Raw genomic sequence first — 43,727 nt, forward strand, 5'->3', positions numbered from 1 at the left:
GCCGATCCCGGTGGTGCTGCCGCACACGCCCGGCATCGACGTCGCCGGCACGGTCGACGCGCTGGGCGAGGGCGTGGATGGTCTCGCCGTCGGTGACGAGGTCGTCGGCTTCCTGCCGATGGACCAGCCCGGCGCCGCCGCCGAGTACGTCCTCGCCCCCGCCGAGATCCTCGCCGCGGCGCCGAAGAGTGTCCCGCTGGCCGAGGCTGCCGCGCTGCCGGTGGTCGGGTTGACCGCGTACCAGGCGCTGTTCGACCACGCGCACCTGACGGCCGGGCAACGCGTGCTGATCAACGGCGCCGGAGGCGCGGTCGGCGGCTACGCCCTGCAGCTGGCCAAGAACGCCGGCGCCCACGTCATCGCCACCGCCGGCCCCCGCAGCGCCGACGCGGTCAAAACCGCCGACGAAGTCATCGACCACACCACCACCGACGTCCCCACCGCGGTGACCGAGCCGGTCGAGGTCGTGCTCAACCTCGCCCCGGTCACCCCGGAACAGCTGGCCGCACTGGTCACCCTGGTCCGGCCGGGCGGTGTCCTGGTCAACACGACCGTGTGGATGCCCGCCCCCAGCGACGAGGAACGCGGCGTGCGCGGCATCGACCTGTTCGTCCGCAGTGACGCCGATCAGCTGGCGGAGCTGGTCGCCCAGGTCGACCGCGGCGAACTACGCGTCGACGTCGCCGAGCAGGTACCGCTGGCCGAACTGGCCGCCCTGCACGCCCGGGCCGCCGACGGCGCGGTGCACGGCAAGGTCGTCGTCCTCCCGCCCACCGCCTGACTCCCCCACCCGATCCCGGAAGGCAGCGACCATGACACTCAGCCTGGACCCCGAAATCGCCGCGGCACTGGCCCCGATGGCCGGCGCGATGGCGGATGCCACACCGCCGGCCGTGGGCGACGTCGCCGCGCGCCGCGCCATGTGGGAGCCGATCATCGGCGCCGCGAGCACAGCCCAGCCGATCCCGGCCGACGTCGAGACGAGCGAGCACCACACGACCGCCGGCGACGGCGCGCGGATCGCGATGCGCTGGTACACCAAGAAAGGCGCGACACCGGGCCCGGCCGTCGTGTTCTTCCACGGCGGCGGCTACATCTTCGGCCACATCGACCTGTTCGACGGACCCGTCGCCCGCTACGTCTCCGCCAGCGGCGTGCCCATGCTGTCGGTCGAATACCGCCGGGCCCCCGAGCACCCCTACCCGACCCCGCTCGAAGACGGCTACGCCGCACTGCGCTGGCTGCACGAAAACGCCGCCGAACTGGGGGTCGACCCCGAGCGGATCGGCGTCATGGGCGACAGCGCCGGAGGCGGCATGGCCGCGGCCGTGTCGATCCTCGCCCGGGAGCGCGGCGGCCCGAAGATCGCCCGCCAGATCCTGCTCATGCCGATGCTCGACGACCGCACCACCACCCCCGACCCGCACATCGCGCCCTACGTGCTGTGGTCCTACGACGACAGCCTCACCGCGTGGCCGGCCCTGCTCGGCGACGCGGCCGGCGGCCCCGGCGTCCCCGCCACGGCGGCGCCGGCCCGGCTCGAAGACGCGACCGGCCTCCCGGCGGCCTACATCGAGGTCGGGCAGCTCGACGTCTTCCGCGACGAGGACATCGCCTACGCGACGAAGCTCAGCCGGGCCGGCGTGCCGGTGGAGCTCCACCTCCACCCCGGCGCACCCCACGAATTCGACTCCATCGCCTTCGACTCCGACGTCGCCCGGCGCGCCGTCGCCGACCGCGTCCGAGTACTCAAGTCGATCTGACCGTTCAGCCGAGATTTCGACCAGGCAAGCCGCCGCGAGAGTGCGGTGACATTTCAGAGGGAGTGTTCATGAGCGACGAGAAGATCATCGCGGTGCTGGGTTCGACGGGTGCGCGGCGAAGGCCCGCGCGTTGGCCGAGCGCGGCGCCGAGGTGGTGGAGGCATCCCTGGACGACGAGGAGTCGCTGCGCAGGGCGTTCGAGGCAGACCTTCCGGAGCCGGCTGCACGAGCACGTCGAAGCGGTCAAGCCCGCATGACCGCGACGTCGCCATCACCCTGGGCTCTCCGGAAAGCTGCGCCCGGGCCCTACTGCGAAGAGCCGGCGGTGCTCAAGGCCGGTCGTCCGCATCGGGTTCGGTGAACACGTCCTGGTTTCGCCGCCGGCCCAGCATCGTCAACGCGATCAGGGCTGCCGCCGCGGCGGCGATGCCGCACACCAGGTAGCCGATGGCGTAGGCGTGGGACAGTGCGTGGAACGCGACGTCTTTGAGGGGGTTGAACGGGATCGGTGTGCCGTCGGGTCCCGGTACCGTCGCCGGGACGCCGTTCTGCCCGAGCGGGCCGGACTTCACCGCGTGGACGGCGGCTTCCACCGTCGGGCGTTGTGCGGCCGGGACGTGCTGCGGTGCGGCGTAGAAACTGTCCAATGCGGACTTGAGGGAAGGCGACGAGGCGATTTCGGCGTTGATCGCGTTCGCGGCGTTCGTCAGCGCGATCGCGCCCACGATGGCGGGCCCGAGCGTCAGGCCGCCGTCGCGCAACATGCTCGTCGCCCCGCTGGCCATGCCGGCTTTGGACGTCGGGACGCTGTTCACCGCCACGACGGTGATCGAGGTGACGGCCAGCTTGAACCCGGCGCCGACGACCAGCAGCGGAACCGCGACCGCCCCGATCGACAGGTTGGTGGCCGGAATGGCGGCGAGCACGAAGTCGCCGACCCCGATCAGGGCCATCCCGGTGCCGAGCACGACGCCGGGGCTGAAACGCTCGACGACCCGGGTGCTGACCGGGAACAGCACCACGCCCATCACGTTCAGGCAGAAGAAGCCCAGGGACGTCGCGAGCGGGGTGTACTCCTGGATGGCCGACAGCCGGATGCTCGTCGCGTACGCGGTGCCCAAGTAGGCGAACATGCCGACGACGGTCACCACCGCGGAGACCGCGAACATCCGGTTGCCGAACAGGTCCAAGCGGATCAGGGGCCGGTCCACCCGGCGCTCGATCGCCACGAACAGCACCATGAACACGACGGCCACGACGAATCCGCCGATCACCGGAAGACTGCCCCAGCCGTCCTCGGCTCCCTGGATCACCGCGTACAGCAACGCGAACAGGGAAATCGCGATGGTGATCTGACCCGGCCAGTCCAGGGACCGGCCCACCGGCGCGGCGGAGTTCTGCGCGCCCACCAGGGTGATCACACAGCTGACCACCGCCAGGACCGCCATGGCGAGGAAGGCGTAGCGCCAACTCGCGTACTCACCACCCGAATGGGGAATGCGAGCCAGCAGGCCCGCCAGCACCGGGGAGAGGAAACCCGCGCCGGTGAGGGCGGCGGCCCAGATCGAGATGGACTGCGCACGCTGCCGGACGCTCTGCGTACCCGCGGCGAGCATCGCTATCGACGTCGGGAAGATCGCCGCGGCTCCGATGCCGGATATCACCTGACCGGTGATGAGCACGCCGGTGCCGCCGCTGGGGGTGAAGAAGCCGAGCAGGCCGCCGACGGCCATCAGCGCGGCGCCGGCGGCCAGCAGCCGCTTGCGGCCGAAGAGGTCGCCGACCACGCCGAAGGACAGCTCGAGCAGCGTCACCGGCACCAGGAAGGCGTCGGAAATCCAGGTCAGCGTCGTCGACGTGGTGTGGAGGTCCTGGTTGATGAAGCCGTTGATGACGGCCGGGATGGACAGGCCGATCTGGGCGATCGCGACGGCGGCGGCCGCGGCCACCAAGGTGCCCCTGCGGAGCTCCACTGGTGCAGCCGAGTCGGCGGGGACCACGGTATCACTCACGATTGTGAAGCAAACCACACCGAAAACCAGATGTACAGGTTTCCTGACTATCGCCCGGAGGTGGGCTCCTACCGGGGTTTTCCATCCGCCGAGCGGGGTGGTGGGGCACTTTCGGCCGGGCGCTCGAGCAACGCGCGCCGGCACAGTTCCAGCGAGTGCTGCAGTTCGCCGGCCTGGCCGTCGGACAGCAGCGAGAGCATGTGGTCCTGCAGCGCGGCCACCTGCGGCCGGAGCCCGTCGAGCAGCCGTTGCCCGGCGGGCGTCAGGGCGATGACGAGGCGGCGGCGGTCGGCGGGGTCGCGATGGCGTTCGATCAGTCCCCGGTTCAGCAGCGTGGTCACCATGTCGGCCATGCTCTGGTCGGTGACGAACGAGTGCCGGGCCAGGCGCGCGGCGGTGAGGTCGGGGTGGCGTTCGAGGACGGTCAGGGCGGTGTACTGCAGCGTGGTGATGTCCGCCGGACGGACGAGAGCGTCGAGTCCGGCGCGCACGGACAGCTCGACCTGCTTCACCAGGTACAGCAAAGTCGGCGGCGGCGTCGCCGGATCGCCTGAACCGGCCCCTTGCGCCTCGGTGTCACCAGTCTTCATGGTCAGCCAGGACCTCCCTGGACAACCATAGGTGTAGGCCAGCCGCCGCCCGGGGAACCGCGCGACGAACGCGAGCCGGGAGCCCACGCCCAGCGGCGGCGGCGTCTCCCAGTCCACGGATTCGATGTTGGCGTACCACTCCGGCGCGTGGGAGGGATCGATCGCGTACTTGGCGACCACCTCACGCGAAAGGTCGATCACGACCTCGGTCCGCACATCAGAACTGTCCTGGGAGGGCCGAGATGCTCTCGGCCCTCCCAGGACAGTTCGGTAGGAGGATCAGATCTTGCCCGCGGCCACGTCGGCGAGGGTCACGCGGGAGGACTGGTAATTCACCACCCAGTGCTTGGACGGTTCCGCCGAGGTGATCTCCTCGCGGATCGGCAGGCCGTTGTCGGCGTTGATGATGAGGACGTCCGTGCTGCCGTCCAGGATGGCGGGGGGCGTGGTGAGGGTCAGTGCGGCCTGGCCGTCGACGCTGGTCTTGCCGACGATCATGTCCGGGATGGTCGCGTACAGCTTCAGCGCGCCCGCGCGGACCTCCGCGTCGGCGGCGTTGGTGAACAGCGCGTGTTCGGCGTTGCTCCACAGGTGGTTGTTGATGAGGTTTTCCAGGTCCTTGCCCGTCGGACGCGGTTTGGGGGCGGGCACCGGCTTGCCGATCTTGCGAAACATCTCCGCGGTTTCCGCTTGGGCGTCCGCCCAGGCCTTGTCCGCCTCGGCGGGGCTCAGGCCGATGCCCAGGGCATTGCCGCCCGCGGTGATCATCGCGATCCTGGCCTTGTCGACGTCGCCGTTCGCGGCGAGGCGGGCCGCCGCCATCACCTTCCCGTCGTACGGCGTGGCAGGCTGGGCGTCGCCCTTGGCGACCGCGTCCACCAGGGTCTTCACCGAGTCGCCCGTGAACTGCTCGCCCTTGTCGGTGTAGACGGTGTAGTTGAGGTCCGGCTTGTTGTTCCGCCCGAACTTCGTGTTGACGATCAGCGACGCGTCTCCGGGCTGGGTGCCGGCCGCCTTGACCGCGGAGGCCAGCTTCACCAGCGGTGCCTCGACCGCCTGCGGTACCTCGGCCGCCCGCGGGGCCGCGTCGGACGGGCCGGCCGGGACGCTGCCGCCGGACGTCGCCATCACCACAGCCGCCGCGACGGCGGCCGCGCCCACGGCGGCGACGCCGACCTTGGGCCAGGAGAGCCGGCGCTTCGGTCGCACGACCGTGGCCGCCGGTTCCGCCATCGCCGTCTGCAGTGCCGTGCGGGCACGGTCATAGGCCTCGGGACTCGGGGACGGCACGTCACGCAGATTCTTCATGAGATCCATTTCATCCATGGGGTGTCTTTCAGGTTGTCGGGACTCGCAGCAGCGCGACCACTTCGGGGGCTTCACGCAATGCCTTGCGCGCCTGGTGCAGCAGGCGGCGGGCCGTGCCGGCCGGGATGTCGAGCACCCGCCCGGCCTCGGCGACGGTCAGGTCCTCCCAGGCGACCAGGCCCAGCACTTCCCGCTCTTCCGGTTTGAGCCGAGCCAGTGCCCGGCCCAGCAGTGCCTGCGTGTCCACGCGGGCATCCACCGCCGGCCAGGGATCCCAGTCGTTCGCCACGCCGGTCAGGTCCGACGCCGGCTCCTCGGCCGGCTCGGACCGCCAGTGCCGGCGCAGCCTGTTCAGCGCGACGCCGTACAACCAAGGCCTGGCTTCGGGATACGAACGGTCGTAGTTCGCACGGGACTCGTAAGCCGCCACCCACACATCGCCGAGCACGTCCTCGGCGGCCTGCCGCCCCACTCTGCGCGCCAGGTAGTTCCCGAGCGCGGTCTCGTGCCGGCTGATCACTTCCACGAAGGCATCGGTGTCCCCGCGCAGCGACCTACCGATCAGTTCCGCGTCTGACGACATGAAGCTCCTCGGGTTTCGCTTCGCCCTGACACCCCGTCTTTGCCAACGCGCGCGCAAAGCGTTCAGGCTCCGTCGCCCCATGCCGAACATCGCTGGTCAGGCGACAGCCGGACGGTTCAGGCCGGCGGTCCGGCGTGGCCCTGGATGTGGGCGAGCACGGTGTCCAAGGCGGCTTCGAGGGCGTCGGTGGTGTGCTGGGCCTGCGCGAGGACGAGGCCACCCTGAACCGCGGCCAACAGCGCGAGGGACAGCGCCGTGGCATCGGCCTCCGGTGAGAGGACGCCGCCGTCGATCATGGCGGCCAGACCGCCGCGGATGGCTTCGGACCACGCCGTGAAGCTGCCGGCCAAGGCGTCGCGTGCCCACGGGTGATCGTCGGACAGCTCGCTGGACAGGCTGCCCAGCGGGCAGCCGCCGGTCCCGTGCTGCCGGCGAGCGGCGTCGACGACCACGTCGCGCCACGACCGCAGTGCCCCGATGCTGTCGAGCTGGGCCAGCAGCGGTGCCTGGTGGGACAGGATCGCCTCGGACTGGAACGCGATGACCGCGCGCGTGAGGTCGTCCTTGTCGGCGAAGTAGTGGTAGATCTGCGACGAGCTGACGCCGGCGGCATCGCGCACCGCCGGGGTACTGGTACCCGCCACGCCGTGGCGGTACATCAGGTCGGCCGCGGCGGCGACGATCCGCTCGCGCGTCGCGCGCCCCTTCGCTGTGCTGGGCGCCTCCTGCGGCACCACCCGAGCCGGCATCCACCCTCCAGAACTGGATTTGACGATCCAATCGTAGCGTGGCTAGATTGGATAGTACGATCCATTTTGCGGAGCCACCCTCCGAAGGAGAGCACGATGATCGTGTCAAGCGACAGCAGCGGCCGTGATCGGTGGTGAGGGATGGAACTGGCGATGGTCGCGCAGCAGGGCCCAGATGACGTCGACCAGGCGGCGGGCCAGAGCGATCAGTGCTTGGGTGTGTCGTTTTCCTTCGCTGCGTTTGCGCAGGTAGAAGGTTCGGGATGGGCTGTCGGGGCGTTTGATGGCCGACAGGGCGGCCAGATAGAAGACCCGGCGCAGGCCGCGGTGGTAGCGCCACACCCCATCGCCCTGGGCATCCAGAACATCCCGTCCTGAACACCAACAATCTTATGGGAACACGATGATCCTGGTCACCGGCGCGACCGGCACGGTCGGCTCCGAAGCCGTGCGGCTGCTCATCCCGCGCGGGCGTTGGTGCGCGACCCGTCCCGCGTGGCGCACCCCGAGGCCGTGGCGACCTCGAACGCCCAGGCGTTCGGGCTGATCGCCGAAGGCGACGCGGCCTGGCTGACCGACGAAGTGGCGACCCTCACCGGCGCCGCGCCGCGCAGTCTTCAGGCGTTCATCGCCGAGCACGCCGCGGCCTTCGCTTGAGCCGCTCCGCGGCCGGCCAGTTCGGCGCCGGCGGGGAAAGAGGGCGCCCCGGCCCCGCCGGATCGTGGCGGGGCCGGGGCATCGGGTGGGTCAGCGGCCGTAGGCTTCGAGCAGCCGCAGCCACACCTCGCTGACGGTGGGAAACGCCGGAACCGCGTGCCAGAGCCGGTTCAGCGGCACCTCGCCGACCACCGCGATCGTCGCCGCGTGCAGCATTTCCGCGACGTCCGGGCCGACCAGGGTGAAGCCGACGAGCACCTGGCGGTCCTCGTCGACGACCATCCGCGCGTGGCCCCGGTAGCCCTCGGCGTGCACGGCGGAGCCGGCGGTGGCGGCCAGGTCGTAGTCGACGACGCGAGTCCGCAGCCCGGCGGCCTCGGCCTTGGCCGCCGTCAGACCCACCGACGCGATTTCCGGATCAGTGAAGACCACCTGCGGCACCGCGCGCTCGTCGGCGGTCGCCGCGTGGCGGCCCCAAGGAGCGTCGTCGACGGGCTCCCCCTTCGCGCGCGCCACGATGGCGTCGCCGACCGCGCGAGCCTGGTACTTGCCTTGGTGCGTCAGGAGAACGCGCCGGTTGACGTCCCCGGCGGCGTAGAGCCAGCCGTCCGCTTCGAGTACCCGCATCGTGCCGTCGACCGTGAGCCAGGCACCCGGCTGCAGGCCGACGCTCTCCAGCCCGATGTCCTGGGTGTTCGGCGTGCGGCCGATCGCGACGAGCAGTTCGTCGGCGTCGAGCTGCTCGCCGTCGGTGAGCGTGATCGACACCGTGCCGTCTTCGTTGCGCTTGACCGAGCCGGCCTCGGCGCCGATGCGGACCGAAACCCCCTTCTCCCGCAACGACTCCGTGACGCGTTCGCCGGCGAACGGCTCGTTGAGGTGCAGCACGCCGTCGCGGGCCAGCATCGTCACCGACGACCCCAGCTCGCTGAACGCGGTCGCCATCTCCGAAGCCACCACCCCGCCGCCGATGACGGCGAGCCGCCCCGGGACCTCCTTCGCCGCGACGGTTTCCCGGCTGGTCCACGGCTCGGCTGCACGGAGGCCGTCGATGTCCGGCACCAGTGCGCTGCTGCCGGTCGCGACGATCACCGCGTGCCGCGCGGTCAGCGTCGTGGTGGTGCCGTCGGCGCCGGTCACCTCGACGACCCGGGCTCCGGCGATCCGGCCGTGGCCGCGGTACAGCGGGATGCCGGCCGACTCGAGCCAGGACACCTGCCCCTCGTCGTTCCAGTTCGAGGCGAAGGAGTCACGCCGCCGGAGCACCGCCGCCACGTCGAGCTCACCGGTCGCGGCTTCCCGCGCGCCGGGCACCTGCCGGGCCGCGCGCAGCGCCGCCCCGCTGCGCAGCAAGGCCTTGGTCGGCATGCACGCCCAGTAGGAGCACTCGCCGCCGACCAGTTCCCGCTCGACGATGGCGGCGGTCAGGCCACCCCGCACCACCCGGTCGGCCGCGTTCTCCCCGACCGGGCCGGCCCCGATGACGACGACGTCGTACGTGCTCATGTCAGTTCGCCTTCGCGGCGCGGCCGAGCCGGATCGCCGAGACGAGGAAGAAGACGCCGCCGAGCACGGCGTAACCGGCCACATTGGCCAGTGACGCGTTCGCCGCGGAGGCGCCGATGACGAAGCTCGCGCCGGCCAGCACGGAGATGCCACCGCTGAGGATCATCGGCCACTGGCCACCCATCCTGCGGCGGCGGACGCCGACGATCAGCTGGACCACCCCGGCCACGATCGCCCACGCCCCCCACACCCGCAGCACTCCCGGCACACCGGACGCGGACGCGATGCCGGTCCCGATGGCCGCGAGCAGGCTGATCGCCATGTTCACGTACAGCGCGGTCACCGACCCGCCGCCCTTCGACGAGCGGGCGTCCACAATGGCCGAACCCACGTCGAACAGCGGGTACAGGACGGCCAAGCCGATGCCGACCGCGCCCAAACCCGACCTGGTCGTCACGAAAATCAGGACCGCCCACACGATGGCGAACGCGAAGCGCACGAAGTACAGCCGGCGCAGAGCCGGGGCGAACCCACCTACGGCGGGCGAGTCGACAGTAGTCACCATGATCCTCTCGAGACGGCGGGGGACCTCCCCGACGAGACCGAACGTTCTATCTCATCTCAGCATGGTGGGGTCGCCGCGCACTGTCAAGACAGAACGTTCTATCCGAATCCTTACGCGCGAAAAGAGGACCGCCCACGGCGGCCGGCGGCACGGTTGTCGGCTCAGTTACGCCGATCTACTTACTTGGAGGCGGAGTCGATGCGGTGCTGCAGGATCCCGTCGACGCCTTGCCGGAACGTGTCGCAGACGCCGGCCGGGTCGGCCAGGCAACCCGATACCATCGCGCCGTCGCGCAGCATGACGAAGTGCCGTCCCGCGAGTTCCGGCGGCGTGTCGCCGACCTGCGCGAGCAGGTCCGTGACGATGTTCAGGAACCACTCGCGGTGCGCGAGGACGGCTTGGTGCACGGGGTGCGCGGGATCCGGGTACTCCGCGACCGCGTTGAGGAACGCGCAGCCGCGGAACCGGGCGGAGCCGATGCCGTCGGCGATCGATCCGGCGATGGCTCGCAGCTTGTCCGCGGCCGAACGGCCGCTGACCAGAACCTTGCCGAACCCTTCGCGCTCCATCTCGTGCACACCCTGCAAATACGCGACGACGAGGTCTTCTTTGCCGGGGAAGTGCCGGTACAGCGTGGCGCGGGTGACCTGCGCCTCCGCGACGATCCGGTCGATCCCCACGGAGTGCAACCCCTCCGCATAGAAGATCCGGGTGGCCGTCGCGAGCAGCCTCGACCGCGCTTCGGATACCTGGCCTCGGGTGTTGTGCACCATCCGCCCGAGTGTAACAGATAGAACGGTCGGTATCGCGCAGCTGGTCAGGGCTCGATCCTCGCGACCCGGAGCCACACCACCCGGCACGTCTCGGAAGCCTGATCGAGCGCGTCGGGGGAAACCGCCGACGCGTGGTAGAACGTCCGCTCGATCATCCAGCACATCGCCCCGGCGACGGCCCGTGCGCCCGCGGGGCCGTCGCCGTCCGCGACGCCGGCGCGGAGCAGGATCGCCGTGATCGCGTCGATGAAGATCTCCGCGGTCTCCCGCCACAATGCGCCCAGCTCGGGAATGGCCGAGGACTGGTCGATCGCGACGCGCATGACCAGGCCGTGCTCGTGCCAGCGGTCGCGGGTGCGCCGCAGGGCCGTCGCGATCGCGTCCGCGGGTGCCGCCGGGTCGCCGGCCGCCGCGCGCGACTTCTCGTGCAGCGCTTCGACGGTCCTGGCGAAGAGGGCGACGAGCGCCTCCTGCTTGGAGCTGAAGTAGAAGTACATCGACGCGCGGGAGAGCCCGGCGCGCTCGGCGATGTCGCCGGTCGTGAGCGCGTCGAAGCTCTTCTCGGCCAGCAGTTCCTCGAGCACCTCGAGGATCTTCAGCTCGCGCAGGTCCCCTTTGGACGGCGCGCCGGACCGCCGCCGGACCGCTTTGTCAGGCATCGTTCGCCGCGATCCGGTGCCCGTCCGGGAAGTCGGTCGATCGCGACAGCTCTTCCCAGCCTTCGATGTCCGCGGCCACCGCGGCCCGGCCGCTCGCGACGAGCCGCAACGCGTCCGAACCGAGCACGAGGTGCACCGGCGGCTGCTCCGCCTCGATGACGGCGAGCACGGCTTCGGCGGCCTTGGCCGGGTTGCCCAGCTGGTGGCCGCTGGCGGCCTGCCGGGCCGCGCGGATCGGCTCGAAGAGCTCGTCGTAGTCCGCGATCGACCGCTCGCTGCGGACCATCGAGCGGCCCGCCCAGTCCGTCCGGAACGAACCGGGCTCGAGGACGGTCACCCGCACGCCGAACCCGGCGACCTCTTTGGCCAGGGTCTCCAGCATGCCCTCCACCGCGTACTTGCTCCCGCAGTAGTAGGCCAGCCCGGGGACGGTCATCAGCCCGCCCATCGAGCTGACCGCGAAGATGTGCCCCGAACGCCGCTTCCGCATCCCCGGCAGGACGGCGTGGACGGTGGCCGCCACGCCGAAGACGTTGACGTCGAACTGCGCACGCAGCTCGGCCATCGGGGACTCCTCGAACACGCCCTCGTGCCCGTAGCCGGCGTTCGCGATCAGCACGTCGATGGGGCCGACGCTGCGCTCGACCTCGCCGACCACGGCGAAGGCCGCCTCGTCGTCGGTCACGTCGAGCTGACGCGCGTGGGCGCGACCGGGCGCGAGCGCCTCGAACCGCTCGAGGTCTTCGGGCTTGCGCACGGTGCCGACGACGGTGTGCCCGGCCGCCAGCGCGCCTTCGGCGAAGGCGCGGCCGAGGCCGCTGCTCGCGCCGGTGATCAGGAAGGTTCGCTTCGTCATGCCCTCGACTCTACACCTTGTCGAGAAAAATCGACACTGTGTCGACGATCGCCGCCGACCCGGCCGGTCACGACTCGGCGGGCGCCAGGGCGGTGCCCAGGGTTTCCACCGCGAGGTACGGGTTGAGGTGCGGGTGCCTGCAGCCGACGGCGACGTCCCGCCAGAAGCGCTGCAGGACGTTCGACGTCGCGAAGCCACTCGGACCGTGCAGGTCGAGCATCCGCTCGAGGGCGGTCCGGCAGTCCCGTCCGGCGTCGGCGAGGGCCATGCGCAGCCGCGGCCCGTCCGCCGGGGACAACTCGGCCGAGCCCCCCTCGCGGGCGACCTCGAGCATCGTCTTCTCGGCGCGGTCCACGAGATGAGCGGCCTCCGCCAGCCAATGACGGGCCCCCGCCGACTCCCCCATGCGCGAGTACGCGGTCATGAACGGCTTGCGGTCCGAGGCGAACATCGCGATGACGGCGTCGAGCGCCCCCCGGGCGGCACCCACCACCGGACCGAGCACCGTGATGGCGTACAGCATCAAGTCTCCCAGGGGGAAGGGCGCCGCCGCCGTGATCCGGCCGGCCGGCACGCGGACGCCGTCGGCGACCAAGGTGTGGCTGCCGGTGCCGCGCATGCCCGCCATGTCCCAGGTGCGCTCGACGACGAGGTCGGCCGTCGGCACCACCGCGAAGGAGAACTCACCGTCGACCAGCAACGCGAGCGAGGCCCAAACCGCGTCTTCGCAGCCCGAGACGTTCGGCCAGCGGCCGGTGACGCGCACCCCGTCCGGCACCCGCTCGCCCCGCGCGCCGGGCACCCCCGAACCGCAGAACAGCGCGTCCGGATCGGCGAAGAACTCCGGCGTCGCGGAACCGGGCAAGAAGCGAACGGCGAGGTTCTTGGAGGTGACGCAGGTCCCGGCGATCCACGCGGTGGACGGGCAGGCCCGGCCGAGGCCGGTCAGCCGGCGCGCGATGGTCTCCGTGTCCGCCCATTCCCCGCCGTGCTCCCGCGGGGTCCGCCAGGCGAAGACGCCGTCCTCGTGCAGGGCGGCCAGGCCTTCGGCCGCCGGCCGCTCGTTCTGTTCCACTTTTCCGGCGTGGGCGCGCAGGAGGTCCGTGGTTCCGGCGTTCGCGTATTCGATCACTCCACCGACTCAAGCACCGGGCGCGCGCGGCGTGCCATGCGCCGGCGACACCGGTTCATACGCGGCTGTGCGCCGGTAGCATCGCCGGTATGGACCTGATCAGCGAGGTGATCCGCACCGTGCGGGTCGGGAGCGCCGGGGCTCGCGTGCTCAAGCAGCCTCCGGCGGGCCTCAGGTTCGCCGCGTTCGCCGGCAGCGGGTTCCACATCATCACGCGCGGCACCTGCTGGCTGATCGGCCACGACGAGCCCGTGGCCCTGCGCCCGGGCGACATCGTGCTCACCTCGTCCGGCGCCGAGCACGGGCTCAGCCAGGAACCCCGCGCGCTGGCGGACATCCCGCTGTTCGAGCCGGGCGCGTCCCCGCCGGCCCCGGAGCCCGCGGCCTTCGAGTTCCTGTGCGCGGCCTACCGGCTCGACCACGGCCACGCACCCCAGTACCTGCGCGCGCTGCCCGACCTCATCGCGCTGTCGCCGGACTACGACCGCCACCCGGAGCTGCGCTCCCTGATCGACCTCCTCCTCACCGACGTCTCGGCGGCCCGGCCGGGCTCCGGCGCGACGCGGCGGGCGCTGCTGGACCTGATCCTCGTCCAGGTCCTCCGCCAGTGGCACGAGCGGGACACCGCGGCGGGGTGGCCGGAGGTCGCCCACCCGGGGATCGCGGCCGCGCTGCGCGAAATCCACGAAAACCCGCACCGGCCGTGGTCGGTGGCCCTGCTGAGCGAGGTCGCGGGGATGCCCCGCACCGCCTTCTCCCGGCTGTTCACCGCCGCGGTGGGCCGGCCGCCGATGAGCTACCTGACCGGCTGGCGGCTCGGCCGCGCCGCTCGGCTGCTGCGGGAAACCGACGCCGCGCTGGCGAGCATCGCCCCGCGAGTCGGGTACTCGACCGAGTTCGCCTTCTCGGCCGCCTTCCGCCGCGAGTACGGCGTCTCGCCGGGACGGTTCCGCAGTACCCCGCCCACCCTCACCACCGCCGACGTTCACTGATCGTCCAGGAGCCGCTCGAGCTGCCTGTCGAACTCCCGCGGGTCCTTGCTCAGCGACGCCTTGACCAGCTGCGTGAACGCGTCGACCACGACCTCGGCTGCACCGGCCTCCACGCCGTCGAGGGTGCGGAGGGCGACCTCGGCCGGGTCCATCTTGGGCACGTCGTAGTCCTTCATCATGTCGGTGTCGGCCGCCCCGAGGTGCACCGAGGTGACGAAGGTGCCTTGGCCGGCCAGTTCCTGGCGCAGCGCGTTGCTCATGCTCCAGACGGCGGCCTTGGAGACCGCGTAGGCGCTGCTGCCGGGAAAGACGAACCAGGACGCCGAAGAGGCGATGTTCACGATCGCGCCCCCGCCGTTCGCCGCGAGGACCGGCGCGAACGCGCGGGCCATCGACAGCGTGCCCCAGAAGTTCACGTCCAGCGCGGCGCGGACCGCACGCAGGTCGCCGAGCAAGGCGCCGCCGCCGATCCCGGCGTTGTTGACGAGCAGGTCGACGTCGCCGGCCACCCGGGCCGCGGCCGTGACGGCGTCCGGATCGGCGATGTCGAGGGCGAGGACCTCGACGCCGTCGAGATCGACGGCGCCGGGACGGCGAGCGGTCGCGTAGACCTTCGCACCGCGCTCGGCGAGCTGGGCGGCGAGGTGGCGGCCGATACCGCGGTTGGCTCCGGTGACGAGCGCGGTGGCTCCGTGGATGTCCATGGACCGTACGCTAGAACCTGACGTCGGCGTGAGGATCAAGCCCGGAACGCGCGGAGGAGCCATGCGGATCGGAGAGGTGGCCGAACGTGCCGGGGTCAGCGTCCGGGCGCTGAGGTACTACGAAGAGCAGGGTCTCGTGCTCGCCGGCCGCGGCCCCGGCGGCCACCGGCAGTACCCGGAGTCCGCCGTGGAGCGGGTGAAGTTCATCCAGCTCCTCTACGCGGCCGGGCTGACGAGCAAAGCGATCCTCCCGATCCTGCCCTTCCTCGAAACGCTCGTCACGACCCCGCGGATGGCCCGCCTCCTCGAAGACGAGCGCGACCGGCTGCGCGGCCGGATCGACGACCTGACGAGGGCGCACGACCGGCTCGAGGAGCTGATCCGCCTCGCCGCCGAGTACCGGGATTCGCCCGCGACGTGCTCGGCGAGCGGCGCGTTCGCTCTGTCGCAAGAGGACTGATCGGCCAAGGGCTTCGCTCGTGATCAACCAGAGTCTCACCAGCGAGCGTAGATCCGGCCCTTGCGAATCGCGGAACGCAGCAGGAACGCCGCGGCGACCAGGCAGGACAGGATGCCGGCCACCCCGGCTTCCGGGCCGGACGAGCCCCCGGTCAGCGCCGGCGGACCGGCAGGCGCGGTGTGGACCAGGCCGCCGAACTCGCTCGACTTGCCCGACACCGCCGTGCCGAATCCCGCTTCGACGACGTTCCAGGCGAAGTGGAGGCCGATCGGCATCCAGAGTGCGCGGGTGGCGATGTAGGCGGCGGTGAGCATGATGCCGCCCTGCCGGACGATGGCGGTGGCGGTGGCGCCCTACAGCATCGCGCCGGGGCCGGTGTCGGAGGTGCCGGCCAGGTGCACCGCGCCGAACAGCACCGCGGACACCGCCAGGGCGGGCCACGTCCCGAGCCGTTCTTCGGCGATGCGGAAGAGCACGCCGCGGAACGGTGACGTGCCAGCCCCCGAAGACGAGGATGATCAGCATCGTCGCCAGGAAAGCACCGGCACCGACGGCGATTCCGCCCAGCAGCCCGGACACCGCCCGGTCGCGCCGAAGCTCCGGCACGGAGCGCCTCCGTTCGACGAGCTTGCTCAGCCACGCGTAGCAGGCCAACGTGGCGCCGCCGGCGGCCACGAGGGCGAGGACGCTGAAGCCGGTCAAGGCCACGACCAACATCTGCGCGACGACCATCACGACCGGCATCACGGCCAGCAGCAACGGAAAGCGCCACCGGCGCGACCAAGGCGCCGGCCGGCCGGTGGTCGTGCCGGTCGCGTCGTCGGCGGGGGAAATCATGGGCGTGCTCCCTTCGGTTCCGGGCCCTGCGGAGCTGCCCGAACACCAGAAAGGGTGGCCGCTGCGCGATTCCCCATTCCGAGGGCATCGGCGAGTAGCTCGCACGGGGGGGCAGCTCGCCGCCGTGCGCCGTGACCCGTTCGCGCAGCCCGGCCAGCCCGCGCCCGCCGGCGAGCTCCCGCCGGACCCCCACCGACGCGGGTGTCCGGCCGGACCGCCGGTTCCGGCTGCGCGCGGTCGTCCCGATCGCCGGTGGCGCATGACCATCCGCGTGCTGGTCTGCGAAGACCACGAACTCGTCCGCGCGGGCTACGTCACGGTCTTCGGGGCGCAGCCGGACTACGAAGCCTTGCGCGCCGGGGCGAGCGGGTTCCTGCTCAAGGACTCCCCGGTGATCGAGCTGGTGAACGGGATCCGCACGGTCGCCCGGGGCGAGTCGCTGCTGGCGCCGGCCGTGACCCGGAACCGCATCGGGCGCTTCGCCTCCCGCGTCCGGCCGGCCGCCACCGAGCCGGACGGCCAGGCACTGGCCGTCCTGTCACCCCGGAAGCGCGAGGTGCTGCGGTTGATCGCGGCCGGCCTGGCGAACACGGAGATCGCCGAGGAACTGGGGCTCGGCTTCGAAACGGTGAAGACCTGCGTTTCCGGCATTCTGGCCAAACTGGACCTGCGGGACCGGGTCCAAGCGGTCGTGTTCGCCTACCGGACCGGCTTCGCCCCCAGTGCCGAGCCGTGATCCCGCGGGCGGCTGCTACGCCGGCGGGTCGGCGATCCGGCCGAGCACGTCCGGGTCGTCGGGGTCGTCGAACCAGTAGCCGTTTTCCCCGAGGTAGCGGAACTGGACGGCGACGCCGGCGGCCACTTCGACACTGACGGAGCGGCGTCCGATGGTGCGGGGTTGCAGGTGGTGCTGGCCGGGAGTCCAGTCGTTGAACGAACCCACCACGCTGACGCGGCCGGGCGGCTCGTCGGTGGGCAGGCTGAAGACGATGCGCTTCGCGCCGCTTCCGTCGCGGCCTCGGCAGATCTTGATCACTCCGCGGTAGCCCTCTCAGTGTGTCTGTCGGAGTCCGGGCGCTCGACGCTGAGCGCGTCCATGATGCCATCCCGCCGTCGCCGATCACCCCCGCCGACACGGTGATCACTCGATCGATCGGCCGCCGCCGCGACGCGGTACCACCTCGCCTGCGGGGGGCCCCTGCTGCCGACATCCGGACGGGTGAACCCGAAGACTCAGCCCGGCCGGAATCGGCGCGCCGGACCGTCCGAAGGGGCCGGCTTCGGTGGGTGGGGTCACCCACCGAAGCCGCTCCGTCGATTCACGGCTCCTCGGCAAGTCCGGCTTCAGCGAGCAGGCCGTCGATGTCGAAACTCCTGAGCGAGTCCCGGCTCAACCCGTCCTGAGCTATCCGCTCGCCCAGTACTGCGTGAACCGCCTCGCGCGTCGGCTCACGCACCAGGACTTTGGCCAGGTCTTCGGCCCAATCGTCGTACTCGGTGGGAGCGAACTGACGATCCTCGCCCACGCCGTAGACATCCCATCTCCACAGGTAGTCCACAGCGATGCGCTGCAGCCGCTTCCATCGTTCGAGCTGTGGCTTCATCGGCGAGGCATCCGCCTTCCTGCTCGTCCCTTCGGCCAAGCCGAAACGACCTTGCCCCGTTGGTTGACCACCACGACCGCGTGCTTGCCGTGGTAGGCCGAGGTTCTCCGCTCGAGGTTCGTGACGGCCTTGCGGGGGTTTCGGACCGTGTCGAGGATCGCCCGCGGGTTGACGCCGCCGTCGCCACGAGAACCCATCACGCGCTGCAACCCGTGTTTCGTGTAACCCGTGATGACACCGCCGACACGCACCTTACGTGCCTGCGCCACATGCCTCACCACGCGCACCGAGCGGGCGACCTTCACCGCCGCGCCGATGTAGCGGGAGGCTCCTCCGGTGATCGCGCCCATGGCGTACTGCGCGGCAGCGCCCCAGTTGCCCTGGACGGCGTTGCCGACCGCGGCCACACCGCTCGCGATCGCGCCGATCGGACCGGGAATCCACGACGCCACCTCGGCGACCTTCGTCACGACGTTGACGGCGGCCTTGAGCCACCCCCACATGCTGCCGTCGAGGTCCGTCGCGTTGATCGGATCGCCGACCACGTAGTCGTAGTCGTTCGCCGAGCCGCCCTCGACCGGGTCGACCGAGAGGAACCGGCCCAGCAGCGGGCTGTACGGGCGGGCACCCATCTGCACCAGGGACAGCGCACCGGTGTGCTCGTAGGGCCGCTGGTACTGGCCGAGCCACCCGTAGTCCATCGAGCCCGGCGAGTTGTCCGGCACGTTCTGGGTGTCGACCGCACCCGAAGCGGCCAGCGGCCGGCCGTACGGGTCGAACGTGCGCAGCTCACCGGCTCGGCGGCCGGCCGCGTCGGTGGACAGCACCAGGTCGCCGCGCACCGACGGGTGGTCGAACGACGGGGTGAACGCCCCGTCCGAACCCACCTTCGACGTGTAGAGGACCCCGCCCGGGAGCGTCAGCGAGAGCGTGGTGAGCCGGCCGGCCGCGTTCACCGTGAGGTCGGCACTGTCCCCGTCACCGGTGTAGCCGTAGCGCACGACGGTGTTGTTGTCGCAGTTGCGCGGGTCGCGCCGGACGATCCGGTTGGTCGCGTCACGCGTGTAGGCGATGTCCGCCGCACCGGCACCGGTGGTCTTCGCGCCGATGTTGCGGTCGGAGCCGTCCCACGCCAGCGTTGTCGTGCTGCCGTCGGCCGCGGCCCAGCCCGTCGTGTTGCCGTCCGCGTCGTAGGTGAACCCGGACAGGGCGGTGGCGCCCTCGGTGGCCAGCAGCCGGTCCGCCGCGTCGTAGCAGTAGCGGGTTTCGGCGGTGCCGGCGGGAGTTTCGTCGAGCAGCCGCACCCGGTTCGTGTTCAGCCCGGCATTCGCCTGAGTGCCCGCGGGGCAGGTCGCCGACGCCGCCGAGGTGAAGTCGTAGGTGTAGTGGTGGCCGGCCACGTAGGCCTCGGTCAGCCGGCCGAGCCCGTCGTAGACGTAGTTGGGCGCGTTCGGACGGGCGTCGGTCCCGGCCAGGGACTCGTCGACGATCGTGCCCGCCGCCGTGCGGCCGACCTTCGAGACGACGTCCTGCCCGTCACTCGTCTTCCATCCCAGCGACAGGAGCCGGGCGCCGTTGTCCTTGGCGATCGAGGCCAGTGAAGAGCCGTTTCCGTAGGTGACCGACGCGAGCTCGCCCGCACCGTCGTAGCCGACCGTCGCGAGCAGCTGGTCCCCCAGCTTCTCGGTCACGACCCGGCCCGCGTCGTCGTACGTGAACGACACCGTGCGCGGCGTGTCCGCGGCGTCCGGCGGGGTCACCGTGGACGACGTGACCCGGCCGGCCTGGTCGTAGCTCGTGCCGGTGCGCACGCCGTTGACGTCGGTGTAGGCGACGACGCGCCCGAGCAGGTCGACGACCGTGGTGACGGTGCCCTTGTCGTCGCCGACGGTCGAGGTGAGGGGGTCACCGCCGACCGCGTAGTCGTGCGTCACGGTCCGGGCCGGCGCGTCCTTGCTCGCCGGCACCTTCTCCTGCACCGGCCGGTCCCGGCTGTCGTAGCCGGTACAGGTCCAGTCACCGCCGGTCGCCTCGGCGACGACCCGCCCGGAGGCGTCGTAGACCTGCTCGTCGACGCGCGCCGGACCGGCTGCGGGCGTCGTGGACGTGACCAGCTTCGGCATCCCGCCCTGGTTGACCGCCGTGCTGCCCGGGACACACGGGTTGACGCGGCTTTCCGCGTCGCCGTAGTAGGCGTAGCCGGTCTTCGCGCCGGTCGGCATGGTCTTGCCGGTCTTGCGCAGGTAGCCCGTTCCCGGGGTTTCGTACGAAACCGACCCCGCGACCTTCAGCCCGGCCGGGTTCGCCGAACCGGACGTCGCCAGCCCGTAGGCCGGATCGAGGCCGTTCTCGCCGAACTTGGTGGTGCCGGCCTTGTCCGCGACCCCGTCGGACTCCGACGCCGTGGTCGAGGTCTTCAGTCCGTAACGCGGTCGCAGCTGCGTGCCGGGCACCGGCTGCTGGGTGCCGGACGGCGTCGTCCAGTGCAGCTCCAGCTGAGCGGTCAGGTCGAATTCGTAGTAATCGATCCGAATCCGCTTCGCCTGTCCCGCGGCATCCGCGTGCACGACGCCCTGACGCCACTTCGGCGTCGTGTTGATCCAGTCGTCGATCACCAGCTGGTCGTCGACCCACACTCGCACGCCGTCGTCGGCCAGCAGCCGCAGCGTGTAGTCCCCGGCCGCCGGGAAGACGATGTCACCCGTGGCGCGGAGCGAGAAGTGGTCCGCGGGCAGGCCGGTGCCCGGCGCGTCGCTGTTCCAGTTCTTCACGAACGAGCCGTCGGCCGTGGCGAGCCCGGTCGTGTAGGTCTTCGGTGCACCGGAGAGCTTGTCGTTGTCGTACCACGCCACGGCCAGGCCGTTGATGCCCTCGTCGTAACCGTTGTGGCCGTGTGCCATGCCTCCGGAGCACGTTCCGTTCGGCAGCTGCCCGGTGAAGCACGACGCGGGCGCCGGTCCGTAGGAGTCGACCGGACGGTCGGCGTAGTCGTACACCGTCGTGGACTTGCGGCCCGCCGGATCCGTCGTGGACAGCGACAGGTCCTTGGGACCCCACTCCTGCGCGGAGACGCGGCCCGCGCTGTCCGTTGTGGACAGGGTGCGGTCGGCGTCGTCGTAGCTGACCTTGCTGGCGAACCCGACGGCGGGCGAGAGCCCGGCGGTGTCGACATAGGTCGTGCGGTTGGCCGGGTCATAGCGGTAACCGGTGCCCTCGCGAGGCTTGCCGATCGCGGGGACCGCCGAGCTGACGTTGGTCACCTTCGGCTTGGCGCCGGTGTCGTAGGTGACGCTCGCGGTGAGATCGCCCTCGTTGGCCTTGCGGTTGGCCGGGTCCGCGGCGATCCAGTCGTTGGCGAGGCTGCCGCGTTGCCCGGCGAGCAGGCCGGCGGCGTTGTAGCCGTAGTCGGTGATCTCCGAGCCCGGGTCTTCGATCCGGCCCAGCTGGCCACCGACGTACCAAAGCCGGGTTTCGGTGCCGTCCCAGTAGCTGATGCGGCACAGCATCTGCGACGGCGGCAACGCCTGGGCGCCGGGCGGTGGGGTGACGCCGCCGTAGCAGTCGTCGCCGGCGCGGTTGTAGTGCAGGACGTGCGAACGCGCGGAGACCGGATCCTTGATCTCGCGCAGCCGCGACGGCGCGCCGTCGTAGACGTACTGCAGCGCCGCGGGCTTCCGCGAATCCGTGCTGGCCGTCTGGCTCTCGAGCTTGCCGTCGGCCCGGAAGACGAACACGTCGCCACCGTCGGTCAAGGTGACCTTGCCACCGGCATCGAGCGCGAGAACACCGTCTTCGTCCTGCGGCGGTGTGTAGCCACCGGCGCTCTTCTTCGTCCAGGTGTGCTTGGCGCCGGACGCGTCGGTCAGCACGATGTTCTGGTCGGTGACCTTGGCTTCGGTGTAGCTCGAGCCGTCGCCGTCGAGGTCGGCCGACAGGGTCCAGCCCTGCGGCAGGACCGGCAGGTCGGAGGTGTAGAGCCAGTCGGCGGGGACGATCTGCGGGGCGACGGTGGTGTTGTCGGTGGTGCGGACGAACAGCCGCATCTTGGCCGCGCCGGTGGCTTCGGCGTTCTCGACCTTGATCGGCACCCGCTGCCCGGCGGTCAGCGCGACGCCGGTCGCCTGGGTCCAGTTCAGGTCGCTGGCGGTGTTGACCTCGTAGACCTTGGCGCCGTTGAGCCACACGGTGCCGCCGTCGTCGTGCACCCCGGCGAACTGGTAGGTGCCGGCGACCGGGGCCTGGAAGAACCCTTCCCAGCGCGCGACGAACCAGTCCGCGGGCAGCGCCGGCGCGAACGGCGAGTCGGTGCCCCAGTCGACGTTGACCTGCGGCTCGGTCCGCACCAGGACCGGCTGCTGCGCGTCGTTGATGATCCCGTTGTGGGAGAGGTCGGCGAAGTAGGACGCCTTGAGCCCCTTGTTCTCCACCTGCTGCGAGTTGTAGGTGAACGACAGGCCGGCATTGCCGCCGACGGTCACGAACGACGGAGTCTGTTCTGCGGTGGAGACGTTGCCGTTGGCCAGGTTGACCGTCACCGGGCCGGCGTCATCGGTCGGGGACGGGCCGTGGTCACCGATGCGCTGGTCGATCTTGAAGTGCCCGATCCAGGTCGGGGTGATCGTGGTGGCGCCGCTGTAGGTCATCGCCTGCCAGGTGTAGGCGACGCCGTCCTGCAGGATCCCGGCCGGCACCGTCCAGGTCGGCGTGGTCAGGCAGCCGGACTCGACCACGACACCGGACTTCGCGTCGGCGCCGGTGGCGATGCGGAAGCAGTACTTGACGGCCTCGCCGTCCGGGTCGGTGACCGGCTTGACCGACAGGGCCGGGGTCAGCGACGTCGACACCGTGCCGTCGGCCGGGCCCACCAGCGTCGTGGCCGGAGCCGGCGATCCCGTGTCGACGGTGAGGGTCGCGTTCAGGTTCTTGTACGTCCAGGTGCCCGGGTTCTCGGCGCCGATCATCATGAAGAAGACCGAGCCGTCGCGGGCGTTGACGCGGTCGCGGATGAACCCGGTCAGGCCTTCGCCGACGAAACTGCCGACGTCGCCGACCAGCGCGCTGGTCATGTAGCCGCCGACGCCGTTGTAGTTGAACGCCGAGGCGTGGTAGAGGTTCGCGTTCCACGTCTTCAGCGAGCCGGCGACGCTGGTGTTGCGGGTCAGGTCCATCCGCGCGCCGACCACGGTCTTGCCGAACAGCGGCGAGTAGTCCATGTGGAAGACGCTGCGGTTGTAGGTGTCACCGTTGGCCTGGCTGTTGCCGATCCGCAGACCGCAGGCGTCGCAGACGGTGCCGTCGGAACGGTAGGAGTGCGACTCGGTGACGCCGTAGGTGAACGTCGGGTCGACGAACACCGGGTACACGCGCTTCGGGTCGCGCAACCAGTTCGGGTCGACCGCGACGGTCAGCCACCAGTCCGCGCCGGCCTGGTCGAGGGTGTAGACACCACCGGTCATCGCCGGGGCGGTCTCGCCGCGGCCCGCGGAGTCCCACGTCTCGATCGGCGGCAGCACAATCTTCGCCGCACCCGCCTTGTCGGCCAGCGTGACTGAGCCGTTCTTCTCCAGCTTCGGCGTCAGGTCACCGGTGGTGAGCTTGAACTTCCACGAGGATCGGCCGTCGGCGGGCGGGCGCTTGAGCTTGATCGTCTCCTTCACCGCGCCCGGCGTGACCTCGTAGTCCAGGTCGGTCCCGGCCGCGACCTCGGGGTAGGTGACCGAATCACCCTGCACCGCGGCGGTCGCCGGGGCGGCCTGATCGAGGGCCAGACCCGCGGTGTGGCCGCCGGATTCGACCTGCAGCACCGCGGCGTCGTCAGCCTTCGTGGCCAGCGAGGGACTCAGGGGGTGGTGGTCGGCGTCGGCGCGCTTGGTCGCCGGGTCGGTGGCCAGGGTGGTCTGGACCGGCTGCCACCGGCCGTTCTCGTCCTGCACGTTCAGCGGCTGGTTCGACTGCCGCACCGAATGCGTGCCGTCGACGTTGACGTACTCGGTGACGAACATCGACCGCGACACCGGCGTCGACCGCTGCGGATCGAAGTGCGTTCCCGCGCCGCCGTCCAACCGGCTCGACGCGGCGAAATCCGCCTTCGACGGCGCCTGCGGCACGACGGGAGCCGGCGCGGCCGACGACAGCAGCCCGACGTCGCGCGGATCGATCGGCTTCGGCGCGGCCGGCGGAGTCGCGACGGCTTCGGCACTGCCGACGACGAGAGTCATCGTCAGGGCGAGCACGATCGCTCTGACCCAGCGAATCAGATGGACAGGACGCGACAACCGCAGCACGCCAGTTCCTCCCCCGGCGACCCGGCATCCGCCACGGCCGCCCCCAATGGCCCGCGGAGCACGACTGCCGCCGCGGGATACTGCCCGGCACTCCGCGCACGTCGTGCCCGGCTCGCCCGGGGGTCGGGAATTCTCGTCCCTCGCCCGCACCCTGCATCGGCCGAACCTCACACGCTCGTTACACCATCGCGTGAGAGGAAGCACACAGTTGCCAGCCGACCGCAGATCAGGTAAACGCCCTGGTCACACGCCCAGCACCGGGTTCAGCACCCCGGCGGACCGCATTCGATGATCTTCCCGTACTGCTCGAGCTGGCCGTACTTCTCCATGATCGCCTGCTGGACGTGCTCGGGCCGCAGCTCGCCCGGACCGTAGCGAGCCCGCAGATCGATGCCGATCTGGACGGCCACCTCGTCACCCAGGTCGGGTCGGTGGCCCGGCCCCGCGATGATGTCGGCGAGCTCGGAACCCCCGTGCAGCTCCTCCGCGGTCAACCCCGCGTCGATGCCGACATACCCGAAGTGGATGTTCGACCACACCTCGTAGCTGATCTTGCCGTTCGTGTCCGGGATCGGCGAGAACACGTCATTGCGCTCACGCATCCCGTAGTCGTGCAGGATCTTCTCCTTGTGGTCCCAGAGTCCGCCGGGCCGCACCCGCCACGCCCAGACGGTGTAGGCGAGCATCCGGCACGTAGGCCACGGCTTGCAGTCCCCGGACAGGAACGGCCGCATCTTTCGCACGTCGCTGGAGAAGGTGTTGAGGACCATCTCCTGGTACATCATCGAGTCGATCGAATCGAACTCCTTCCGGTGCTCCTGCTTGAACCGACGCACCGCGTCCTCCGTGCGGATGACGCTCTCCATCGCCTCCGCGGCGTTTTCCTCGGCGTGCTGGGCCACCAGCCCGGCCGCCCAGGCGTCGAGTTCGGCACGGTCGGCGGCCTCCGACGCCGCCGAAGCATCCACGGCGGCTTTGTCCGCCGCGGTCGTCGCGATCACCGCGTCCCGGCTCGCCGACGCGGCCGCGCCCCGGGCCACGGAGGCGTCCCGTTCGGCCACGGATGCCGCTTTCCCCGCGATGGCGGCGTCGGAACACGCCGAGTTGGCCGCGACCCTCGCCGCCCGCGCGTCCTCACGAGCCTGTGAGTCGGCCTGAGCCGCCCGATCGCCGGCCGCCCGCGCCGCGGCGCCGTCCACCGCCGCGTCCGCCGCCGCCTGGAGTGCGTCCGATGCGGACTGGGCGGCGCCGGCGGCCGAGCCGGCCGCATCGGCCGCCGCCCGGTAGGCGGGCGCGACCTCGGCCGCCGCCCGGGCCGCCGCTTCCCTGGCCGCGGCCGCCGCGGCCACCGCCTCGGTCGCCCGCGTCCGCGCCGCCTGCAACTGCTCCGCGGCGATTCCCCGGGCCTGGTTCGCCACGTCCACGGCGAAGTCGGCGGTGAGGTCGGTCCCGGTGAAGGGCGCGGCGAGGTGGATCGCGGTGTTGCCCGCGTCGGCGGTCGCTGCCGAAGTCCCCTTCGCCGAGTCCGCGGCCCGCAACGCGAGCCCGGCCTGCACGGACGCCACGGCCGCCTCGTTCGCCGCGGCCTGTGCTTCGGCCTTCGCGTACCCGGCGTCGGTCAAGGCCGTGACCGCGGCGGTGGCGGCCTGCTGCGCCAGCGAAACCGCGGTCTGCGCGGCTTCGGCGGACTTCGTCTCCTCCGCGGTGGCCGTCGCGGCCTCGGCCTCGGCCGCCAACGCGAACGAATGGGTCTCGGCCGCCTCGGCTTCGGCGCGGTTGGCGTCCGCGTTCGCCCGCGCCGCGGCCGCCTCCGCTTCCTGTGCGGCCGCCCTGGCCCGTTTCGCCGCCCGTGTCGCAGCGGACGCCGCCGCCCGTGCCTTGATCGCGGCGCCGTTGGCCGTGTTCGCCGCACCGCGCGCCGAGTGGGCCGCGTTCGCCGCCCGGTTCGCCTGACTCCGGGATTCCGTCGCGGCCGCCCGGGCGGCGTCTCCCGCGGGGCCGGCCGGCGCGGCCGCCGCGATCGCCTCGTCCCGGGACGCCCGCGCCCCGGCTTCGTCCATGAACGCCTCCGCGATCGCGGCCCCGTCGCGTGCCGCCGCCGAGTCGCGCTCGCTGGTCTGCGCGACGCCGAGCGCCGCTTCGGCGTTGCGTTCCTCTCCCTCGGCACGGGCCCGGGCATCCGCCGCGACCTGCGCCTGGGTCTGCGCCTGACCACGCGCTCGGCGGGCGACGACGGCCTGGTTCTGTGCGGTCACCCGCCCCGCCGCCGCCTTCCGGCCCTCGGCCTCGGCCCGCGCCCGGGCGGCCGCGGCGGTGCGCTGCTCGCGCTCGGCGTCCAACCGGGCCGCCCGGGTCCGGGCCGCGGCGGCCCACGCCGCCTGCTCAGCCTGTTCGGCGGCGATCCTGGCCGCCTTGGTCCGCTCGGCCGCGTCGCGGGCCGCGACGGCCTGCCGCTGTGCCGCGTCGGCGATCGCCGCGGCGGCACGCGCCTGTTCCTCGGCGTGTTCACGCCATTCCCGCGCCTTGTCCGCGCTCTTCTGCGCCTTGTCGTTCGCGTCGACGGCGAGCGCCGCGGCGACCGTGGCGTCGACGGCGTTCTTCGCCGTCTCCGCGGCCGAAGCGGCCGCGTCCGCCGAGGCTGACAGCGCGTTCGAGACCTGCGCCCACTGCGTCCCGTAGGTCAGCCCGGTATCGACGAGGACCTGCGAGTTCACCGTCGCGGTGGCCGCCGCCGCGCGAGCGTCCTGCGCGGCCTGCCCGGCGTACCCGAGCTGGCGCGTGACCTCCGCTGTCACCGCGTCGAACTGCCCCGGCCGGTAACCGCCCGCGCGGTCGGCGACGGAGATCTGCTCGGCCTGGCGCGCCTCCTCCGCCGCCGCGGTCATCGCGTTCGACGTCCGCTCCAGCGCCTTCACCGCGTTGCCATGGGCGACCATGATCCGCTGGCGGGCCTCCGCCGCCCTGGCGGCCTTCCTCGCCAGGTCGGACAGCGCTTCCGCGGCCTTGCGCGCCTCCTCCTGCTGCGTGAGCTGCCGCTCCCGCGCGTCGGCGTCCGATCTGGACGCCGCGAGGTAGCCGGTGGCCAGGTACTCCGCCATCCGCGCGGGGTCACCGGAGTCCAGCGCGGTCCGCGCGGTCCGCGCGACCTCCGGGCCGCCCGACCCGGCGAGCATCCGCACGCGCTGCAGGTTCTGCTCGGCGACGGCGGCCGCGTCCAGCTGAGCCTGCCGGTCCCGGTCGGCCGCGATGTCCTTGCCGTAGGCCAGGAACTGCTCCCGGTCGGTGTCCGACCCGCCCAGCACCCGGGTGACCTCGGCGTTGAAGATCGGCCCGCCGGTGCCCGCCATCGCCTCGATCGTCACGCGGTTCGCGGCGGCGACCCGGTCCTTGCGGGCCTGCGCCCGCCCCCTGGCCGCACTTTCCCCGGTGTTCAGGAACTCCACGACCGCCGTGGGCTCGGGACTGGCCAAAGCCGCCTTCGCCGCCTCGCGGACCTCCGGCTCGGGGTCGAGCTCGGAGATGTCCACCACCAGGTCACGCAGCCGCGGGTCCACTGTGGACGCACTCGCGGCCGTGACCGGCCGCGGTTCGGCGAACGTGCCGCCGCCCACCACCCCGGCGCCGAGAGCGAGCACAGCGGTCAGCACGACCGCCCGCACCGGCGAGAGTCTTCGCTTCTGGGACACATCAACCCCCCTGGTTGAAAGGCCTGGTACCACCGCGGCGGTACCAGGCCGTCGAAGCCGCTACGGAGTTCCCGGCGGGATCGTGCGGACGATCCAGGTCTGGACCTCCAGCGTCGTGGCGTTCCAGGTGATGTAGCCGCCCCGGAAATCACTGCGACGCCCGCCCGGGATGTCGTATTCGTCGCTCGTCGGGTAGCCGAGGTCGGACAGTTCCCAGCCCCGCCGCGCCCACGTGTCGCGAATCGCGCCGAGCACCCAGTGCGCACCGGTACGCGGCGACCAGTAGATCGACAGCTGCCGCTCGTCGTTGTAGTGCACGTACTGGCCGACGCCGTCCGGGCAGACCGTCTGGTCGATCTTGAGCGTGGCCGGGATCCCGCCGACGGTGTACCGGCCGAGCGCGTCGAACACCTGCGTGATCGCGCCGGAAAGCATCCGGACGTCGGTGCCTTCCTTCCAGTACAACCTGCCGCGCTGGTAGTCCCGGAACCGGACGCCGTTGTCGTACACCTCGGCGCTCACGGGGTCGCCGATCCGGCCGCGCAGCGCGTCGTCGTTGAGCCACCGGGAGGTGATCGGCGTGGTGATCTTCGGGTCGGGCTCGGTGACCTTCCAGGTGGTGTCGTCGGCGTACAACCGCGGGCTGTCCCAGGCGTTTTCCCCGCTGTCGCCGGCCGCGTACATCCGCGTTTCATAGTGCCGCAGGAAACGTCCCGGCAGGGCCTTCGACTCCAGCGAAACGTCGCTGCCGGCCGGCCCGGGCCGAGGGCACCACGTGGCGTCGCGCTTGAACTGGTCGGACCCGTCGCTCGCGACCAGCTGCACCCGGAATCCGTTCTGCCGCAGGTAACTGCCGACGTGCCCGGCGGACTCGAGGGAATAGCAGTTCGCGTCGGCGAGGCCGGGCACCACCTTCCAGGTGGCCGCGCCCAGCGGCGCGTCGGCGACCGTGCCGGGCGTCCCGGTGGCGGTGAAGGCGTCGCCGCCGTCGGTGCGCACGTACCGGCCGCGGAAGCCGGGCGTAGTGGTCATCAGCGACTGTTCGAGCACGGTGTACTGCGTCTCGGCGAGGAACTTCGTGACGTCGGCGGGAGTCCCGGCCAGTGCCGCGGCCGCCGCGGCGACCAGGCGCGGCCGCAGCCTGCCCGCCTCGGCCTTCGCCTTGATCTCCCGCGCCAGCTGCCGGTCCGCCTCCTCGCGGGCGGCCTTCTCCCTGGCCGCGTCACGCTTGTCGGCGTCGAAGATCCCGGTGTCGATGAACGCCTTCCACGTCGCCGGTTCGCCGCTGCGCAACGCGGCGTCGGCCGCGGTGGTGATCTCGGCGTGGCGCGGCTGCGCCAGTTCCGGCAGGTTCAGCAGCTGCCGGATGAAGTTGTCGTCGGTGAACACCAGCCAGCCTTCGGGCGCGACGATGCCGAGCACCGCGGCCGCGTTCTTCTTGGCCAGTTGCGCCGCGAGCTCGCGTGCGTGCGCTTCGCTTTCCTGGCGGGCCTTTTCGATGGCGTCGCGCTGGTCCTGCAGGTGCAGCTGGTAGATCGTGGTGTCGATGAACGTCTTCCACGCGGTGGCGTCGCCGCCCCACGCCGTCGCCGCGCCGTCCTTGACCTTCGGGCCGGTGGACCGGCGCCAGACCTGGTAGACGAAATTCTGGTCGTTGCCCTCGAGCATGGCCGTGTCCGCCGGGATTTCGGCGAAGGCCGCGGCCTTCTGCCGCGCGTCGCGCGCGAGGCGCGCCTCCTCCTGCCTGCGGGCGTACTCGATGTGGTCCCGGTCGACGAAACCGTGGATGCCGGTCCGGATGAACGCCGTGGCGTCCGGCGCGTCCGGAGTGTTCACCACGATCCGGTAGACGCGGTAGGCCTCGGCCTTGGTGAGCGGGTACTTGGCCGGGTCGATCCGGTCGTAGACCCGGAAGACGAAGTTCTTGTCGGTGAGCACCAGCCAGTCCTCGGTGGCCTCGCCCACCTCGATCGCGCGCACCGCGCGGACCTTCTCAACCTCGCTGGACTCCGGCACGGCGGTGGCCGCGGCGGCGGTCGCCGCCGCGTCGCCCGGCGCCGCGGCGTGGGCGGACGGGGCCAGCAGCGCGGCGATCGCCGTCATCGCCACGGCCCCGGCCGCCATCCGTCTGCAGTGGACAGTTGCCCGCATACTCGAGTCACCCCTCATGAGAAAGAAAACCTTGTCGGAAAGCGAACTCAGAGCGAGTCCGAAACTCGCTGCTCGCCGTCGAGCGCCTGCTGCGACAGCGCGGCCCAGTAGTCCACCTGGTGGGCGGTATCGTCGGTTTCCGACTGCCACGCCACCTCGGTGTCCTGCGCCGGCTGCAGGATCGACGTCCAGTTCGGCCCCTGCGCCGCCGTCGCCGCGAGCACCACGGCGTGCCAGTTCCCGGCCTGGCGCGCGGCGACCTCCCCCGCCTGCTCCCAGCCGGACCGCGCGGGCGCCGTCTGCGCCCCGACTTCCTGCCAGGCACGCACCGCGGCGGCCTTCGCCTGTGCCTTGGCCTCCTCGCCCGCCTCGCGGGCGGCGCGTTCGGCGGCCTCGGCGTCGGCGACCAGCCCGATGACGGCCGCGCGCCACCGCATGTTTTCGCCGGCCCGCCGTATCCGATACACCTCGAGGTCCAGCCGCGCGCCGGTGGTCCAGCCGTAGGCGAAGAACTCGACCAGATCGTCGTCGGTCGCGCCTTGGCGGAGGGCGTACGAGGCCGACAGGCGGACCTGCTCACCGGGGTCGTTCGCGGCCAGCGCAGCCACCGTTTCCCGGTCCCGCTGCAGCAGCGCGCGCTTCTGCTCGCCCACCGCGTCGCGGTAGACCCGGTCACGCGCCTTCGCGGCCTCGTAACCACTGCGCACGAACAGATCGCGCGCAGAGTCCGTCCCCCCGGAACCCAGCAGGCGCTGCGCCTCGGCGTGCACCTCCGGCGCGTACTCCGCGGTCGTCGTCTCGTAGACGCGGCGGACGAAGTCGAGATTGCGGGCGCGGCCTTCCTGCGCCCGGCTCACCGCGTAGTCGTACCCGGTGGCCAGGAACTCGGCGATCGCCGCGTCCGGCGCGCTGCTCACCAGCGCCGACCAAGCCGCCGTACGGACCGTGCTGTACGGGTGGGCACGCGCCAGATACCGCACCCAGACCCAGTCCGCCGACGGCGCCGCCGCCACGGCGGTCGTCCCCTGCCCCGCGTAGGCAGGGGTGACCCCCGTCGCGAGCAGCGCCATCGCCACCCCCAGTGCGCGCAGCAAGGCGCGCTTCCCCCCGGCCACCCCGATCTCCCCCCTCCGCCGCGACGCGACGGTTGCCGATCACCCCTGGGGACAGAGCTTAGGGACGACGGCACACCCGGGGCTGTAGTTCCGGCGACGCCCGTCGGCATGCCGATGACCTGCGCCGATCGACCGGTCGGGAGATCGGGAAGCCGTGCGGAGCGGCAATTGTGCCGGTGGCCGTTCAGGCTTTCCACCAGGTACGGGCCACCGGCGGCCGAGGCGGACGGCGAAGGGCTCCGCGAGCCACGGCGGCCGGCGGGACCTGCGCCGATTCGCCGGGCAAGCGACAGAAAACTGGCCGGGGAGAGGCGAAACCTCCGCCCCGCGTTCACGATCATTCCGGCGATCGGAGGTGTACCGGCGCATTCTGGAACAATAGGCTCAGGGCGCCCTGGGGGAAGGGTGAACGATCGAGGGGGAATTGCGCCATCGACGACTTGGGCAGAAGTCTGCGATCACGACGCCAGGCGGCGGGACTCACGCAGCGCCAGCTGGCCGACCGCGCGGGGATGAGCGTGCGGGCCGTGCGGTACCTGGAAAATGGCCGGACGCGGGCACCACGCTCGGCGTCGATGCGCCAGCTCGACGAGGTGCTCAACGCGCCGGGCCGGCCGGAGCAGACGCCGACCACCGTCGGCGTGCTCGGCCCGTTGAGCGTGCGGCACGGCGGCGAACCGGTGGACATCGGCGGCGCGAAAGCCGCCGCACTGCTCGGATTGCTCGCGCTGCACCCGAATACGGCCGTTTCACGCGACGAGATCGTGGACGTGCTGTGGGGTGAGCTGCCCCCGGCGTCGCACGCCCACCTCGTGCACACCTACGCCGGGCGGCTGCGGCGCAGGCTCGGCCAGGGGCCGCGGCTCGTCGCGGCGCGGGGCGGATACCTGCTTGCGGCCGAGCCCGGGCAGCTGGACCTGTTGCGATTCCTCGCACTCGCCGAGGACGGCGACGACGCCGAAGCGCTCGCGCTGTGGCGCGGGCCGGTGCTCGGTGGGGTGGACCAGCGGCTGCGCCAGCACCCGGCGGCGGTGGCGCTGGCCGCGCGGCGGGTGAAGTCGGCCCTGCGCTACGCCGACCTCGCGCTCGCGGAGGGACAGGCCGCCGACGTCGTCGCGGTGCTGCGGCCGTTGCTGGCCGACGAGCCGATGCACGAGGGCCTCCACGCGCGGATGGTGCTGGCGCTGGCCGGATCCGGGCAGCAGGTCGCCGCGCTCGGCCACTACGACGACGTGCGCGAGGCACTGGAGCACGACCTCGGCGTCGAACCCGGCGAGCAATTGCGTGCCGCGCACCTCAAGGTGCTGCGCGGGCAGGTGCCGGCGCGGCCCGCGGGCGAGCGGAACTGCCTGCCGCGCGACCTGCCGGACTTCACCGGGCGGCGCGCCGAGTGCCAGGCGCTGCTCGACGGCAGCGCCGGCGGGCTGGTCACCGCGATCGACGGGATGGCGGGCGTCGGCAAGACCACCTTGGCCGTCCACCTGGCCCACGAGCTGGCGCCCCGCTTCCCGGACGGCCGGCTGTTCCTCGACCTGCGCGCGCACTCGCCGGGCCGGCAACCGCCTTCCGCGCGGGACGCCCTGGAGAGCCTGCTGCGCCAGTTCGGCGTCGAAGGCGAGCGGATCCCCGAGCGCGTCGACGACTGTGCCGCGCTCTGGCGCTCGCTCGCGGCGGAGCGACGGCTGCTCGTCGTGCTGGACAACGTCGCCGACGCCGCGCAGCTGCGGCCGTTGCTGCCGAACGGGCGCCGCGGCTGGACCGTCGTCACGAGCAGGCGGCGCCTGGCCAGCGTCGAGGGTGTGCACCGGATCTCCCTGGACGTCCTCCCCCACGCCGACGCGGCGACACTGTTCGCTCGCGTGCTCGGCCGGTCCGTCGACGGGCAGGAGGACGAAGTCGCCGAAGTCCTGCGGTTGTGCGGGTTCCTGCCGCTGGCGGTGCGGATCGCGGCGGCGAAGGCGCGGGCTCATCCGTCGTGGACGGTCGGGCACCTGGCCGAACGGCTGCGCGACGAGCACCGGCGGCTGAGCGAGCTGCGCGTCGACGATCGCAGCGTCGAGGCCGCGTTCGGGCTCTCCTACGACCTGCTGGGCCCGGAGCAGCAGCGGATGTTCCGGCTGCTCGGCGAGTGTCCCGGCAGCGACTTCGACGCCTACGCGGCGGCCGCGCTCGCGGGTATCGGGCGCGCGGCCGCCGAGGAGATCCTCGACGAGCTGCTCGCCGCACATCTGCTGCTCGAACCCGTGCCGGGGCGGTTCCGGTTCCACGACCTGCTGCGGCAGTTCGCACGGGCGGCGGCGCTGCGCGACGAGGGCGAGCGCGCGCAAGCCCGGCTCGTCGGCTACTACCTGCACGCGGCCGCGCGGTCCGCGGACCTGCTGGAACCGACGCGGCGACGCTGGGACCCCGGCCCCGAACCGGAGGTGCTGCCGGAGTTCGCCGGTCCCACGGACGCCGTCGGCTGGCTGGCGGCCGAACACGAGAACCTCGTGTCGGTGATCGCGGCGGCGTCCGATCGCGGCTGGTGGGAGCAGTGCTGGCGGCTCGCGCAATGCCTGTGGCGGTTCTTCTTCGTGCGTGGGCACCTGCAGGACTGGATCTTCACGCACCGGCTCGCGCTGGCGGCGGCGCTGCGGACGGGAGACCTCCGGGCGCGCGCCGAGATCCGGAAGAACCTGGGCCTGGCGCACTGGCGGCGTGCCGACTTCGACGAAGCGCTGGACCACCACCACCGCGCACTGGAGCTCGACGAGCGCGAAGAGGACGTCTGGGGCCAAGCCAAGACGCACAACCACCTCGGTTTCATCCACTCGCGGATGGGCCACCACGACCAGGCGATCCACCACCAGCGTCAGGCGGTGGTGCTGTACCACGAAGCGCGCGACGACTGCGGGCAGGCGCGGGCCCAGATGGGGTTGGGCAACGCGTATTACCACGCCGGGCGGATCGGCGAGTGCTGCGCGTGGTTCACACGCGCGGTGGATCTCGCCCAGCGCGCGTCGGACCACTGGGGGCTGGGGCTGGCACTGATCGGTTTCGGTTTCGCCCTGGGGGCGGCCGGGCGGCCGCACCTCGAACAGGCGCTGGCGCTGACGCACGCGATCGGCGACCGCTGGAGCGAATGCCTGGCCCTGACCGGCCTCGGCATCTGCGACCACCTCGGCGGTGCGACCGGCCCGGCGCTCGACCGGCTACGCGAGGCGGTCTCCTTGGCACGGGAGACCGGGGATCGCTGGGGCCTGCGGCTGGCGCTTTCGGCGCTGGGACGGGTGCTGTCCGGCCTCGGCCGTGACGAGGACGCGCTGGCCGCGCACGAAGAAGCGCTCGCCCTGACCCGGGAGCTGCGCAACCTGCCACTGGAGGCCGAGGTGCTGGCGGACCTCGCCGCCGCCCGCCCGACGCGGCCGTGACCGTGCGCGCCGGGCGGCCTCGCTGACGACGGCGAACGGTTGCGTGTCGACCGGGCGGGCATCGGTTCCGCTCCCGACGCCGGGGCGTGCCGGCACCGGCCGGGAGGTCGGCGCCGGCGATCCGGCTTCCCGTCTTGTCAGGCACCCGCCATCGCCGGGTGCAGGACGACCTTCGTCCAGCCGTCGTCTCGCTTGTCGAAGTGCTCGTAGGCCTCCGGCGCGCGGTCGAGGGGCAGCTCGTGGCTGACGATGAACGACGGTTCGGCCTTGCCCCCGGCGATCAGGTCGCGCAGCTGCCGGTTGTACTTCTTGACCGGCGCCTGGCCGCTGCCGATGTGCTGGCCCTTGAACCAGAACATGCCGTAGTCGAAGGCGAGTTTGCCCTGCTTGGCCAGCTCGTCCTCGGCCCCGGGGTCCTGGGGCACGAACACGCCGACGTTGCTGATCCTCCCGGTGAAGCGCACCGACGCGACCAGCCGGTTCATCGTCAGGTTGGCCTTCTCCTGTCCGTCGGGTTCGTGCGCCTGGTAGCCGACGCACTCGCAGCCGTTGTCCGCACCCAGCCCGATCGTCTCGTCCAGCACGGCCTGCACCGGGTCGACCTTCGAGTCGTCGATGGCGATCGCGCCGATCGATTCCGCCAGCCGCAGCCGGTCGGGGCGCCGGTCGACGACCATCACCTTGCCCGCCCCGCGGATGGTCGCCGAGAGCGCGGCCATCAGCCCGACCGGGCCGGCGCCGTAGATGACCGTCTGGTCACCGGGCTGCACGCCGGCCATCTCGGTGGCGTGGTAACCGGTCGGGAAGATGTCGGCGAGCATCACGTAGTCGGTCTGACGCTGCTCGGCGTCCTCACCCAGCCGCAGGCAGTTGAAGTCACCCCAGGGCACGCGCAACAGCTCGGCCTGTCCACCGGCGTACGGGCCCATGTCGGCGAAGCCGTACGCGGCACCGGCCATCTTCGGCTCGGGCTGGGCGGTCAGGCAGTAGTTCGTCAGCTGACGCTCGCAGTTCTTGCAGTGCCCGCACGCGATGTTGAACGGCAGGACGACCCAGTCGCCCACCCGGACCTTGTCGACCCCGGAGCCGACCTCGACCACCTCACCCAGATTCTCGTGCCCGAACCAGCGACCGGTCTCGAAGTCGGTCCGGCCCTCGTACATGTGCAGGTCCGAGCCACAGATGTTCGCCGACGTGATCCGCACCAGGACGTCGGTCGGCCGCTCGATCCGCGCGTCCGGCACATCCTTGACACTGACCTGCCGCGGACCCTCGTACACCACTGCCTTCATCACTGTCTCCTTTGTCGTAGCTGCCTGCGGGGCCGGATGTCCCCCGGAGAACCCGCTAAACCACGACCGACCCCGGCCGTTCGGACGTGTTCGATGGGTGGGTTAGCCGGCAGGCCGAGGGGTAGCCGCCCAGGATCGGAGGTGCCCCGGGACGTGGCACACCAGGCCGGTGACCGGGCGCACGAACGGGAGACGCCGTGGCATTGACAGCAGCTCGAGCAGGTCCGCACCACCGGTGACCGGACGAGCCGCTGGTGGTGACGGCCGCATTGGACAGAGGACGCGCCGGACCGGCTCATCCCCGATTCCCCGGCGATGCCGGTTACTCCACTCGGGTTCTCCCCCGCGCGCGGCCTCAACCCCGCTCCGGTTCGGGCGTGAAGGCCAGGGCAGGACCCACTATCGAGGGAGGACCATGATGTCGAAGGTGCGGAAAACCGCGATCGGCGCCGTTCTGGCCGCGGCGGGGCTCATCGCGGCCCCGGCCGCCCAGGCGGCGGCCGCGAGCCCGGCGGCGAGCTCGGCCTGCCCGGGCTACCACTTCTGCTTCTACTTCAACAGCGACTACGGTGGCGCCCACGCCGACTACCTGCTCTCCGACGGCAACCTCGGCGACGAACTGTTCAACAAGGCCGGCACCACCACCAGGGGCTTGGGCGTCCAGGTGAAGAACAACGCCGCGTCGGTGCACAACAACTGGGCCTTCCCCGCGACGGTCTACTACAACAGCGGCTGCAACGGCAGCGTCGCCTCGCAGACGTTCGGCGCGTACTCCTCCGGCAACTTCAACTCCACCATGAAGAACCAGAACGCGAGCTTCAAGTGGGTGGGGAGCACCGGCGGCGCTTTCGACTGCGCGAACCGCGATCAGTTCTAGCCGCACGGATCGGGGCCGCGCCGGAGAGGCGCGGCCCCGATCGCGACCCGGAGGTCCAGCCGTGGCCACACTCAGTCGCCTGGCCGCGTCCGCCGCAGTGCTGGCGGTCGCCGCCGCCTGCTCGGCGGCGCCCGCCGCGACGACCGACTTCGGTGCGGCCGACCTCGCCGCCGCGCTCGGAAAGGTCCCCCGCGACCTGTCGGCCGTGCACGGCCTCGATCTCCCGCTCGACCGGTCGCAGCTCACGCCGATCGAGGAACTGGAAGTCGTCAAGGCACGCAACACGGTGATGGAACGCTGCCTCGCCGCTCGTGGGCTCGTGTTCACCTTCCCGCCGGTCGATCCCGTGCGGGACGCCGCCAAGCCGAGGCGGCACGGTCTTGTCGACGTGGCCGAGGCGGCGGCGTACGGCTACCGCGAGCCGGCCGTGTTCACCCGGCGCGCCGCCGGCGTGCCGGAACAGCCATCGCCGGGCGTCGTCGCGATGATCACCGGCAGGAGCGACCGTCACGACGTCCCGTCCGGCGGCTGTGCGGGTGAGGCGGACCGCGCCCTCGCACCCGATGCGAAGCCCGGGCAGGAACCGGTGAGTTTCGGGTTGAGTCAACGGAGTTACGAGATCACCCGGACCACCCCGCCGGTGACCGCGGCCGCGGCGGCGTGGTCGCGGTGCATGGCCGAGGCCGGTTTCCGGTACCGCGACCCGCAAGCCGCGATCGGCGACCCCGCGTTCGGTGCCGGCCGTGCGTCGGCACACGAGATGGCCGTCGCCACCCGGGACGTGCGGTGCAAGGAACGGACCGATTGGGTCCGGACGTGGGTCGCGGTCGAGCGGGTGGTGCAGGAAGCGCTTGTGTCGCACCACACTGCCGACCTGACACGCGAGCAGCAGCACAAGGAATGGCAGCTGGCCGCGACCCGCAAGATCACCGGGTGACGGCACTTCGGGGATGGCAGGGGACAGAACAAGGACAACATCAGCAACCGTTCACGAAGTAGGTTGGCCGTTTCTACAGTAGCCACATGTCGTATCCCGAGATCCCACGGCGGTGGAACCCCCGTGAGGGGACGCCGGACGAGGAGCTCGCGGGTCCGCGGCAGGTGATCCACGTCGAGAGCGGATTCGGATACGGGGTTGTCGGCGCGGACATCCACGTCTTCGGCGACGGGGTTTCCCTGTACCTGCTGGAGAACTGGTCCCCCGGATCGCCGGCGAATGCCGATTTTCTGCGGGAGCTGCCCAGCCGCATGCTGAATTCCCGGTACGCGGTCGTCCCGTTCACCGGGCGGCAGGAGGAACTCGATCAGCTGCACGAATGGCGGCAGGCTCGCTTACCGGTGGCCGCACGGCCCAGGCGGGCAAGGCAAAACCCGGCTCGCGGCCCAGTTCGCGGCCGACAGCACGGCCGCGGGCTGGAAGGTCGTCACGGCCACGCACGGCCCCGGCACCGCGGTCATCCGGACCCTGCACGCGGGCAAGCGCTGGATCGACCCGGACGTCTCGGCGCTCGCCGTCGTCGACGACTGCCCGCTGACCGAACGCGAGCTCGACGTTCTGCGCGCGACGCGCGAGGGGTACTCGGTGGCCGACATCGCGGGCCGGCTGCACCTGGCCGAGGGCACGGTGCGCAACTACCTGTCCAACGCGATGCAGAAGACCCAGACCCGCACCCGCCACGAAGCGGCCCGCTACGCCCGCGAGCACGACTGGCTGTAACCCTGATTCGAGCCGGTCAACGTCAGCCGCGCCGCGCTCGTCTGCTGACGGCGGCGGTGCGGGTCGCCGTCCGGATCACGCCACACCGAATGCGTGGTCGGCCTGCCGCTGCGTGTCATCGGACCCGACGAGCAGCCGCGGGCTCACGGCGCCGGCCTCCGGGGTTCGTGGCTCGTTCGCCGGTAGACCTCGGCGAAGCGGGCGGCGACCTGGGTGATGCCGAACCGGTGCCGGACCGTGTCGCGGCCGGCGGCCGCGGCCGCGCGCGCTCGCACCGGGTCGTCGGCGGCGGTGCGGACGAACGCACTCAGGTCGTCGCCGAACGCTTCGAGACCGGACGTGTCGGCCAGCAGGCCGTTGCGGCCGTGGTCGATGTAGTGCCGGAGCCCGCCGCGGCGCGGGCCGAGGACGAGCAGGCCGGCTTCCATGGCTTCGAGGATCGCGATGCCGAACTCCTCCTTGCGGCTGGGACAGACGTAGAGGTGGGGCGAGGGAGCGGGAAGCAGGCGGGTGAGCCCGTGCTCGAGCAGCCGGACGTCGTCGTTGCCGAGCGCCCCCAGCACAGCCAGGCGACCGGCCGCCCGCGGGTGCGCCCGGTGCAGGGCGAGGATGCGCGCCAGCACCTGGGCTTCTTCCTCGGTCGGACGGGCGGTGTCGCCCCCGACGAGCACCAGCGCCGCCCGCCGGTGGAGGCCGCGCGTGAGCCAGGCTTCGACCAGGAGGTCTTGCTGCTTGACCGGGTGGAGCCGGCCCACCGACAGCACGGCCGGCAGGCCGCGTGCGTCCGGGCCGAGCCGGGGCAACCGGTCGTCCGGCGCGAACAGGGAGCCGACGAGCTGCTGCTGCCGGGCCTCGTCGGCGGCGACCCGGGGCAGCTCCGGGATCCCTTCGGCCAGGGACTCCGGTTCCGGGCGTCCGCGCAACGCCGGGAAGTACGCGGGCAGTTCACCCGGCGGACGTCCGGGCAGGCCGAGCAGCGTGTCCGCCCCGGCCACCAGCCGGTCGGCTGCGTACACGCGGTGCAGGTCGAACCGCGCACTCGCCGGGGATTCGGCGCTGGTGGGCCGGTGCCGCTCGGCGAGCGAGCGGTGCGGGTCCGCGGTCAAGGTGAAGACGGTCCGGGCGCCGAGCGCGGTGGCGGCGTCGGCGATGGCCAGCGATCCGTCGTCGGCGTACCGGACGTGCACGACATCGGGGTGACAGCCGGACAGCCACAGCAGCCGCCGCGCCAGGAACGTGATCGCCGCGCGGTGCCGGGACAGCCGGAGCTGGGACGGCGCAGCAGGAGCGTCGACCGGTACCCGCAGCACGACGTGCCCGTCGCCGTCGGTGTCGGCCAGCGTGGGGCGGGCGGCGAGTTCGTCGTGCCCGGCCAGCGTCAGGGTGACCACGCGGGCGATGCCGTCCTGCTGCGGCAGAGCCTTGCCGAGGTGCCGCAGGAGCACGGTCAACCCGCCGCTCGCTCCGGCGCCGGGCTGGTCGAACGAGCCCAGCAGCATCGACTGGGCCACGACCAGCCCGTCGCGCCGGGCGTGCGGCACCGTCCACAAAGGTGCGCCGGCCGGCATCGCGCGGCACACTGCCGCCAGTACCCGTTCATACGGGTCTTCAGCACGCTCTCGCGTGATCGCCCCGCCGTGCCGGGCGAGGTACCGCCACCCGGCGTGCCGCAGCGCACGGTCGTGCTCGGCGCCCTCGACCACCGCACCGGCCGGGATGCCGCCGACGGCGTGCCGCTCGGCCAAGTCCAGCAGCAGCACGCGACGGCGTGGCGGTGCCGTGCCGAAGGCGGCGCGGATCGCCGCGCCCGCGGCCACCGGGCCGTGCGCGGTGGCCGCGGCGGAAAAGAGATCCAGGACCACGGAAGCGATCAGGTCCGCGAGCACGCCGTCGGCTTCGGGGACGGCGGCCAGCACGTCGGCGGGCGGCGGAGGATCCGACGCCCGGGCGAAGGCCCGCAACTCGGCCAGCACGGAGTCCGCGTCGGCCGCCGCCGGGCCGGCACCGGCGTATTCGACCAAGGCCGGGACGCCGAACGCCGGGTGAAAGCCGCGCCGGACCTCGTCGACCCGGGCCAGGTCGGTGTCGTGGCGCAAGTCCCGCAACGCCGTCAGCGCGTCGGCGGGGGCGGTGTCGTGGATGATCACGGCAGTACCTCGTGCGATAGGGCCGCCGGACCGGCGGCGACGACAGGGAGAACGGGATGCCGGAACCGCGGATCGTGGTGGTGAGCCCGCCGTTCGCCTCGCACGCCCAGCCCCTCGCCACGGTGGCGGCGGCGCTCGCGGCCGAGGGCGCGGACGTCACGTTCGCGTGCGACCCCGCGTTCGCGGACCTCGCCGCGCGACGGCGGCTGCGGTTCGAGCCGCTGGGCTTCGGCGACAACGCCAACACCGGCATCGCCGAGCGCACCCGCCAGCAGGCCGCCGGCGCCCGGCGGCTGACCGAGTTCCTCGACGCGACCCGCGCGGGTGCCGTGCCGGCGCTGCTGGCCCAGGCGCGGCACCGCCGGGCGGACATGCTGCCCGACCCCGCCGGCGTCCACGCCGCGGTGCGGCGCCTGGACGACCGGCTGCGTCCGGACTGGTACCTCGTCGACCAGCTGGCCTACGCGGTCACGCTCGCGCTCTGTGCGCTGAACCGGCGGTGGGCGGCGTTCTGCCCGGGCCACCCCGGCTACGTGCTCGACGGCCCGGGCCGGTTCTTCGGGCTGCCGCCCTACTGGCCGGACGCGATCACGCCCCCGGCCGCCGAACTGGCGGCCCTGCGGACCGAAGCGGAGGCCAACGACCGCCTGTTCACCGAGCTGTTCACCGGTTTCCTCGCCGGGCACGCTCCCGGCCGGCCGGCACCGCGCAGTGCGTTCGGCCTGACCTCGTCCGAGGCCGTGCTGTTCAACTACCCCGAGCTGCCGTGGCTGCCGCCGTTGCCGGCCGGACCGGAGCTGCTGTTCGCCGGGCACTGCAGTGACGTCGGCGAGGCCGAGCTGCCACCCGGGTGGCGTGACCGCGTCGGGCAGCTGACCGACGGCGGGCGACGCCGGCTCGTCCTCGTCTCGTTCGGCACGTTCCTCTCCGCCCGGGACGACGTGCTCGCCACCGTCGTCCGCGGCGCGGCCCGGCTGCCGGACGTCTCGGTGCTGGTCTCGGCCGGGAACCGGGCCGGAACCCTGCGGACGGCTTTCGCGGACCGGCGCTGGATCGAGGTCCTCGACCACGTGCCACAACGAGCGCTCCTCCCGAGCGCCTCCTTGGTCGTGCACCACGGCGGCAACAACACGTTCACCGAGTGCCTGGCCGCCGGGGTGCCCGCGATCGCGTTGCCGTTCTCCAGCGACCAGTTCGCGGTCGCTCATGATCTCGAACGCATTCCGGCGGGCCGCGTGCTCGATCCGCACCGCCTGACCCCGGCCGTGGTCACGGAGGCCACGGCCTCGGTGCTGTCGTCCGGCGGGCGCGTGCGCGAGGCCGTCGCGCCTCTGCTCGCGTCAGGTGGGCCGAAGACCGCGGCGCGGCGGCTGCTCGAAGCCATGGACCACCCTCCGAATATAGTTTCATAATCGATGCAAAGCTAGCGCTTGTTGCGCGTGATCGCCGCACTCGCCGCCAATTTCGGCTCATTTGCATCGCATATGAATCGCCATTGCGTACTGGGACGTGCGGACCGGCAGCGAGTAGTGTGATGCGGAATGCGTTCAGCCGGAGCCGGGAGAGCGAGTGAGCGGCACACCCGAGGGGCGGTCCCTCACCTCGAGCGAGGTCGCGCGGACCCTCGGGGTCTCGCAGGTGACGCTGCGGACGTGGGAGCAGCGGTACGGCATCGGCGCCTCGGACCGGGAGGAGAACGGACGGCGGCGGTACACCTCCGACGACGTCGAGCGGCTGCGGCGGATGCGGGCGCTCCAGGCGCAGGGCACCCGGGCCCGCGAAGCCGCGGAGCTGGTGCTGTCCCGGACGGCCGCGGAGACGACCGTGAAACTGCGGCGGCAGCGGATCGCCGAGGCCGCCGAACTCCTCGACGTCGCCACCATGGGCGACCTGGTCGGCGACGCGCTCGTGAGCCTCGGTGTGGCGAAGTCGTGGACCGAGGTCGTCGCGCCGGTCCTGCGGGCCATCGGGGAGCGCTGGGCACAGGCGGGCGACCGCAACGCGATGGCCGCGGAATGGGCGCTGGCCGCCGCGGCCTCGGCGGCGCTGGACCGGCTGCGCGCACCGGTGCCCGCGCGGGCCGGCCGCGGCCCCGCCCTGTTCGTCTGCGGGCCGGCGGAACGGCACGAACTGCCGGTCAAGATGCTCAGCGCGGCGCTGGGCGACGACGGCGCCCCGGCGATGTTCCTCAGCGGCCTGGTGTCGATCGACGTCCTGCGGGTGGTGGCCGGCCGCTACGCGCCGAGTGCGGTGGTGGTGTGGTCGATGACGTCGCCGTCCGCGGACGTGCGAACCTTGCGCACCCTGCACGCCGAGGGCATCCCGGTCCGCCCGGCGGGTCCGGGGTGGCGCGGGATGCCCACGGTCGGCGAGCCGCTCCCGCCGTCATTCTCCGAGGCCTTGGCGTCGTTCGGCGGCTGACCGCGGCAGTCCGGGGCGCGGCCGCGGCCGGAAGCGGCTGATCCGTTCGGTGCGGCGCGCCGGGACGTCGTTGGCGATCAGCACCGCGGCCCACGGCAGCGGCACGGAGATCGCCAGGAAAGCCAGGGCCAGCCACCCGACGTGCGCGGTGAGCCCGGCGAGCACCAGGCACGGGATGCGGCAGGCCATCATCACGACGTACTTGCGGCGGCGCCGCGCGAGCTGTTCGTCGGCCGACGGGGCGGCCGTGGTGATCAAGGCGGGGCTTCGGCTCACGGAGCACTCCCGAGTCGGACGGACAGCACGGCCAGCGGCCCGATGCCGTTCTGCACCAGCGAAAGCAGCACCGCGGGCAGGCTCCCGGGCGAGTGCACCGCGGCCGCCCAAGCCGACCCGGCGAGCAGCAGCCCGGCGAGCACCACCGCGACGGTGATCGCGCTGCGTCGCAGCCGCGGGTCGCGAAGGTCGACGATGGTCAGCGCCAGCGCCGCGTGGACGACGAGAGCCGCCGCCGCGCCCAGCGCCGGCCAGTCGAAGGGCAGCCGGGTGAAGCCGGCCGCCGTCGCCCCCGCGGACCCGGCGGCCGTGGCGACCGCGCACCACCCGGCGAGCCGGGCCCGCGCGACGGGCGCGACGGTGGTCATCGCCGTCCCCGGTCCAGAGCCCGGGTTTCCGCCGGCGGGTCCGGGGTCAGCAACGAGCCGGGGACCGCCTGGCCGGCCGAGCCCAGCTTGTTCATCTTCTTCGGCACGGGCGCGCCCTGGTATTCGAGCGGGGCGGCGGCCAGCGGCTGGTGGATCTCGACGAACTCACCGTGCGGCAGCCGCTTGATGATGCCCGTCTCGACGCCGTGCTCCAGCACCTCGCGGTCGGCCCG

The 43,727-nt window shown here is 72.0% G+C and carries 33 protein-coding genes and 4 pseudogenes; 12 read left to right on the forward strand and 25 right to left on the reverse strand.

Going from position 1 to position 43,727, the window contains the following annotated elements; all coding sequences use genetic code 11:
- Positions 1–781: NADP-dependent oxidoreductase (locus C2L58_RS41475; protein ID WP_103343094.1), on the forward strand; the 781-nt coding region annotated here is incomplete at its 5' end.
- A gap of 31 nt (positions 782–812) precedes the next feature.
- Positions 813–1,763 carry an alpha/beta hydrolase gene (locus C2L58_RS41480; protein WP_103343095.1) on the forward strand — a complete coding sequence of 317 codons (951 nt, stop codon included), beginning with the start codon at positions 813–815 and terminating at the stop codon, positions 1,761–1,763.
- Positions 1,764–2,092: 329 nt separating this feature from the next.
- Here the strand turns inward: C2L58_RS41480 and C2L58_RS41490 are convergent, their stop codons facing one another.
- From C2L58_RS41490 to C2L58_RS41520, 6 genes and pseudogenes are all read right to left on the reverse strand, one after another.
- Positions 2,093–3,736 carry an MFS transporter gene (locus C2L58_RS41490; protein WP_233226217.1) on the reverse strand — a complete coding sequence of 548 codons (1,644 nt, stop codon included), beginning with the start codon at positions 3,734–3,736 and terminating at the stop codon, positions 2,093–2,095.
- A gap of 107 nt (positions 3,737–3,843) precedes the next feature.
- Entirely contained in the window at positions 3,844–4,581 is a 738-nt protein-coding gene (locus C2L58_RS51075) for a MarR family transcriptional regulator (protein WP_233226218.1), read from the reverse strand.
- A 63-nt stretch (positions 4,582–4,644) separates the two neighbouring features.
- Complete coding sequence (locus C2L58_RS41505; RefSeq protein ID WP_233226219.1) at positions 4,645–5,673, reverse strand: hypothetical protein; 1,029 nt, start codon at positions 5,671–5,673, stop codon at positions 4,645–4,647.
- A 28-nt stretch (positions 5,674–5,701) separates the two neighbouring features.
- Positions 5,702–6,256: an RNA polymerase sigma factor gene (locus tag C2L58_RS41510; protein WP_103343098.1), complete on the reverse strand. Its 555-nt coding sequence runs from the start codon at positions 6,254–6,256 to the stop codon at positions 5,702–5,704.
- Positions 6,257–6,372: 116 nt separating this feature from the next.
- Positions 6,373–7,005: a TetR/AcrR family transcriptional regulator gene (locus tag C2L58_RS41515; RefSeq protein ID WP_103343099.1), complete on the reverse strand. Its 633-nt coding sequence runs from the start codon at positions 7,003–7,005 to the stop codon at positions 6,373–6,375.
- Positions 7,006–7,110: 105 nt separating this feature from the next.
- Positions 7,111–7,341: pseudogene (locus tag C2L58_RS41520) on the reverse strand (IS110 family transposase); the annotation flags it as partial.
- Between the two features lie 159 nt (positions 7,342–7,500).
- On the opposite strand from C2L58_RS41520, the gene C2L58_RS41525 reads away from it, so the two are divergent.
- On the forward strand, positions 7,501–7,662 hold the full coding sequence (locus tag C2L58_RS41525) for a hypothetical protein (protein ID WP_199191683.1): 162 nt from the start codon (positions 7,501–7,503) through the stop codon (positions 7,660–7,662).
- A gap of 90 nt (positions 7,663–7,752) precedes the next feature.
- On the opposite strand, the gene C2L58_RS41530 is transcribed toward C2L58_RS41525, so the two are convergent.
- The 6 genes from C2L58_RS41530 to C2L58_RS41555 all read right to left on the reverse strand — a co-directional run bounded on the left by C2L58_RS41530 (position 7,753) and on the right by C2L58_RS41555 (position 13,153).
- Complete coding sequence (locus C2L58_RS41530) at positions 7,753–9,168, reverse strand: dihydrolipoyl dehydrogenase family protein (protein ID WP_103343100.1); 1,416 nt, start codon at positions 9,166–9,168, stop codon at positions 7,753–7,755.
- A 1-nt stretch (position 9,169) separates the two neighbouring features.
- Positions 9,170–9,733 (reverse strand): DUF308 domain-containing protein, encoded by a 564-nt coding sequence (locus C2L58_RS41535; RefSeq protein WP_103343101.1) that lies wholly within the window; start codon positions 9,731–9,733, stop codon positions 9,170–9,172.
- 179 nt (positions 9,734–9,912) lie between these two features.
- Positions 9,913–10,506, reverse strand: a complete 594-nt coding sequence (locus tag C2L58_RS41540; protein ID WP_103343102.1) for a TetR/AcrR family transcriptional regulator — start codon at positions 10,504–10,506, stop codon at positions 9,913–9,915.
- Between the two features lie 44 nt (positions 10,507–10,550).
- The gene (locus C2L58_RS41545) at positions 10,551–11,165 is read right to left on the reverse strand and encodes a TetR/AcrR family transcriptional regulator (protein ID WP_103343103.1); all 615 of its coding nucleotides are present in this window, start codon (positions 11,163–11,165) and stop codon (positions 10,551–10,553) included.
- Positions 11,158–12,021: an oxidoreductase gene (locus tag C2L58_RS41550; RefSeq protein WP_103343104.1), complete on the reverse strand. Its 864-nt coding sequence runs from the start codon at positions 12,019–12,021 to the stop codon at positions 11,158–11,160. Before C2L58_RS41550 ends, C2L58_RS41545 begins: the two co-directional genes overlap by 8 nt.
- A 67-nt stretch (positions 12,022–12,088) precedes the next feature.
- Positions 12,089–13,153, reverse strand: a complete 1,065-nt coding sequence (locus tag C2L58_RS41555) for an acyl-CoA dehydrogenase family protein (RefSeq protein WP_103343105.1) — start codon at positions 13,151–13,153, stop codon at positions 12,089–12,091.
- A gap of 89 nt (positions 13,154–13,242) precedes the next feature.
- Between C2L58_RS41555 and C2L58_RS41560 the strand changes: the two genes are divergently transcribed.
- The gene (locus tag C2L58_RS41560; RefSeq protein ID WP_103343106.1) at positions 13,243–14,145 is read left to right on the forward strand and encodes an AraC family transcriptional regulator; all 903 of its coding nucleotides are present in this window, start codon (positions 13,243–13,245) and stop codon (positions 14,143–14,145) included.
- Here the strand turns inward: C2L58_RS41560 and C2L58_RS41565 are convergent.
- The gene (locus tag C2L58_RS41565) at positions 14,139–14,849 is read right to left on the reverse strand and encodes an SDR family oxidoreductase (RefSeq protein ID WP_103343107.1); all 711 of its coding nucleotides are present in this window, start codon (positions 14,847–14,849) and stop codon (positions 14,139–14,141) included. The genes C2L58_RS41560 and C2L58_RS41565 overlap by 7 nt on opposite strands.
- A gap of 61 nt (positions 14,850–14,910) precedes the next feature.
- On the opposite strand from C2L58_RS41565, the gene C2L58_RS41570 reads away from it, so the two are divergent.
- Positions 14,911–15,309, forward strand: coding sequence for a MerR family transcriptional regulator (locus C2L58_RS41570; protein WP_103343108.1), 399 nt, complete (start codon positions 14,911–14,913; stop codon positions 15,307–15,309).
- Positions 15,310–15,344: 35 nt separating this feature from the next.
- Here the strand turns inward: C2L58_RS41570 and C2L58_RS51625 are convergent.
- Positions 15,345–15,785 (reverse strand): annotated as a pseudogene (locus C2L58_RS51625) (CPBP family intramembrane glutamic endopeptidase).
- Between the two features lie 620 nt (positions 15,786–16,405).
- Between C2L58_RS51625 and C2L58_RS41585 the strand changes: the two are divergent.
- A complete protein-coding gene (locus C2L58_RS41585) occupies positions 16,406–16,882 on the forward strand; it encodes a response regulator transcription factor (protein WP_103343109.1) in 477 nt (158 codons plus the stop codon).
- 15 nt (positions 16,883–16,897) lie between these two features.
- Here C2L58_RS41585 and C2L58_RS41590 read toward each other — a convergent pair whose 3' ends face one another.
- From C2L58_RS41590 to C2L58_RS41615, 6 genes are all read right to left on the reverse strand, one after another.
- Complete coding sequence (locus C2L58_RS41590; protein WP_103343110.1) at positions 16,898–17,182, reverse strand: isoamylase; 285 nt, start codon at positions 17,180–17,182, stop codon at positions 16,898–16,900.
- A 283-nt stretch (positions 17,183–17,465) separates the two neighbouring features.
- Entirely contained in the window at positions 17,466–17,750 is a 285-nt protein-coding gene (locus C2L58_RS41595; RefSeq protein ID WP_103343111.1) for a hypothetical protein, read from the reverse strand.
- Positions 17,747–23,968, reverse strand: a complete 6,222-nt coding sequence (locus tag C2L58_RS41600) for a PA14 domain-containing protein (protein ID WP_233226221.1) — start codon at positions 23,966–23,968, stop codon at positions 17,747–17,749. Before C2L58_RS41600 ends, C2L58_RS41595 begins: the two co-directional genes overlap by 4 nt.
- Before the next feature lie 329 nt (positions 23,969–24,297).
- The gene (locus tag C2L58_RS41605; protein ID WP_103343112.1) at positions 24,298–27,693 is read right to left on the reverse strand and encodes a polymorphic toxin type 44 domain-containing protein; all 3,396 of its coding nucleotides are present in this window, start codon (positions 27,691–27,693) and stop codon (positions 24,298–24,300) included.
- A gap of 87 nt (positions 27,694–27,780) precedes the next feature.
- A complete protein-coding gene (locus tag C2L58_RS48980; protein WP_146073781.1) occupies positions 27,781–29,844 on the reverse strand; it encodes an AbfB domain-containing protein in 2,064 nt (687 codons plus the stop codon).
- Positions 29,845–29,918: 74 nt separating this feature from the next.
- A complete protein-coding gene (locus C2L58_RS41615) occupies positions 29,919–30,986 on the reverse strand; it encodes a hypothetical protein (RefSeq protein WP_103343113.1) in 1,068 nt (355 codons plus the stop codon).
- Between the two features lie 440 nt (positions 30,987–31,426).
- Between C2L58_RS41615 and C2L58_RS41620 the strand changes: the two genes are divergently transcribed.
- Positions 31,427–34,396, forward strand: coding sequence for a BTAD domain-containing putative transcriptional regulator (locus C2L58_RS41620; RefSeq protein ID WP_146073782.1), 2,970 nt, complete (start codon positions 31,427–31,429; stop codon positions 34,394–34,396).
- 137 nt (positions 34,397–34,533) lie between these two features.
- Here C2L58_RS41620 and C2L58_RS41625 read toward each other — a convergent pair whose 3' ends face one another.
- Complete coding sequence (locus tag C2L58_RS41625) at positions 34,534–35,688, reverse strand: glutathione-independent formaldehyde dehydrogenase (protein WP_103343115.1); 1,155 nt, start codon at positions 35,686–35,688, stop codon at positions 34,534–34,536.
- A 418-nt stretch (positions 35,689–36,106) separates the two neighbouring features.
- On the opposite strand from C2L58_RS41625, the gene C2L58_RS41630 reads away from it, so the two are divergent.
- The 3 genes and pseudogenes from C2L58_RS41630 to C2L58_RS41640 form a co-directional block, all read left to right on the forward strand.
- Positions 36,107–36,565: a peptidase inhibitor family I36 protein gene (locus tag C2L58_RS41630; protein WP_233226222.1), complete on the forward strand. Its 459-nt coding sequence runs from the start codon at positions 36,107–36,109 to the stop codon at positions 36,563–36,565.
- 61 nt (positions 36,566–36,626) lie between these two features.
- Positions 36,627–37,502, forward strand: coding sequence for a hypothetical protein (locus tag C2L58_RS41635; protein ID WP_233226223.1), 876 nt, complete (start codon positions 36,627–36,629; stop codon positions 37,500–37,502).
- A gap of 510 nt (positions 37,503–38,012) precedes the next feature.
- Positions 38,013–38,282: pseudogene (locus tag C2L58_RS41640) on the forward strand (response regulator transcription factor); the annotation flags it as partial.
- A gap of 143 nt (positions 38,283–38,425) precedes the next feature.
- On the opposite strand, the gene C2L58_RS41645 reads toward C2L58_RS41640, so the two are convergent.
- Entirely contained in the window at positions 38,426–40,429 is a 2,004-nt protein-coding gene (locus tag C2L58_RS41645) for a glycosyltransferase family 4 protein (RefSeq protein ID WP_103343117.1), read from the reverse strand.
- Between the two features lie 56 nt (positions 40,430–40,485).
- Here C2L58_RS41645 and C2L58_RS41650 point away from each other — a divergent pair, with 56 nt between their 5' ends.
- Together C2L58_RS41650 and C2L58_RS41655 are read left to right on the forward strand one after the other, a co-directional pair.
- Positions 40,486–41,841 (forward strand): nucleotide disphospho-sugar-binding domain-containing protein, encoded by a 1,356-nt coding sequence (locus C2L58_RS41650; protein ID WP_103343118.1) that lies wholly within the window; start codon positions 40,486–40,488, stop codon positions 41,839–41,841.
- Positions 41,842–41,998: 157 nt separating this feature from the next.
- Positions 41,999–42,850, forward strand: coding sequence for a MerR family transcriptional regulator (locus C2L58_RS41655; RefSeq protein WP_103343119.1), 852 nt, complete (start codon positions 41,999–42,001; stop codon positions 42,848–42,850).
- Here the strand turns inward: C2L58_RS41655 and C2L58_RS41660 are convergent.
- From C2L58_RS41660 to C2L58_RS41670, 3 genes and pseudogenes are all read right to left on the reverse strand, one after another.
- Positions 42,815–43,126, reverse strand: a complete 312-nt coding sequence (locus C2L58_RS41660) for a DUF3099 domain-containing protein (RefSeq protein WP_103343120.1) — start codon at positions 43,124–43,126, stop codon at positions 42,815–42,817. The two genes, C2L58_RS41655 and C2L58_RS41660, sit on opposite strands and share 36 nt — an antisense overlap.
- Positions 43,123–43,494, reverse strand: a complete 372-nt coding sequence (locus C2L58_RS41665) for a hypothetical protein (RefSeq protein ID WP_103343121.1) — start codon at positions 43,492–43,494, stop codon at positions 43,123–43,125. Before C2L58_RS41665 ends, C2L58_RS41660 begins: the two co-directional genes overlap by 4 nt.
- Positions 43,491–43,727: pseudogene (locus C2L58_RS41670) on the reverse strand (cytochrome b); the annotation flags it as partial. The pseudogene C2L58_RS41670 and the gene C2L58_RS41665, both read right to left, overlap by 4 nt.

This window comes from Amycolatopsis sp. CA-126428 (assembly GCF_002904335.1).
Lineage (GTDB): Bacteria > Actinomycetota > Actinomycetes > Mycobacteriales > Pseudonocardiaceae > Amycolatopsis.

Coding starts and splice junctions, on each gene's coding strand:
- C2L58_RS41480 (WP_103343095.1), top strand. CDS start 813: ATGACACTCAGCCTGGACCCCGAAATCGCCGCGGCACTGGCCCCGATG.
- C2L58_RS41505 (WP_233226219.1), bottom strand. CDS start 5,673: ATGAAGAATCTGCGTGACGTGCCGTCCCCGAGTCCCGAGGCCTATGAC.
- C2L58_RS41510 (WP_103343098.1), bottom strand. CDS start 6,256: ATGTCGTCAGACGCGGAACTGATCGGTAGGTCGCTGCGCGGGGACACC.
- C2L58_RS41515 (WP_103343099.1), bottom strand. CDS start 7,005: ATGCCGGCTCGGGTGGTGCCGCAGGAGGCGCCCAGCACAGCGAAGGGG.
- C2L58_RS41530 (WP_103343100.1), bottom strand. CDS start 9,168: ATGAGCACGTACGACGTCGTCGTCATCGGGGCCGGCCCGGTCGGGGAG.
- C2L58_RS41535 (WP_103343101.1), bottom strand. CDS start 9,733: ATGGTGACTACTGTCGACTCGCCCGCCGTAGGTGGGTTCGCCCCGGCT.
- C2L58_RS41540 (WP_103343102.1), bottom strand. CDS start 10,506: ATGGTGCACAACACCCGAGGCCAGGTATCCGAAGCGCGGTCGAGGCTG.
- C2L58_RS41545 (WP_103343103.1), bottom strand. CDS start 11,165: ATGCCTGACAAAGCGGTCCGGCGGCGGTCCGGCGCGCCGTCCAAAGGG.
- C2L58_RS41550 (WP_103343104.1), bottom strand. CDS start 12,021: ATGACGAAGCGAACCTTCCTGATCACCGGCGCGAGCAGCGGCCTCGGC.
- C2L58_RS41560 (WP_103343106.1), top strand. CDS start 13,243: ATGGACCTGATCAGCGAGGTGATCCGCACCGTGCGGGTCGGGAGCGCC.
- C2L58_RS41565 (WP_103343107.1), bottom strand. CDS start 14,849: ATGGACATCCACGGAGCCACCGCGCTCGTCACCGGAGCCAACCGCGGT.
- C2L58_RS41570 (WP_103343108.1), top strand. CDS start 14,911: ATGCGGATCGGAGAGGTGGCCGAACGTGCCGGGGTCAGCGTCCGGGCG.
- C2L58_RS41585 (WP_103343109.1), top strand. CDS start 16,406: ATGACCATCCGCGTGCTGGTCTGCGAAGACCACGAACTCGTCCGCGCG.
- C2L58_RS41595 (WP_103343111.1), bottom strand. CDS start 17,750: ATGAAGCCACAGCTCGAACGATGGAAGCGGCTGCAGCGCATCGCTGTG.
- C2L58_RS41600 (WP_233226221.1), bottom strand. CDS start 23,968: ATGACTCTCGTCGTCGGCAGTGCCGAAGCCGTCGCGACTCCGCCGGCC.
- C2L58_RS48980 (WP_146073781.1), bottom strand. CDS start 29,844: ATGGCGGCCGGGGCCGTGGCGATGACGGCGATCGCCGCGCTGCTGGCC.
- C2L58_RS41625 (WP_103343115.1), bottom strand. CDS start 35,688: ATGAAGGCAGTGGTGTACGAGGGTCCGCGGCAGGTCAGTGTCAAGGAT.
- C2L58_RS41630 (WP_233226222.1), top strand. CDS start 36,107: ATGTCGAAGGTGCGGAAAACCGCGATCGGCGCCGTTCTGGCCGCGGCG.
- C2L58_RS41650 (WP_103343118.1), top strand. CDS start 40,486: ATGCCGGAACCGCGGATCGTGGTGGTGAGCCCGCCGTTCGCCTCGCAC.
- C2L58_RS41665 (WP_103343121.1), bottom strand. CDS start 43,494: ATGACCACCGTCGCGCCCGTCGCGCGGGCCCGGCTCGCCGGGTGGTGC.